At 41.4% G+C, this 57671-nt stretch carries 64 protein-coding genes (1 of these 64 running past the window's edge); 15 read left to right on the top strand and 49 right to left on the bottom strand.

Annotation, left to right across the window (positions count from 1 at the left end):
- From PAV_RS31600 to PAV_RS31580, 6 genes are all read left to right on the top strand, one after another.
- A protein-coding gene (locus PAV_RS31600) for a hypothetical protein (RefSeq protein WP_005552639.1) crosses the window boundary here: on the top strand, positions 1-415 show its 3' portion. The gene continues 299 nt to the left of window position 1, outside the view; the window shows 415 of its 714 coding nt (coding positions 300-714); its start codon lies off the left edge, out of view; it ends in the stop codon at positions 413-415.
- Between the two features lie 331 nt (positions 416-746).
- Positions 747-1610, top strand: coding sequence for an ATP-dependent DNA ligase (locus PAV_RS31595; protein ID WP_005552637.1), 864 nt, complete (start codon positions 747-749; stop codon positions 1608-1610).
- 556 nt (positions 1611-2166) lie between these two features.
- Positions 2167-2523 (top strand): hypothetical protein, encoded by a 357-nt coding sequence (locus PAV_RS31590; RefSeq protein WP_005552635.1) that lies wholly within the window; start codon positions 2167-2169, stop codon positions 2521-2523.
- 21 nt (positions 2524-2544) lie between these two features.
- A complete protein-coding gene (locus tag PAV_RS31585; protein ID WP_005552633.1) occupies positions 2545-3693 on the top strand; it encodes a GAF domain-containing protein in 1149 nt (382 codons plus the stop codon).
- A 268-nt stretch (positions 3694-3961) separates the two neighbouring features.
- Complete coding sequence (locus PAV_RS35150; RefSeq protein WP_005552630.1) at positions 3962-4102, top strand: hypothetical protein; 141 nt, start codon at positions 3962-3964, stop codon at positions 4100-4102.
- Between the two features lie 245 nt (positions 4103-4347).
- Positions 4348-4602 (top strand): hypothetical protein, encoded by a 255-nt coding sequence (locus PAV_RS31580; RefSeq protein ID WP_005552629.1) that lies wholly within the window; start codon positions 4348-4350, stop codon positions 4600-4602.
- A 264-nt stretch (positions 4603-4866) separates the two neighbouring features.
- On the opposite strand, the gene PAV_RS31575 is transcribed toward PAV_RS31580, so the two are convergent.
- From PAV_RS31575 to PAV_RS31565, 4 genes are all read right to left on the bottom strand, one after another.
- Positions 4867-5118, bottom strand: coding sequence for a GIY-YIG nuclease family protein (locus PAV_RS31575; protein ID WP_005552628.1), 252 nt, complete (start codon positions 5116-5118; stop codon positions 4867-4869).
- Positions 5119-7936: 2818 nt separating this feature from the next.
- Complete coding sequence (locus PAV_RS31570) at positions 7937-9439, bottom strand: hypothetical protein (RefSeq protein ID WP_005552627.1); 1503 nt, start codon at positions 9437-9439, stop codon at positions 7937-7939.
- A gap of 40 nt (positions 9440-9479) precedes the next feature.
- Positions 9480-10151, bottom strand: coding sequence for an ATP-binding protein (locus PAV_RS32960; RefSeq protein WP_005552626.1), 672 nt, complete (start codon positions 10149-10151; stop codon positions 9480-9482).
- A 103-nt stretch (positions 10152-10254) separates the two neighbouring features.
- Positions 10255-10464, bottom strand: a complete 210-nt coding sequence (locus PAV_RS31565) for a Spo0E family sporulation regulatory protein-aspartic acid phosphatase (protein ID WP_005552625.1) — start codon at positions 10462-10464, stop codon at positions 10255-10257.
- Positions 10465-10795: 331 nt separating this feature from the next.
- On the opposite strand from PAV_RS31565, the gene PAV_RS31560 reads away from it, so the two are divergent.
- Entirely contained in the window at positions 10796-12196 is a 1401-nt protein-coding gene (locus tag PAV_RS31560) for a transposase (protein ID WP_202950506.1), read from the top strand.
- Here the strand turns inward: PAV_RS31560 and PAV_RS31555 are convergent.
- The 11 genes from PAV_RS31555 to PAV_RS31505 form a co-directional block, all read right to left on the bottom strand.
- The gene (locus PAV_RS31555; protein ID WP_005552624.1) at positions 12193-12573 is read right to left on the bottom strand and encodes a hypothetical protein; all 381 of its coding nucleotides are present in this window, start codon (positions 12571-12573) and stop codon (positions 12193-12195) included. The genes PAV_RS31560 and PAV_RS31555 overlap by 4 nt on opposite strands.
- 15 nt (positions 12574-12588) lie before the next feature.
- Entirely contained in the window at positions 12589-13647 is a 1059-nt protein-coding gene (locus PAV_RS31550) for a phosphoadenosine phosphosulfate reductase domain-containing protein (RefSeq protein ID WP_005552623.1), read from the bottom strand.
- A 78-nt stretch (positions 13648-13725) separates the two neighbouring features.
- Positions 13726-15114 (bottom strand): DNA cytosine methyltransferase, encoded by a 1389-nt coding sequence (locus PAV_RS31545; protein WP_005552622.1) that lies wholly within the window; start codon positions 15112-15114, stop codon positions 13726-13728.
- A 91-nt stretch (positions 15115-15205) separates the two neighbouring features.
- The gene (locus tag PAV_RS31540) at positions 15206-15442 is read right to left on the bottom strand and encodes a hypothetical protein (protein ID WP_005552621.1); all 237 of its coding nucleotides are present in this window, start codon (positions 15440-15442) and stop codon (positions 15206-15208) included.
- Positions 15443-16012: 570 nt separating this feature from the next.
- On the bottom strand, positions 16013-17014 hold the full coding sequence (locus PAV_RS31535; RefSeq protein ID WP_005552618.1) for a hypothetical protein: 1002 nt from the start codon (positions 17012-17014) through the stop codon (positions 16013-16015).
- Complete coding sequence (locus PAV_RS31530; protein ID WP_005552617.1) at positions 17014-17337, bottom strand: hypothetical protein; 324 nt, start codon at positions 17335-17337, stop codon at positions 17014-17016. Before PAV_RS31530 ends, PAV_RS31535 begins: the two co-directional genes overlap by 1 nt.
- A 111-nt stretch (positions 17338-17448) precedes the next feature.
- On the bottom strand, positions 17449-17667 hold the full coding sequence (locus PAV_RS31525; RefSeq protein ID WP_005552616.1) for a hypothetical protein: 219 nt from the start codon (positions 17665-17667) through the stop codon (positions 17449-17451).
- Positions 17648-18016, bottom strand: a complete 369-nt coding sequence (locus PAV_RS31520; RefSeq protein ID WP_005552615.1) for a hypothetical protein — start codon at positions 18014-18016, stop codon at positions 17648-17650. Before PAV_RS31520 ends, PAV_RS31525 begins: the two co-directional genes overlap by 20 nt.
- Positions 17998-18243 carry a hypothetical protein gene (locus PAV_RS31515; protein WP_005552614.1) on the bottom strand — a complete coding sequence of 82 codons (246 nt, stop codon included), beginning with the start codon at positions 18241-18243 and terminating at the stop codon, positions 17998-18000. The genes PAV_RS31520 and PAV_RS31515 overlap by 19 nt, the downstream gene beginning before the upstream one ends.
- A gap of 721 nt (positions 18244-18964) precedes the next feature.
- A complete protein-coding gene (locus tag PAV_RS31510) occupies positions 18965-19216 on the bottom strand; it encodes a hypothetical protein (protein ID WP_005552612.1) in 252 nt (83 codons plus the stop codon).
- 51 nt (positions 19217-19267) lie between these two features.
- A complete protein-coding gene (locus tag PAV_RS31505) occupies positions 19268-19465 on the bottom strand; it encodes a hypothetical protein (RefSeq protein WP_005552611.1) in 198 nt (65 codons plus the stop codon).
- Positions 19466-20514: 1049 nt separating this feature from the next.
- Here PAV_RS31505 and PAV_RS31495 point away from each other — a divergent pair.
- On the top strand, positions 20515-20796 hold the full coding sequence (locus PAV_RS31495) for a hypothetical protein (RefSeq protein ID WP_005552610.1): 282 nt from the start codon (positions 20515-20517) through the stop codon (positions 20794-20796).
- A 69-nt stretch (positions 20797-20865) separates the two neighbouring features.
- Here PAV_RS31495 and PAV_RS31490 read toward each other — a convergent pair whose 3' ends face one another.
- From PAV_RS31490 to PAV_RS31405, 17 genes are all read right to left on the bottom strand, one after another.
- Entirely contained in the window at positions 20866-21108 is a 243-nt protein-coding gene (locus tag PAV_RS31490; protein ID WP_005552609.1) for a hypothetical protein, read from the bottom strand.
- Positions 21102-21425, bottom strand: a complete 324-nt coding sequence (locus tag PAV_RS31485) for a hypothetical protein (protein WP_005552608.1) — start codon at positions 21423-21425, stop codon at positions 21102-21104. The genes PAV_RS31490 and PAV_RS31485 overlap by 7 nt, the downstream gene beginning before the upstream one ends.
- Before the next feature lie 80 nt (positions 21426-21505).
- The gene (locus tag PAV_RS34125) at positions 21506-21751 is read right to left on the bottom strand and encodes a hypothetical protein (RefSeq protein ID WP_005552607.1); all 246 of its coding nucleotides are present in this window, start codon (positions 21749-21751) and stop codon (positions 21506-21508) included.
- A 440-nt stretch (positions 21752-22191) separates the two neighbouring features.
- Entirely contained in the window at positions 22192-23127 is a 936-nt protein-coding gene (locus tag PAV_RS36750) for a DNA cytosine methyltransferase (protein ID WP_081505880.1), read from the bottom strand.
- Between the two features lie 38 nt (positions 23128-23165).
- Positions 23166-23729 (bottom strand): hypothetical protein, encoded by a 564-nt coding sequence (locus tag PAV_RS36745; RefSeq protein WP_005552603.1) that lies wholly within the window; start codon positions 23727-23729, stop codon positions 23166-23168.
- Between the two features lie 292 nt (positions 23730-24021).
- Entirely contained in the window at positions 24022-24351 is a 330-nt protein-coding gene (locus tag PAV_RS31470) for a hypothetical protein (protein ID WP_005552601.1), read from the bottom strand.
- Positions 24352-24800: 449 nt separating this feature from the next.
- A complete protein-coding gene (locus PAV_RS31465) occupies positions 24801-25502 on the bottom strand; it encodes a YkgJ family cysteine cluster protein (RefSeq protein WP_005552598.1) in 702 nt (233 codons plus the stop codon).
- Between the two features lie 16 nt (positions 25503-25518).
- Positions 25519-26013, bottom strand: coding sequence for a hypothetical protein (locus tag PAV_RS31460; RefSeq protein ID WP_005552596.1), 495 nt, complete (start codon positions 26011-26013; stop codon positions 25519-25521).
- Positions 26014-26234: 221 nt separating this feature from the next.
- Entirely contained in the window at positions 26235-26474 is a 240-nt protein-coding gene (locus PAV_RS31455) for a hypothetical protein (RefSeq protein WP_005552594.1), read from the bottom strand.
- Between the two features lie 215 nt (positions 26475-26689).
- Positions 26690-26980, bottom strand: a complete 291-nt coding sequence (locus tag PAV_RS31450; protein ID WP_005552593.1) for a hypothetical protein — start codon at positions 26978-26980, stop codon at positions 26690-26692.
- A gap of 341 nt (positions 26981-27321) precedes the next feature.
- Positions 27322-27561 carry a hypothetical protein gene (locus PAV_RS31445; RefSeq protein WP_040737476.1) on the bottom strand — a complete coding sequence of 80 codons (240 nt, stop codon included), beginning with the start codon at positions 27559-27561 and terminating at the stop codon, positions 27322-27324.
- A gap of 43 nt (positions 27562-27604) precedes the next feature.
- Entirely contained in the window at positions 27605-27799 is a 195-nt protein-coding gene (locus PAV_RS31440) for a hypothetical protein (protein ID WP_005552589.1), read from the bottom strand.
- A gap of 40 nt (positions 27800-27839) precedes the next feature.
- Positions 27840-28043 carry a hypothetical protein gene (locus PAV_RS31435; RefSeq protein ID WP_005552588.1) on the bottom strand — a complete coding sequence of 68 codons (204 nt, stop codon included), beginning with the start codon at positions 28041-28043 and terminating at the stop codon, positions 27840-27842.
- A 269-nt stretch (positions 28044-28312) separates the two neighbouring features.
- Positions 28313-28798, bottom strand: a complete 486-nt coding sequence (locus PAV_RS31430; RefSeq protein WP_005552587.1) for a hypothetical protein — start codon at positions 28796-28798, stop codon at positions 28313-28315.
- 616 nt (positions 28799-29414) lie between these two features.
- Positions 29415-29621, bottom strand: a complete 207-nt coding sequence (locus PAV_RS31415) for a hypothetical protein (protein ID WP_157267448.1) — start codon at positions 29619-29621, stop codon at positions 29415-29417.
- A 289-nt stretch (positions 29622-29910) separates the two neighbouring features.
- On the bottom strand, positions 29911-31161 hold the full coding sequence (locus tag PAV_RS31410; RefSeq protein ID WP_005552584.1) for an RNA-guided endonuclease InsQ/TnpB family protein: 1251 nt from the start codon (positions 31159-31161) through the stop codon (positions 29911-29913).
- Positions 31162-31517: 356 nt separating this feature from the next.
- Positions 31518-32051: a hypothetical protein gene (locus PAV_RS31405; RefSeq protein WP_005552582.1), complete on the bottom strand. Its 534-nt coding sequence runs from the start codon at positions 32049-32051 to the stop codon at positions 31518-31520.
- 930 nt (positions 32052-32981) lie between these two features.
- Between PAV_RS31405 and PAV_RS31390 the strand changes: the two genes are divergently transcribed.
- Positions 32982-33368: a YhjD family protein gene (locus PAV_RS31390; protein WP_476638851.1), complete on the top strand. Its 387-nt coding sequence runs from the start codon at positions 32982-32984 to the stop codon at positions 33366-33368.
- Between the two features lie 58 nt (positions 33369-33426).
- Here PAV_RS31390 and PAV_RS31385 read toward each other — a convergent pair whose 3' ends face one another.
- The 4 genes from PAV_RS31385 to PAV_RS31370 form a co-directional block, all read right to left on the bottom strand.
- The gene (locus PAV_RS31385; RefSeq protein ID WP_005552577.1) at positions 33427-33618 is read right to left on the bottom strand and encodes a hypothetical protein; all 192 of its coding nucleotides are present in this window, start codon (positions 33616-33618) and stop codon (positions 33427-33429) included.
- Positions 33619-33794: 176 nt separating this feature from the next.
- Positions 33795-34001 (bottom strand): hypothetical protein, encoded by a 207-nt coding sequence (locus PAV_RS31380; protein WP_005552576.1) that lies wholly within the window; start codon positions 33999-34001, stop codon positions 33795-33797.
- A gap of 44 nt (positions 34002-34045) precedes the next feature.
- Positions 34046-34399, bottom strand: a complete 354-nt coding sequence (locus PAV_RS31375) for a hypothetical protein (protein ID WP_005552575.1) — start codon at positions 34397-34399, stop codon at positions 34046-34048.
- A 520-nt stretch (positions 34400-34919) separates the two neighbouring features.
- Entirely contained in the window at positions 34920-36101 is a 1182-nt protein-coding gene (locus PAV_RS31370) for a DUF3560 domain-containing protein (protein ID WP_005552574.1), read from the bottom strand.
- Here PAV_RS31370 and PAV_RS31365 point away from each other — a divergent pair.
- From PAV_RS31365 to PAV_RS31355, 3 genes are all read left to right on the top strand, one after another.
- Positions 36101-36478, top strand: coding sequence for a hypothetical protein (locus PAV_RS31365; RefSeq protein WP_040737472.1), 378 nt, complete (start codon positions 36101-36103; stop codon positions 36476-36478). The genes PAV_RS31370 and PAV_RS31365 overlap by 1 nt on opposite strands.
- Before the next feature lie 265 nt (positions 36479-36743).
- Positions 36744-37085 (top strand): sigma-70 RNA polymerase sigma factor region 4 domain-containing protein, encoded by a 342-nt coding sequence (locus PAV_RS31360; RefSeq protein WP_005552573.1) that lies wholly within the window; start codon positions 36744-36746, stop codon positions 37083-37085.
- Between the two features lie 326 nt (positions 37086-37411).
- Entirely contained in the window at positions 37412-38023 is a 612-nt protein-coding gene (locus PAV_RS31355) for a DUF3238 domain-containing protein (RefSeq protein WP_005552571.1), read from the top strand.
- A gap of 54 nt (positions 38024-38077) precedes the next feature.
- On the opposite strand, the gene PAV_RS31350 is transcribed toward PAV_RS31355, so the two are convergent.
- Positions 38078-38494 carry a hypothetical protein gene (locus tag PAV_RS31350; protein ID WP_005552570.1) on the bottom strand — a complete coding sequence of 139 codons (417 nt, stop codon included), beginning with the start codon at positions 38492-38494 and terminating at the stop codon, positions 38078-38080.
- A 700-nt stretch (positions 38495-39194) separates the two neighbouring features.
- Between PAV_RS31350 and PAV_RS31345 the strand changes: the two genes are divergently transcribed.
- Entirely contained in the window at positions 39195-39674 is a 480-nt protein-coding gene (locus PAV_RS31345; protein WP_005552569.1) for a hypothetical protein, read from the top strand.
- A 278-nt stretch (positions 39675-39952) separates the two neighbouring features.
- Here the strand turns inward: PAV_RS31345 and PAV_RS31340 are convergent, their stop codons facing one another.
- From PAV_RS31340 to PAV_RS31305, 8 genes are all read right to left on the bottom strand, one after another.
- Positions 39953-40471 (bottom strand): hypothetical protein, encoded by a 519-nt coding sequence (locus PAV_RS31340; RefSeq protein WP_005552568.1) that lies wholly within the window; start codon positions 40469-40471, stop codon positions 39953-39955.
- 113 nt (positions 40472-40584) lie between these two features.
- The gene (locus PAV_RS31335; RefSeq protein ID WP_005552567.1) at positions 40585-40782 is read right to left on the bottom strand and encodes a hypothetical protein; all 198 of its coding nucleotides are present in this window, start codon (positions 40780-40782) and stop codon (positions 40585-40587) included.
- 117 nt (positions 40783-40899) lie between these two features.
- Entirely contained in the window at positions 40900-41160 is a 261-nt protein-coding gene (locus tag PAV_RS31330) for a hypothetical protein (RefSeq protein WP_005552566.1), read from the bottom strand.
- A gap of 719 nt (positions 41161-41879) precedes the next feature.
- A complete protein-coding gene (locus PAV_RS31325) occupies positions 41880-42173 on the bottom strand; it encodes a helix-turn-helix domain-containing protein (RefSeq protein WP_005552565.1) in 294 nt (97 codons plus the stop codon).
- Between the two features lie 125 nt (positions 42174-42298).
- Positions 42299-42661, bottom strand: coding sequence for a type II toxin-antitoxin system RelE/ParE family toxin (locus PAV_RS31320; RefSeq protein WP_005552564.1), 363 nt, complete (start codon positions 42659-42661; stop codon positions 42299-42301).
- A 305-nt stretch (positions 42662-42966) separates the two neighbouring features.
- Positions 42967-43362: a hypothetical protein gene (locus PAV_RS31315; RefSeq protein WP_005552563.1), complete on the bottom strand. Its 396-nt coding sequence runs from the start codon at positions 43360-43362 to the stop codon at positions 42967-42969.
- 228 nt (positions 43363-43590) lie between these two features.
- Positions 43591-43830: a hypothetical protein gene (locus tag PAV_RS31310; protein WP_005552562.1), complete on the bottom strand. Its 240-nt coding sequence runs from the start codon at positions 43828-43830 to the stop codon at positions 43591-43593.
- Complete coding sequence (locus tag PAV_RS31305; protein WP_005552561.1) at positions 43823-44662, bottom strand: ArdC-like ssDNA-binding domain-containing protein; 840 nt, start codon at positions 44660-44662, stop codon at positions 43823-43825. Before PAV_RS31305 ends, PAV_RS31310 begins: the two co-directional genes overlap by 8 nt.
- Before the next feature lie 711 nt (positions 44663-45373).
- On the opposite strand from PAV_RS31305, the gene PAV_RS31295 reads away from it, so the two are divergent.
- Together PAV_RS31295 and PAV_RS31290 are read left to right on the top strand one after the other, a co-directional pair.
- Positions 45374-46045, top strand: a complete 672-nt coding sequence (locus PAV_RS31295) for a hypothetical protein (RefSeq protein WP_005552560.1) — start codon at positions 45374-45376, stop codon at positions 46043-46045.
- A gap of 258 nt (positions 46046-46303) precedes the next feature.
- Positions 46304-47035 carry a hypothetical protein gene (locus tag PAV_RS31290; RefSeq protein ID WP_005552557.1) on the top strand — a complete coding sequence of 244 codons (732 nt, stop codon included), beginning with the start codon at positions 46304-46306 and terminating at the stop codon, positions 47033-47035.
- A 90-nt stretch (positions 47036-47125) separates the two neighbouring features.
- Here PAV_RS31290 and PAV_RS31285 read toward each other — a convergent pair whose 3' ends face one another.
- The 4 genes from PAV_RS31285 to PAV_RS31270 form a co-directional block, all read right to left on the bottom strand.
- The gene (locus PAV_RS31285; RefSeq protein ID WP_005552556.1) at positions 47126-49456 is read right to left on the bottom strand and encodes an ATP-binding protein; all 2331 of its coding nucleotides are present in this window, start codon (positions 49454-49456) and stop codon (positions 47126-47128) included.
- A gap of 192 nt (positions 49457-49648) precedes the next feature.
- A complete protein-coding gene (locus tag PAV_RS31280) occupies positions 49649-49897 on the bottom strand; it encodes a hypothetical protein (RefSeq protein WP_005552555.1) in 249 nt (82 codons plus the stop codon).
- A gap of 88 nt (positions 49898-49985) precedes the next feature.
- Positions 49986-54614 (bottom strand): S-layer homology domain-containing protein, encoded by a 4629-nt coding sequence (locus PAV_RS31275; protein ID WP_005552554.1) that lies wholly within the window; start codon positions 54612-54614, stop codon positions 49986-49988.
- A 38-nt stretch (positions 54615-54652) separates the two neighbouring features.
- Positions 54653-57640: a DNA topoisomerase gene (locus PAV_RS31270; RefSeq protein ID WP_238555958.1), complete on the bottom strand. Its 2988-nt coding sequence runs from the start codon at positions 57638-57640 to the stop codon at positions 54653-54655.
- Positions 57641-57671 lie beyond the last annotated feature (31 nt).

The following is a 57671-nucleotide window of genomic DNA, read 5'->3' as shown; positions in this document are numbered from 1 at the left end:
ATTCTGGGAACAGCAAGTACGTAAGTTTTTATACGAAGAATTAATTGAACGTAATCACGAAAATATCAATTTCAAAGACTTCTGCACAAATATAGGTACGATCAAAGCTGAGTTCTTAATGTGTGGTGTTAAGCTGGATGACTTACCATCATGGGAAAAGATCAATGAACTACGAGAGTTTCAAAATCTAGTGAAACACGGAGATGGTAGAGCAAGGAAGATATTAGAACAAGCTCGACCTGACCTGTTCAGAAAAGTCAATGAAGAAACATCTGCTATTGACTATCATTTTACTACATTGAATGAGCAGGTTCTTGATGTCTCAGATGACGAGCTTACTGTCTACAGTGAAGCCCTAATGGAATTTTGGGATGAACTACCTGAAAGAATGTATGTACAACCCCCACAGTCATAACTCTACCTGGCGCTAATAATGGGAATTACATACGTAACAAGTTATAAGGTGAATAATCTAAACCAGGGGCAGGAGCTCCTGGTTTTTTGTGTGTAATCAAATAGTGGCCAACAGCTGCTACCTAATTTTTAGTATCTACTGAGCTCTTCTTTTTCCTGCAGAAGGAATATTCAGCATTAACTATGATTATTTAAGGTTAGGGGAGGTCCGGCGGCCCACAGTGACTACTAATCCCTAAGATCCGGAAAGTGGAATGGAGACCATAGTAATATTTACATTTCTATCTAGCTGCAACACAGAGTTATAATTTATAGGGGAGGGTGATGCAAAAATGTTTATATCCCCTATGTTATTAGAAACATCAAATACGGCGTTTAACGATCCCAATTATATCTTCGAACCGAAATATGACGGCCATCGACTGATATATTCACATATTAACGGGACTACACGGCTTTATACTCGGCACAATAACGAGTGTACTAAAACATATCCTGAGATCGCTGCAGTACCATTTTCAGATGACATTATCCTAGATGGTGAAGTAGTGGTAATCGATCCATATACGGGAACAGTAGATTTTGAATCAGTGATGTCCCGGTTTCAAGCAAGCCGAGACCTAACAATTAAAAAGTTATCCAAACAAATTCCAGTCTCTTTTGTTGTATTTGATATTCTACGTTATAAGGGACAGGATCTTCGAGGTTTACCGCTTATGGAACGTAAAAAAATACTCCAGTCCATAGATTTTCAAGGTAACAAACATATTGTGCCGACTCCTTATATAGAAGGGGCAGGGGAGGCACTATTTGCAGATATTTGTTCAAAGCAGTTGGAGGGTATCGTGTGCAAGAAGAAAGACAGTGTATATGTTAGCCGGCGATCCGAAGCTTGGAAGAAGGTTATAAACTGGACGTACGTAGACGTTAAAATTATGGGATTTCGAAAAGGGGAATTTGGCTGGCTTGCGGCCATAGAGGACGGCGAAGGAAATCTTCGGGCTGCTGGCATGATAGAATTAGGAGTTAATTCTGAACATAAAAAAGAATTCCATAGACTAAAAAATCAACTGATACTCAGAGAAGAGAAGAGCATAGTTTTTCTACAGCCTCTAATCAGGGCCAAGGTTAAAATAAGAAATTTTACAAAGGCAGGAATGCTTCGTGATCCGGCCTTTGTAAAATTCATAAGTTAGTACTCCCGGTCGGGTTTTCCGATCGGGTTTTTATATATCTCAAAATTATTAACTGGACGTAGTAGGGGTAGAGACAGCAAAACGCGAAAATCGTACGCTAACAATTGTGTTGCATCGTGATCCAGCCGAGAACGTCTAAATTGTGTTGCGTTAGAGGGAACGGTTCCGCATGAATACCCGGACTAATACAACACAATTGACTTTGTGCTGCATTCCTTAGCGTACGGAAAATCAGCGATGTTACTGGATTTTTCCCCTTAGCGTACGTTTTCCGCGTTTTGTTGGCGGTACCCCTAGTACAACTGAGTGCCTACATACTAAGCAGCCAATGCAATTGTGGATCACATATGACTATATAAAACTATAATGATTTTTTTCGAGTATATGGTACACTTAATTATAGACAATTGAGTATGGTGGAGTCACGGCGAAGCCTTTCGCAAGGAGGTGATCTTCGTGACATTTTTTTCAAGTTTGTTGACTGTTCTGGATGCGGTAGAAAAGGCCGTCGGCATTGTAGCCGGCGTAACGGTAATAATACTATAAAGACTCCAAAATGGCCATCTATTATAATGACGGTAGAATGTGGGAACTATCTTTTGATGAACCTATGAAACTTTGTGAATGGACAATAGATGAGTTCATGAATAAAATCACTTCTAGTACAACTAAGATGTCCTACGCCATCCTTTCAAAGGAACAAGTAGATAGCCTAAAAGCATCAATAAAAGATCCAAACCTCGTACAACAACTTATTCCAGGAAATGTTGCCCTACATTATAACTTCGGACTAATAACTGATAGCGAATATAATGAGTATTTGGAGTTACTTAAATCTGCTCCACGTGCATTGAATTTGGTGTATGAAATGTCTCAACATGATGATATAGATTCTAATGGTCAATACAGTTAAAGGGGGGAATCAACATTTAATATGAACAATGATCATGAAGAAGAGTTGCAGGACTTGATTGGCGATTCCAGGTACCTTACATTCCTGCATAGGCTTCAAGAAAGTTATTTATCACTTTGGGTTAAATGGTTCGTAAATTTTATCCTTGCGATTTTTCAGATATTCAATCTCCCCGCAGCTGCGCTCTTGTTTGTATTCTTCATCGAGCAAGTTATTCAAAAGTTCTGGCCTAACTGGAATTTTTCATTTCCCTATAATTTTGAGACTATCGCAATAATCTTTGGAGGTTGGTTTCTGCTCTTATTCTTATCGGAAAAGGCAAGGAAAAACATAGTTAGTCCTACTGTCTTTCCAATTTGGTTTATGAACACAAAAGGGCCGATGAAAAACCACTTTTTTTCTGCCGAGCTTTCAAAAAAGTACAGTGCCGATTTAGAACAATTTGTACGTTATCAAGCAAACGAGTACATCAAGGAACAATTACGTGAAAAAGATCGCTATATTAGTCAATTGTTAGATGCAATCGAGCAGCTGCGACAATTAAGTGCATTTCCAAACGAAAGTTTCGAATCCATGAGACGGGTAGTAGAGAACTTAGCTGATATCGTTATTGATCCCATGAACAGTAGAAATAATTTCGAAGTGATTATGGATCGCATATTAGTTGAAATAACAACTATGAAATCCATACAACCTTATATAAGACAGGGCTCGATTATGTTGCTCAACAAAGAACAGGAGTTACGGATTTTTGGTCAATATAACATGCCTAACAGTGTAGTAAAAAATAAGAAAGTGCAGCTTGGCGACAACTTTGCCGGCAAAGTTGCAAAAGAAGGAAGAGTTGTTTGGATTCAAAATGTAAATACTCCGGATGCAGATAAAGAATATGGTTTCGAGCCTCGTGATCGCCCATATGAAGGAGTTATGGGGTTCCCTATAAGTGAATCAGGGATGAATTCTTATGTTCCTATAGGCGTAATCGTACTTCATTTTGGAAGTGGTTATCATCTTGAAGAAGAGCAAAAAAAAGCAGTGTCAAAAGTGTTAGAAGTTTACTCGCAAGTTATATGCTCTTCTATTAAACTGCATAACTACTACGTGGAATTAATGAGCAAATATGATATAATTATTTCAGAGGAAATCAGCGCTACATACGACTGGAGGTGACACGGTATGACTTTATTAATAAAAGAACTTTTCCGAAGAAATGAAAAACATCCAACTTCCAACATCACTAAGTACCCAGTGGGTACCCGTGTCCCACAAAATCAAAAAGCAGAACGGATCGTACAAAACGCATTGTACAGTAATTTGAATAAGACAAAGAGAAGCATCTAATAGAAGCCCGGAGAATCCTCCGGGCTTTATTTTTTGTATATACTCCTAATCATTTGGAGACTCTATAACCAAACGATTCTTTTACGGGGGTATACCTATGAGTTTTTTTAAGAAGTTCCTAAATAAGAAAGCCAATATTACAAAATACAAAATAGGGGAACGTGTTCCTGGTAATACAAAAGCTGAAAAAATCATTAAAAAAGTAACCAATAATACTACAAAACGAAAATGGTTGTGAAACTATTCAAGAAATTCGCTTGAAGACGATTTAGTTACTTCTAAAACAGGGGAACAGAGTAAACCGGTCTTAACAAAGAATTGAGATAAACTTCAAGACACCCGCGTACTGTAACTGTCAAAAGAAAATAAAGTCTTAGACTGAAAAATAAAGTCTTAGACTAGAAAATAAAGTTGTAGACTGATGCGCTCCGGTTATTTTTCATTATGATTGTGTCCACAATGATAAATGAGAGGAGCGATTTCATGGAAAATTTAGAGTACCTATCAGAAATTCAAAATCGTCTACGTAAGACAAGAGGCGCTATCCGTGAAAGAATTGATAACGTAGATGAGTTAATACAGCTGCTTGACGATCTGCCTTATGAATATAAGGATTTCTTCGAGGACAGCATCGTAGTTTTATTGTATCGCCTGCAAAGACATTACGACGTTTGGCAAAAAGTATTGACTGAACATCGGCAAAGGAAAACGCAGCCACCATTAAGGCGCATCAAATAGATAAGAGCCGACCTTAGAAACGGCGCATCAGCGACGGCGGCTGGCTCAAGCAGTCTAATACTTTATTTTCTAATTCTCATCTTTCGATGCATCCTAATCGTAGGCCAGTCTAAAACTTTTTTCCATTAGCTAACGATTTTGAAACAACAATCCCGCGTCAAATCAACAGTCACAGTCTAATACTTTATTTTTTGCGAACAGTAACATCCTCGATCACCATGAAACGGATTTGATAGTTATCAGAAATATAGTCGTCGAGTTCATCTAAGGTAGTGACAGGGGAATTTCCGATTTCCCTTTTATTCCATTTAGGTGAGTATCAAAAACACGTTTTCTGAAGTCAATCGTCTTTCCTACATAAGTACATTCATCTTGACTAATGGTTGAGAAGGCATATACACCGCCTGTCTTCGGAAAAGCATAACGATCCAGGTTATGAACCTGTACTGGTATCAGGTTCATAACGTTATCTGCCAGTTGTTCAAGCTGCAGCTTCCAAATAGGGTCGATTCTCATATTAAATCACTCCTATATTTAATGTTTTTTAGGTTAATTATCAGCTTAATAAAGAGGGGAACTTTGTGTCAATTAACAGAGAGGTTATCGGAGTTAGCGACGTAGACATTAGTACAAAACACGACTTTGATGAAATAGTCTGGTAAAAACGTTAAAGTAATTTCTTGTTGTCCTTTAAACTTAAAGTTGTTGCATAGCCAAATTTTTAACCGTAAAGGACAACCTCGTATGACCGATCACAAACTATAATGGAGCAACATCACTGGTTCAAGTAGCTGCAGCTCAATATTCAATATCATGATGACTCCACAGCTTGAAAACGGATCCCTGTAAACACCGTTCAACTCAAGATGTTGAAAGAAAATAAAGATTTAGGACTGATTAACGATATTCCAGAAGCACTAATCGGCACGGTCTATTCTACTGCGACCAGCTGCGGACTACTGCACGGAGTATCTCCCCAGTGATGGCAAGTGACGATTTTGAGCTGCTGCAGCTGTGGCACACTCTCCTGGTTGTTATTTCGCATTCACCCAGTTCGGCCTGATCGGAAAATAGTATCTTGCACAAAGTCTAACAGCGAATTATGCTCCTAAAGCACTTTACCGAAGACTCAATCTAATATTATCAATCACTTCCTATAAAACGCTAGATCAAAAAAGTCCCTACAAATAATGTAGGGAAAGCGGTTAAATCGTATACAACCTTTTAATAGTATATCCAAAAGATTCTCCATTATGACAATCAAACTATTCATTTCTTATCACTATCATGCCACTTTATCTAAAATCCATTATCTCCCGCGCCTTCGCTTGGGCTACTCCCACCAAATTATTCATCACAATTCTATGTATATACATTTAAGCTTGGGAAATAATTTTTACTAAGGATAGTCTATCATAAGGCTATTTGTGCATAACTTTATGTATAATAGCAAACTGTCCACAAGCCACGTTATAAAGGATAAAACGCTAAAGCGTTTTTATAGAATATAACATACTCCCCACGCCCACCCCTACATTAGCGGTGAATTGGAGTACGTACAACCTTCCACGTTATTTTCGTGAATGTAAAGGGTTAAGTGGACACAATTCACCTTATCCCGGTTGCTATTAAAAAACAACTTAGACGGCAGCGATGGCCATCTCAGCGGGATAAGGCGGGTATTTCGGGGCCAGCACTAAATACGGCGACTGGCTGCCGGAATTGTTTCTACCCACGTGCATTACCTGCACCAATTGCTATGGAGTTTTCTACTCCAGATTAGTTACGGTTCCTATGACTAATCTGTCACCACGACTTACAATTGCTTCTCAAACCGTAGTCTCATCTCCCTTGAACGGTTTCCAGCAAGGTTCTATCGATGTTTTACTACGTACTTTTCGGAACGGTCGAATACACTTGATGGAGTCACATCAATTACGGTATTCACTTCGTTTTGCCTTACGTTGGATTGGGGATTACGTGTTCTAACACATCCAACACGCCCCCATCCGTGCAAGCTATCATCACGACAGAGGGTAAACGGGGGCTAAGCCGGCTTCACTTGACTCTTGGTTAGAGAGCTAGTGGCTACGACCGAAACGTAGCAACCCGGTAATAACCATACATTTGGGGTAAGGCTCCCGCCTGTATGATGGACAGTTTTTAGCGTGTTATCCTGCCACATTTATTGCAAACCACGGAGCTGCGCTGGCTCATCGAGCTTGTCCTATTCTCGAAAAAGGCAATAGGAAACTAAGCCCTCGACATCTATTTTTCAAAAAATGAGATCGAGCGCGTTCTATGAGATTTGTATTATTTTTCGCAATTCTAACTTGCTACTTAGGTCACAAATTATATGAATAAATAGAACGACATGAATCGTCACTATGAATCCGAAGAATCAGACGAAAAGTAGGAACTTTATAGATATAGCGGTAAAATATGTCGTACTGTGTCGAATTATGTACATCAAAGTCGATTAACCTATTGAATTGATTCTCTAGGACTGCTATAATCACTTCATAACTTAATTTTGACAATAAAAAGCTAGGCCCTCGATAGTACGCTTTTTTCAAAAAAGGTGCCTTCGGAGCTTCTGGAAATTTGTAATATTTAGTTTTGTTTTTGTTTTAAGTTTTGTTTTCTAGTTGTTAGTAGCTCTCGGTTGGTAGCCGATTGTTACTCAATTGACTTCTAAGCTGGTAACTTAGAAAGTCTCGTTCTCCAAGTAGATTGGTAGTCTACTATGGAAGGTCAAAATTAAGTCTTCTCTCTCATACGAACCTAGCCTGGTAAGCTAGGTTTTTTATTTATGTAAAACCTCTCAAAGAGAGTGAATTACCTTAGGAACAATAAAAGCCCTGCATCCGAAATAGCGCGGAATACAGGGCATTGTAGATTCAAAAATAGATCTGAGAATCTCTCAATTTTCTCTTAAACATGAACCCTTAGTCTCTTGATTAGAAGGGACCGTAATGGTACAATGAACGCATATAGCGTTACGCTAAAAACGTTAAAAGAGTCATTGAGTTTATGGCCTGTTCCCGAACAATCCTTCGGATGAGCAGATTAAGAAGTTGGTAGCTTCTTAATTCCGCCTGAACTTAATGGCTTTTTTATTAAGTTTATGTCGATTAAGTAAGTCCTATGTGATTCATGATATCACACTGAACAAAAAAAAGAAGTCGGAATATGCCAAAATTCGATTTATCCACAACAGAATTGAACGTTCATCTTCCTACCTTGTGGATAAACGGAAATGACAATTTGAGCATGGAAGTAGAAAGTCCAAGCTATTTTCTAACAGCTTGGACTTTTTGTCATATATAAAGTATTATTTGCTAATTAAATCTATGGCCATCTCATTAATTGGTGCATCCCAACGATTCAATGGTTTAAGTTCAAGTTTTGTACTTACTTTTCTTCGAAGATCCTTTTTGGCATGCTCAATTATCTCCTTGGAATGACTTAATTCTTGCTGCACAAGTTCTTCATAATGGTTTTGTTGAAGTATCTCATTCATGACCTGGGAGCGTATCAGCTGCTCTGTACTCTCTTCTAACGCTTTGGTTAGAACATCATCAGTAGGAATAACCTTTCCTACGCCGTGTTCTTCCATCTTACTCTCCAGCCACTCAATGAAATGTGGCGTACTCATTGCGTTTAATTCAACACGATTAGATTGCAGCCAATCACTCCAATAGTAAGAAACATAATTAGCTACAGGACGACGACGTTCACTTTCAAACGTCTCGATCTGTAGGCCCATTTCGCAGGCTTCTTCTGGATCGAGTCCAAGATTAATAACTTTTACTTTACGACCAGGACGGGCATTTGTAGCCTCCTGCAATGTCTCGAAAATCTTAGTACCAGCAGCGTCTGCATCATGCACACAGAAAAATTGAATCTCTTCATCCGTTTCTCCTAAAAGATCGAATAAATCTTTTACAGCTCGAGAAGCATACCCTTTACTTGATAAAAGTGCGCAATCATACTTCTCCGGAAAACCTACATCTCTCAAACTTGCAAAGTACCCCTCCTTCTCAATAAAAATAATTTTATTAAATGTCCAGCGCGGTCGATTATAATCTTGTACAGCGATGGTACCTAAAGGTATTTCTTCTCCAGTATGAGGATGATAAAGTGTTCCGCGCGGATCTCGATACATCCCTGGTATATCTCCATACATTGCTTCGTAATCCGTTATGATTTGGCAGAAGTATGTATAGTTCGGTTGTTTACCATCAAATGCGTCCATTATGTAAGGACGAATCGCGTAGTACAGTTGCCGCTGACTAAAAATGAAAGCTCCGTTCCCACTCGTTTTAGCAATAGCTGCAGGTAAATTGTCCAGTACAATTTGTCTTTCGTTGCGCCCTCCTGTCATCTCATCCTGGTTAGCTTTCCGTGCCTTAGATACAGCGCGTTTAATTGCTAATTCAATCTCTTCTGACATTGGCCTAAAGTCCGGGGCCTTCCCGTCACTTGTAATCGGCATATAGGGGGTGATGATGTTCACATAAAAATCAGCTGGTCTACTTTTCACTTCAATGTGTAAACCTCCTCCCCACATCGTAGTGGAGGCTTGCTTCGTATATACATTTACATCAGCTGTTACAGGTGATTTATTTACACAGATCGTTAATGAGGATCGTTTATTGTCCCCCTTCTTGATACTTGCCCAAGCTTCTACAACGATCGGAATCTGAGCTTCACAATGGCCTCGTTCTGAGTTGATCATAAAAGTTCCTGTTTTTTTGCAATGCTCAGCATCCGCAAAGCAATCGCCAACTTCTCCTAGTGCCTTTGAAGCTGGTACTTTGATATATTCTCGCATGCATTCAAGTAAGGACTCAGCGTCCTTAAAAGAGAAATCATTAGTTCTTATCCAGTGGACACCGTAATAGTTCTGTAAGCATTGGATGATCTCGGTTGATTTCTTCTTCTAGTGTCATATTTGCTGCATTGATTAATTCGAAAAACGCTTCTGAAGTATACCAATAAGGTGATGATTTACCTTTATACATCGTCCCCTGTTTACTAAATGTTATTGCTAGATTACCCCACCGTAAAGTTGATTCACTAATTGACATACCGAGTTGAACGAGGACGGAAGTACCCATGTGTTCACTAACTCCAATTAACTCCTTGACGCTTGTGCCATCGTCTAAGGGAATTATCTTGTAAACTTTTCCCCTTGTCGTAACAGTAAGTTCCCCCCCTGTTGCAATGACTGCGCCTGTAACGACACGAAGCCCATTCCCAAGCGCTCCACGGCTTGGCAGACGAAGTAATTTCGAAGAAATCATCGGCCGATTGATTGAGAAATATTCCTGCAGCCATTCCGGATCAATACCATCCCCGTAATCCGTTACTCTGAAGCTTCTATGGTCAACTAATTCAAGCTTACAGTCTCCAGTTGCATCCAATGCATTATCGACTAATTCTTTCACAACAAGCTGTGGAATGAATTGTCGATGTACTCCTGCTTTCTGACACAATGTTTCAATGTTTCGGAAAAGTTTCCAGTCTTCACGTACCAATTGCATATGTTTCCCTCCATGGATATGCTCATAATTGAAGCATTTAATGAACTTTGATATCATGAAGGGGAGTAAGACTCCGCGCTAAAAGTTTTACTCCCCTGGCCAACTATTCGCGAGATGGTTGGCCTTTCTTTTTCTTCAAATGCATAAGTGAAAGTATCTTTTGATCCAATGCCTCGGATTCTTTAACTACTGAAGGATGGCAAAGAGGGATTCCATTAGCAGTATCCTCCATTTTACGTCGCTGCTCTTCCAATTCTCTTTTAAGCACTTGTTCCTCGTCTAAGATGTCATGTCTGGTTGTTTGTCGTTTCATTTAACCCACCCAACCTTTCATGATTAGACTCACTTATGCTTTTACTGGTTGTATAAATCTTCTGCGATAGAGCGGAAAGCTTCATCTACAAAATCCGGTGTATTGGATGCTGCTATTTTCTGAATCAATTCTTCGCTCAATAGCATTTCTGGACAGTTAAAAGTTCTCGTTGAAAATGATCGCATAGAAAAATAACCCAATCGGACGAATCTGTGGTATCCTTACGGTTCCTAAGTCAGAAAGGAGATCAGATCGCAGAAAGGGTTACTCTGTTAGTTTACCCGATTTCGTCGCGACCGACCATACCATGTTGAAATTTATAAATGAGATTTTGTCTGCCTTTCGTGCTTGTTTCTCGCGCGCCGCCGCCTTCGAGTGGTTCGTAGTCATCGTTGTCGGTTTGATGGTCCGTTCCGATCATCTCGGTGTCACTTCCATCGTCCGGGATCTGACGCTCGATCCGCGTCATTATGAATCGATGCTTCATTTCTTTCGTTCCTCCGCATGGTCATTGGATTCAATGCGGCTTGCTTGGCAGGGAGTCGTTAACCGCTCGGCCCCGCTTATGCGCGTGCGCGGAAGGGTTGTGTTCGTCGGCGACGGCGTGAAGCAGGCCAAGGAAGGACGGCATATGCCGGGCGTGAAGAAGCTGCATCAGGAATCCGAAAATGTCTCCAAGGGCGAATACATCTTCGGTCATCTGTTTGGCGCCATCGGCATTCTGGCGGGCACACGGCACAAGTGGTTCTGCCTGCCCTTGTTCATAAACTTGCAGGACGGTGTGAAAGCCATCTTCAACTGGACGGGCGATGCTGAGCAGCGCCATGGCTCCCATGTTGTGCAGCTGATCGAGCAGGCCTTCGTCGCCGCGCGTACCTTCGGCGGAGCGTTGCTCCTGCTGGACCGGTATTTCCTGTCCATCCCCGCGCTGCAGCGGCTGGCCGAAGGCAATGGATCCATGCACATCGTTACGAAAGCCAAAATGAATGCAGTTGCCTACGAAAAGCCTGCACCGAAGAAGTCGGGGCCCGGTCGTCCGCCGAAGAAAGGCAAGATGCTGAAGCTGGCTGAGTTGTTCCAAACGCGCGCAGCCGATTTTCAAACCGCCACCGTGACTCTCTACGGCAAGGAAGAGATCGTTTCCTTCCTGTGCCTGGATTTGTTATGGGGGCAAGGCCTCTACCAGAAACTGCGCTTTGTTCTCGTTCGACACGGTGACCGCCTTGCCATTCTCGTCAGTACCGATCTGTCGCTTACGGCCGCGGAGATCGTCGAATTGTACGGCTACCGGTTCAAGATCGAATGTACGTTTCGGGAAATGAAGCAAGTGATCGGCGCATTCGGCTATCGCTTCTGGAGCGCATCGATGCCCAAGCTGAATCGTTACCGCCGCAAAGGCGAAAGCGATCCGCTGGAGCAAGTGAAGAGCGAGTCGGATCGGCATCGGATTCGGTTGACCCTTCAGGCCGTCGAAGGCTTCGTGATGTGCAGCGTCATCGCCACGGGCATCGTGCAGTTGATCGCTTTACGCTTTTCCGGTAAAACGCCTGCGCTGTTCTTCCGCTATTTGCGTACACCGTCCAAGTCCATCGTCTCGGAAGCGACGGTAGCGGCTTATTTGCGCAAGTCGATTTTTCGCCTGTTTGCCCAAAATCCACACTTATCCATAACCCAAATAATTCGTTCCAAGCAAGAAACACCTGATTCTGCTGCCGATTTTCTGGCTTCTTAAGCGTTAGAACTTTTCACTGTCCAGAGCATTTCTAAATAACGAAATTTCAATTTTTGTTCTACACTCAGTCTAGTAAAGAAAAATTGTGTATCTGCACCTCCTTTCAGTACATCTTCAATGGAATTGAGCTCTACTATTCTTTCAGCAAACACATATCCCGTTGCTATGCGACTCAAATATTCATGAATGTCACCTTCATAGGCACTGAGCTCATTCCATATTGCGTCCTGATCCTCGGCGTTTGCCTCAAGAATTTTACGAATTACGTAGTCAGATTCAATAACACAGTCGGCTCCTTTGTACTCAATGATATATTGTCTATGGACAATATTTTTTTTAGCAAAGAATTGCTTCAGTCTCATAGTTACCAAATTCATCTCTATTCCTCCGTTTTAAGATGGGCCACCATCACACCCACGATGTGCTCCGATTGGTGGGGTCCATTCTTCCATAATCAGATCGTTAACAGTGAAATCCTTCTTCATGGCCAATTGAATCCATTTTTCTAGCATTGGATCACCTAAAGGTAATACTTTGGCTAAATCCCCTTTTTTAGCTTTCTCTATGAGAGACATCTTGCAATCTATCGTGTGATTTATTTCTAATTCGGTTTCAACAAATTGATTGAATCGCTCCGGGGAAAGAAGTTGTATAGTACTCCAATGATGAGAGGTTGAAAAAACGCAGCCCATGCAAGAAACTCGTCCGAAACCCAGATAATAAGCTGGATGAGGCATAATAGAGAACTCTTTATGTAACTCGAACATATCTGCTTTTGATTCATCTATAACAGGACGCCAGTGATGGACAATTCTTTCACGTGTAGTGGACTTATGGACTTCAAACTTTAAATATTCTGAACGGTTCCCTCCTTCAGTGCGGCGCTCACCAGTAATAAAAAGGATTTTCTTGGGCTTCTGTCGTGTTCCTTTTAAACGAGGATTATTGTTTAATACCCTTCGAGCTGGATCTGCTTTTGCAGCTGCACTACACCACCGATATCGGAGATCCGAACTTTGAGCTGGAAATTTACGCCGGGTACTCTGAGAACCCTTTTTAGTTGGAAGACGTATTATTTTCGAATTTTCTGAATAGAAAACATCTCCCGTTAAACGGTTCTCCCTCATAAGTTCCCCGTATATCCCTTTATCTCGCCATTGATAGTACAAAGGAACATTGAAATACCTTGCAACACTTTCGATGTACCCCTCGGTACATGGCCAATCCCAAAATTCTTTATACGTATCGGCTTTACCATCTACACATTGATGCCAAATCTCAAGTTTAGAAAAATCCAACCCTGCATTCTTCAGGTGGAACAAACATCCCATGGAGTCAGCTCCACCTGATAGATTAAGAATGACAACATCATATTCATTTAAAGGAAGCAGTTGATCGTAGTGTTTATCGATGTCAGTAAATGAAAGAACCATTTGTTCAGCTACGTCCATAAGCCGCCCCTCCCCCATGAAATAATTAAACTACTTCCGACTCTATGGAGCTCTTCTTAAAGTCGGACTACCTTATTTTCAAAACTGAAAGGTATATTGGCCATCCACTTCTCGAATGCTTGTTTGATTTTGCTTCAAGCCAACAATATCTCGTAAACGTTTGTTCATAATCGCTGCAGCAACTTCAATTCCAATCGCTTTCACCACACCCCCGTCCACACTTTGGCCAATAAGTTTAATTCGATCTCCTTCTCCCATGAACTCTGGAAACTCATAAGAATCCGGTAGGGACATAAGCCGCATCATCTCATCAGAACGGAACAACCGCCAACGATCGGACTCAGGATGCTTTAAGTAACTTGAAGTTACTTGTGTTTTTTGATAATTAAGTGTGAAAGCTGATACGAGCTTACCTTCAAGGCTTACAAGCGTATGATTCTTTTCCGCCTTGAAATTATTGTTTCCGGACTTATTCAATAGCCCCTCCATCACAGTACCGGTAATTGGCTTCCAATTGCCGGACTCCCACTCTCTCCCGATCACTTGCCCTACTGTCTTCCGACGGTGTTCAAGTGTTTTAGGCAACTCTGGCCATTGAAATGGATGTTCCTCTCGAAAGAAAACGGCGTATCCCCTTTTACGAGATGCAACGCTGCCTAGATCATGCGCATTGATTATTGTTTCATATGAAAACGGGAAGAACGGACTTAACAGCATTTTAAGATGCTGATATGATCGTGATTGGAAGTACTGCGGAACTTGCTCGATCATAACTACTTCCGCTCCTGTAGCCAGCACAATCCTTGCATAATGTGGACCGTGTCCCTCCGTAATTCCCCCATCTTGTCCACCGAGAGAAGAAAAACGAGTACAATTTGGACTTAACCAACAAACATCTGCAGATGGTATATAATCAGGGTGTTTTGTTTTTAAATCCCCTAGATAAACATATCCCGAACCGAAATTTCTTAGGTATGCATCTACCGCAACTGACCATACATCTAAAGCACCAACGGCTTCATAGAATCCTGTATCACATAAAGCTGCTGTGGCCATTCCGCCCCCGCAAGGAGCCGAATATAACCGTAGCTTCTTTAGATCGTTTCCTTGCAGCATCGGTTTTTCAATAACAAACAAGTCAAAAGAGCGCATTGGACGGATGACAATCATACCGTCGCTGACTAACAAATCTACATATTCTCGTTCTCGAAAAACAAGAGTGATTTCCTTGCTGCACGCATCGTATAAAGGTCTCTCATGCGCCCAACTTGGACGTTTTCGTTTACTGATTATCTTCTTTGTGTCTTCAGCACGTGTAATAATGAATGTTCTTTCCTGTATAATGTGTCGCACACCTTCTCCTACTTGAAATCCAGCAGCTTCAAGTACGGTCGGCTCGAGGAATAGCCGTGTGTTTCCTTTGTGATAACCTGTACGAATATTCCGAATTAGACAAATGGGACGCATAAAAAGGACCCCCTAGCAATGTAAAATCAGTAACTTATTTTGTTACTGGAGGCCATCTTAAGATGGCCTCCTAAGTTTAATCAGTAAGTGCCTATAGATTTTGCTTAGATAAACGAATGTCATAACAGTTTCCTGCAATATCTCCAGCCTCCGTAATTTCAAAGGACATTTCTGGATCATATTCAATACTTACGTTCTCTTCTAACTCATGTTCGTTGATCATTCTATCAATGGCAGCTGCTTTGGCTTCTTCTTGTGTTTCTCCCACCACTGCAAACGCGTATTGATCACCCTCATGCCAGAGTGCAATTACGTATAAAGTTTCCATCGATGATTCCTCCTCGAGTAGTTATCCTATCAGCGGCCGGTGTGCTTGCCGCATGGCACACGCGAACCATGTAAGCATAGTTCCACCAAGGTTCCGCCAGGCGCGCATGCGCGGCGCCGGAACGGTGGAACTCTTTTGTCAAATGGCAAACTGCTTCAGCAGGCAAACATTTGACAAAAGGGGCGTCATGGTACGCTGGCCAGCTGCGGCAGGGCCACGTCTTTAGGCCGCTGGCTTCCGACGCAGGAGGAAGGCATCCTTGCACTTGCCCCTGACATCCTGGATTACAATAAAAAATAGCCTCTTCTGCAAGGGGCTATTTTCATGAATGTATTGGTTTGACGATCATACCGGTTGCCTTAAGTCTCATTCATCCAAGAACCGGTATGATCATTTTCTAATCCGAGGCTCCGCATAGCGGAGCTTCCATGGCGGCATTTCAGCTCCTAGAACTAGAAATCACTAACTTTTCAACACAAAAGAGAGCAGCCCATCTTAGGGCTGCTCTCTTTCTTCTTAGAGATTAACATCAGTTCTTTCGGCAGGGTTTAATCATAGCATAAGCCTGTATTATTTTCCATCTAGCTTGCTAATCGCATCTTGAATATTTTTAACTGGAAGTAGAATCATTTCACTTGATTCTGCTTGCTGATCTATCTCATCAAGCTGACTTTCTGGGAACAAAAATATATCTGCTCCTTGTTCACGCGCTGTTTTAATCTTTAGCCGCAGATCCTTAATTTTCTGAGCTTCCCCATTCCGACCTATAGCCCCAGTTCCAGCTACAAGCTTTCCCTGTGCAAGATTAACTTTTGGATCAAGCTGCTCAATCAACGATAGTGTTAACATGAAACCAGCGGAATTCCCCATAAAATCTTTACTTGGCTTGACATCCAATATCGCATTTTCCTCGATATCAGTAAAGGCAAAGTAATCACGAATGTACAAACCTAACGGATAATTAGTTGACTTTAGCTCATTGCTCATTTTAAATGTTACTTCTTGTGTTAACCCATCTCGCTTGATAGTAACACTAACATTCTCACCTTCGTGCAAAGTATCTATGTATTCAGCAAAATCATAAGCCGTAAGTCCAGATAGACTATTAATGGAGACAATAACATCATTGTCTTTAAAGATAGGCAGCCCGTTCTCTAATACGTGATGAACATAAATTAGAGGTACTGATTCATCGGATGGAATGCCTAGATAATTGTATGCGACCTTGATGACGTTGTGCTTCATTTCATCTAAAGTAACAGCTGCTATGGCCTTCTCATCATTTTGACTCAGGACATACGTTGAAAAATTCCGGCTAGTTTTCTCATAACCCCACAAACCAAACAATATTGACTGTAGTTTATCCTTGGGCTCTTGACTCGTTACATAAGTGAGCCATAGATTGGTATCCCTATTCTTTATACGGATGTAATCATCGGATCGCACAATACCTCCAGGACCTACCATAATTGATTTGTCTGGAATACTTTTGAGAATTACGAGAGCTATAACGAAAATTAGTAATGACGCTAAACAAATCTTAAGCATTTTTCCCACATAATATCTCTTCATTACCTTCTCCTAGCAAGAAGTGACCCGAAGATAAAGGCACCGAAAATAATCAATGCATACATAAATAACGTCTCGGGATCAATTGAGATATCCAAAGTGTTTATTTGGGTTCTAACCTCGTTGTATGCTTTTTCGAAAAAGGCACGATTTAGAAAGTATATTAATGCTACTACACCAGTTGCGCCAACTGCGCATAATGTAGCTAAAAATGCTTTTTGTGATTCCGATTTCTTCATTGGATTCTTATGAAGCCAAAATCCAACAAAAGATTTCACTAAGAATATAATTTGAATTAATAACACCAGCCAGAAGACTGACTCCAAAAAATACCCTCCCCTTTTCTATCGTTGATTTTCAAAGTAAGTCTTTTATTTCCTTTCTCTCAGTATCATACCATACAGCTCCAAATAATGAAGCTGTATGGCTTACAACGATTATCCTCTTACCTCTGCCTCTAAACCGTTTGAGGAAATAATCAAGTATTTACGAGTCCAGGAATGCTTATAGTAGTACTTGTTATCCTCATGATACATGTACATCCAATCTGCAACGGTATCAAGGAACGGCAAATCAATACGCCTGCAAAACTTTTCAAAAGGTAAAAAATCACTCTCCTCGTTTTCTTGCATATTGTCAAACAGACCCTCTTGCATGCTTGCGTCCTGCTTTCTCTAATATAGCTCGTCTTTCAAAATCAGAAATGGAAAATATGATGTCTAGAATGCTTTGATCACTACATTGAATGATGTTTTCCTGAACTATCGTTGGCGAATGTTCACCAACCATACTGATTGTTCGAATGAGCTCCTCTCCGGAATAAATAACTCCGTAAGAAATAGAACCAGCTCTGCCATCACCCCATTGAACCTGGTTTAGATTAAGATCCAAAGTGAATCTTTCAATACCAAGGAACGAGCAATCTAAAACGACTTTCTCTTCCTCATAATAAGATTGAATATCTCTATCCACGCGCTGAATTGCTTTCAATTGCTTAGCATCCAAGTACTTCCCACTCTTTTTTCTTGTTGAAGAGAATGGAGAAGATTCTTTCTTAACTCTAAGCTCGGAAGATTATTCGCAATTCTTTGATCGATAAGCGCACAAGTAACTTTAAATTCCGTTGATGAAAAATGCGTTCCAACAAGTGATGAATAGATAGCATTTGTTAACATCGAAACCTCTCCTTTAGGAAAAATATTGAGGAAAATCCCCAAGAAACTGATTGACATTTTGGGGTCTACCCCCTATCCAGCGGCGTACGCCGGTCTAGCCGCGCGGCAATGAGCGCGATTTTGATTTTGGTTTGATGAGCAGTTTCCCTCTGCTGTGCAGCCCTAGCGTATTCTGTTTTCAAAGAGCAACATCCATATGTCGTAGCCGTCATAGCGCAGTTACCACAACGCCATATGTCGTGCAGGGGCTTGTCCCGTAGGGATGGCGAAGCCACCCTTGCACGTAAGGATGGCGTTGTGGTTTGCTATGATCAACGGATACGACTTGGATGTGCGAATGAAACAGAAGGAGCGTCGCTGTGTAAGGGGAAACTAACAGTGAATCAAACCGTGCTTTTTAGCGGACGGCATTGCCGGCCCGCCAGGTTTTAGCGTCATTTATGACGCTGCATTCGTGGTTTGATCTTTCGTGAATGGTTTTCATATTTGGGCCGATTGAGTCATCCGGATGCGGATTTGGGCGCTGGACGACTCAATTGGCCATCATCTAATCCGAGGCTCCGCAGTATGCGGAGTATCCATGCCTTTACGTATGAAAATAATAAAGGGAGTACTTCGTCATATGCATTTTTTCTATACATATAGCAGCAACTCCCTATCATGTATTTTTTAAACTGACCTTTTCTTATCAAAGCTCGGCAGATGGTATAAAACCGTTAGGTATCACTTTATAAAGTCTCTTTCCTCAGTTTTCAAAAAAGCTCAGATTCGCCCAGGCTTATGTTGGGCTCTTCATTTCATGAACCCAATGCATACCTTCAAAACTGACAAAACCACCAGCATCTAAAATGCACTGCAAAGCCTTTTTTCCACCACAAGGGCAGTATGGAACCTCTCCATCAAAACTTACATATCCAGACGGGTGATGAAATACATAGCCATTTACTTTGTAGTATCCAAGTTTGGACTTCATTTCGAATTTAGCATCATTAAGATTAACGATCGTTAGTAGATTTTGATTAATAGTCATACGAAATACCTCCCACGTACGCCCGCCGGCTTTATTGAATATTTCAAAACCTTATTTATCTATAAGTTCACTCACTGCACCGCATTGTTTGCATTTGACAATGTGAATGTAGTGCCCACCGTTTACGTTTCCATCGCTGAATCCTTCGCAGGATACGGTCTCGTAACCAATGCCTCCGTAAAATTCATGTTTATTTCCACATTCACAAGTACATTCTGTATCCCTGAAAGCTCCTGTTTTTATTGCCATAAACGTTCTCCTTCCTATGGGCGGTTTCCCCTTGATTTCAATCATGGTGGCGGCCGGTGTGCTTGCCGCATGGCACACGCGAACCATGTAAGCATAGTTTCACCAAGGTTCCGCCAGGCGCGCATGCGCGGCGCCGGAACGGTGGAACTTTTTTGTCCAATGGGAAACTGCGTGAGCAGGCAAACATTTGACAAAAATGGCGTCATGGTAAGCTGGCCAGCTGCGGCAGGGCCTATCTTTAGGCCGCCGGCTTCAGACAAAGGAAGAAGGCAACCATTTCACAAAAAGAGCCGGCATATGCCGGCTAACCTAATAGAAATAGAATTTTACACGCCACCGGGGACCCACGATTGCGGAGCCCATTTGGGCGCAGCAAAAAAGCCCATGGAACGGCGGTTTTTGCCGTTAGCTGGGCCTTTTAGTGGGTGGTGGGAATTCGTGCCCACCATAATGATTATTAAAGTGTTGCATTCAATTGAAGGTAAGGAATTTCTGAAACTTCAACCATTGCATAATGTCCATCCATGAAAAAAGAAAAGAAGATCCTTTCTCCTTTTTCGAGAACAGATATGAATTGCCAATCTCCCGTATCAACATACTCCCGTAGCAGTAAAAAATATCTTGTTTATTCGGAATGGTAGCTGTTGAAAAGTGATGCACTGTTTCATGATAATACACTGAAATTAGGGTAATTCGCTCATCGTGCATTCTATATTTTTTACACCCCCATGTTCTCAGTATATCCTACACTTTGGAACCACACGATTAGCCCTTCATAATCCATATAATTTTCCTCTATTCCACACGTTATTCATAAACACCTTCACAATCATGTTATTTTTGCCGAGCAGCTTTATAAGCATAGCAACTGGCAAGGGTTCATCAAATAATGGAAACCCATTGAGGATAATTCACCCACTTTATATTGAATCGGGATGTTGCGTGATTTTTTGCAGTAACACATAATTTCATGACATATTGCTTTCAATTTGTGATCTGTTTCGTGAGATGAATTATTAATAGTGACACATGAAGAAAGGATGATTGAGATGAGAAAAGAACGATACAAAGAAGAAGCTTTTAAACTGAATGAATTTGTTAATGGAAGAGGAGCGCAAACTTTCACTCCGGCACAACTCAAGGATCAACTTAAGGTATATGGCTTCGACAATCCAGATTCGTTTGTAAATGAGTGGCTGAAAAAGCGGTTAAAACAAAATGATATTCTGAAAGAGAATCATGGCATTTATCGCAGGAAAAAGCCTCTCCTCACGAAATTAGAATATATTCGGAGACTGTGTGGGCTTCATAAATCAGACAATGAAAGCTAGAGAATAGTTTAAACAGCGGCCATCTAATCATAGATTGCCGCTGTTCGTTAGGAACATATTTGAAGACTGTTAATTGTCACCGAGATTAATCCAGTAATAAGGCCGATTTACAACATGGATGATGTGCCCCTTCTGCCGCAGATAAGCTATAAACTGATTTTCGTACTCTTCTAGATCTTCATTAAATTCCTCATTGTTTTGAAAATCCTCTTCGAGGATACTTATCAAATCAGGTTCGATGTTCGTGTTCAGGTAGGCTTTGTTTCCATTTTCATCATCTAAGAGGTCATACCAATACTCTTGAATTACCATAGAAAATCCCCTCCTTTAAACATATTGCTTCGTGTGCCTGAGCTCCACGTGATAAATAATTCAAACAGCTCCTCGATCTCTTCTTCTGCATCTTCCCATCCATACATGACTTCCCATGAGATGGAACCATCTGAATCGAGCATAATCCGCACATTGCTTTTGTAATTATCCTCGTCCCGATAAGTAGCATTATAATAAAACTCCATGATCTCAGGATCCGGCTGCATGATGTCTTCTTGTACAAAATCAAAATGATTGAGCTCTACATAAGCTTTTGTGAAAATAATAAAATCCTCAAGTGAAAAATACTGATTCATAATTCCATCTCCATTCGTCTTAGGGATACTTTGAGCAGTAAATCTGACAGACGACGGCACTAAGCTTTTAATAGACTGGATTAGCTTTGACCAGATGCAAACTGCAGCTCTCTTTCATACTCAATGAGAATTGCCTCATTATGAAGATCAGTGAGTAAATCTCCATGTTTTTGCTTAACTTGATTCCAACTGCATTCCTCTCTCATCGTCATTTCAAAAAGAAGAAGCAGCTGCGCAGTATCGTTCACCTTGCTTGGGTCGTCTTCTTCAGATGCCTTCTCCAGAATGATGTGCAAATCTTTAAAAAACTCTTTTAAACTCTCCATGAAATACTCCCCTTTGCATGTATTGTTGTTTTCTCCCGCCGCCTGATGAAGAAATATCACGCAAAAGGTGAAAGGCTGCCGTGGGGTTGCGCCCGCAACGCGGAGTGTAACCTCGTGGCTGCCCGGCAGTGTCAAGGGTTAGAGTCTCTTGGTGGCGCATGCCATCTAGATACTCTTACTCGCGAAGCCCTTGATACTGTTGCTTGGCGTGATATGCCGAAGTCAGGCGGCACCCATATCGTCATATCAGAGCTTTCCGTTTGGAAAGCCACCATTTGCAGCGCACAGCTGCTACTCATAATCAAAAGCCGGCAGTGGCCGGGTATCCATTTACCCATACAAAAAAGGCCGATCCACTTACGATCAGCCTGGAGCTTCTGATATATAACGCCCGAGCGAAGATCATGCCTGTACGCCAGATCTTCTAAGAAAATTGGCCACTATACGAATGCCTTTCGATGTTGAATGTTGAACCGTTCAATGGCTTCTCGAATGACTTTCGCAATTGCCCTGGCCAGCTGGTAAGGTACTCCGTTGGCCACTTGTTGCTGTCTAGCATTCAGAGACCCGCAGAAAGAAAAACTATCAGGTAGGCCTTGAATTCTCGCACATTCCCGAACACTCAAGATTCTATCCTCTTCCGGATGAAGAATCATGGATTTCCGTGGGTTGACGATTGTAATGGAAGGTTTGTCCCACTCTAAGCGTTTGTACATGTTTGAATGTGTTCCCTTCGGCCGGATCTCAGCTGGAATATTCGCAACATTGCCACCAGCTGGTACACTCCGAATACGTTCTAACGTAATCGGCTTCGGCTTAGAAATATCCTGCTGATTTTTTGTAGAGGGCAATAAGTTCCGAAAAGCATCCCTAACCGTTTGGTATAGCCGCATAGGAACAGATGGCTTGGGAAGATCGATGCGGCCAATCTTACTCCCAATCAAGATACATCTTTCTCTAACTTGCGGAGCTCCAAAATCAGCGGCATTCAATACGCCGTATGTAATTTCAAAATCAGATAATGAATTCCTGATTTCATCGATATATACCCCGCCACCCTCCGTAAGGATCTGGGGCACATTCTCTATTGCAAAAACCTTGCAGTTTGGATTCATCTTAATCGCGTTGACATAGGAAGAGGTAAGTAAATTATTTGGATTATCAACTGCTTTATTGATGCGATTCGTATTTGAGAGCCCTTGGCATGGGGTGCCTGCAATCATAACCGGTGATGTATATCGTTTAGGATCAACCATACGAATGTCTTCTGAGAGGACATGGTTTCCGATATTCGCCCGATATGAATTTGCGGCGTCTGCATCCAATTCAACAGCCAATGAAAAATCAAATCCTTCTTGAAGAAAACCGTAATCCATAAGGCCAGCACCCGAGAAAAAGCTATCAACAGCTAAAGCTATGCCAGCATGCTTAATTGCATCTTTAATATAGCTAACGGATGAGGATTGGTGCTCCTGGATCTCCTCTTCAAAAAAGAAAAGGTAAGCTGTTCATATCCCCCAACAGCCTTTTCCAGTTCATTTCTCGACATAACAGCTATGGCCGTCTGCTTAACCTGTAAAAGCTGTGTAATATCACAAACTTTTCGAGAAAGCTTACTATTCCTTTGAGAATGTTGAAGCCCCGTATCTTCACACTCCTCAAAACCTCTTACAATGATCTCATCCTCATAAATTTCAATCTGTAGATAGTCGCATTCATGAAAGACGGCCAATGCTTGTTTGTTCCGGATATCAAGTACTGGTTTCATTCCATCACGTATCGATCGTTTTGATACGGTGTTCCCATCTTGAGCTTGCAAGATGATCAACTTTTTTGCTTTTCGATCAACTACGTATCTAAAGTGCGTCCCTGGCTGAAAAACAGTCTCCTTCAGCTGAAGATCTTGAATATATAGTCCTCTTGGGGAGTTTTTTGCACGGCGACTTTTAATGACTTTTGAGAATAAAGACTTCATCATTGCAACCCCTCCTGTAAGCTCATGCGGCCGATCAACTTGCCGCTGGCACAAGCACACCGCAAAGATTTAGCCCCACCAAGGTTCCGCTAGGCGCGCATGCGCGGCGCCGGAACGGTGGGCCTCTTTCGTCAAGAGGAAACTGTTCACAGGCAAACTCTTGACGAAAGGGTATCTTGTGGTACGCTTTGCCGGTGCGGCATGTGGCCAAAAAAGGCCGCAGGCTTAATCTCAGCTGAAGCCTACCTTACTGGGGGTCTTCATATCTTCTAATAACATCCTTTTGCATGGGATCTTATTTTTGAAATGAATCGTTAATGACATCCCAGCCAGAAACAATGGCTGCACAAGATAGCGCCTTCTCAATTTTCTGAAGCGATTGAAAGAGTTCATCATCACTAATATCCGGAGGGAAATAATCACGAAGATCATCGATATGCCAGCTTGTCGGAACGACCGTGTACTCTGCTAAACACTGTCTGAAGTCGATGGAGTTGAATACTTGAGAAAACGAAATCTCTCCAGCTTCCGCTCTATGGACTTGCTGCTGCAATTTACTCATGACAGAATATACTCTCTCACGATCTGTTACCGAATAAAAATGATTAACTTGAATGCTCTTCATATTTACCAGCTCCTTCTATGTGTTCCTTACGCGCAGAACCGCACCATGGAGCGCCGGCAATGCAAGTCTGGATGATCTGATCGAAGGGATGTAAAACGGCGGATTTGGGCCGTTTTTGCGCCCGAAGTGAAGGGTTATCATCCACACGAAGTGCTTGGACTTGCATTGTATGAGGCGCGGAGTGGTAAGGTCGGAGCGTAAGGAACTCCCCCATTACCAGGAGCTCTTATAGCTGCGAAGCAGAAACACTACAATAAAGGCTTTCCGTTAGGAAAGCAGCCATGCCCTCCATCAAACAAAAAAAGACCGGCTTTTTTAGCCGATCTCTCACCACTCGCTCATATTTGCAAAAAAGTTCCCTATCGCAATGAAGAACATTGGAATTAAAACAGTAGCATGAAAAAGAAAAGAATGTGCCGAACAACAGGCGGGTAGATGAACCGTCGCTTCTAACGAATTGCATCCCGCAGCTTCTGCGGCAAAAAACCTCCCAGTACGTACGATTTACGTTTAGTAATAGTTCCTGCATCGGTTGACTTTGCTTTTATTACAGAATAGTATTTTTCATGGCCAATGTAATTAATCGTATGCGGAACATCGAATGTAGTGTTGCAGACATTAGGATCACCATACGAACGGTATGCCCAACATGGAGATGGCCGGACTGGATAAACCATGCATTCTTGTTGCTCGTTGAGTAACGGACAAGGTAGCTGAAGCGCAAAGTAGTCCGTCTTTATTTCTTCTTCATGATCAAGTATGTTTTTCATTTCATTGGTATTCCGTGGCGCTGGACCTAATGCAGCATCCAACCGATTCGCCGTATCATTAATACGTTGATTTATAGCCTTTCTTGTCTCGTAGTCGTAGTTACGCTCAATATAATTCAGAATGACCTCGACCTCAAAACCATTCACGATTATAGAATGACTACAGCAAGCAGCGCATCCTTTGCGACACGTAGACTCAATTTCGATATTAGCCTCGGTCTTGTCAATTAGACTGGACATATCCTCGACAAGAGAAGCATACTCGCGAAATTTAACTTTCCCACCCGAAAATGGCTTCGGCGCGCGTTCTTTTGCATATTTGGAGAGAACAACACCTGACTCACGCTCTAATGTTTCAATTTTTTCAGTATCTAGAGACATTGAATTTCCTCCCTGATCAAACTAAGTTGTTTAATGCATCCGTTATTAGTATTTCGTTGTTGATCTCAACTAAAATACAGTACCCATTTTTATAGGATATATTGTACGCTGGTCGTCTTTCATCACTTTCATCAGTGATACCGTGAAGATTTTCAAACGGTATCGCAAAATAGTATCTTTCTCGCTGATCTGCCACAACAATACCTGATTCTCCAATGTTTAGTTTTGCATTTGGTATATACGAAATAAAGTGAAATGTTCCAGGATCGGAAGACTCTAAAGTTCCCTCGAAGCTATTACCTTCATGTTTCTTTAGCAGCATTACAAGCTTTTCCTTAAGCTCGTCGGGACTTTCATCAACCGTCTTAAAATACAGATTAAATTCCGACTTTTCTTGATTTAAAGGTTCACTTTTTTCAATGGCTACCTTCCCAAGATCCGCATTATTAATTTCCTTTTGACTACTGAATGTCTTAACAAATTTATCATCAATGTACACGTGTATTTCCATAAAAATCGCTCCCTCTCTATAAGTGAAAATTACTTATTGCCTGATGAATAATATCCTGGTTGATTCCTATGTATCTCATGGTGATGGATGGTGAGCTGTGGTTGAATATCTGTTGTAGTATTGCTCGTGAGCGCTATAGTTTTTCTTCAGGGATAATGAAGGTATATTCAAATTTTATTCGTTATTATAGTTGTAATTCTACTACCACTTGCAACTTCAAATTACGTATCTTCACGATCTAAAGCAGTTGCTGCCCGTTTAAATTTAATGTTATCGTTGGACAAATAAGTAACATGTCTCTCACGTTTGATCCAAATTCCGTCACGTGCCATTTGTTCCACGTTACCAAGCGGAATTTGCTTGGCAACGGTATTTAAAAAATCCGATGTAGGGTCAATAATTTCACCAATCAAACGATGCCCCTCATTTGTCATAAACATTAATCGTTTTGTTCTGCTCATATAAAACAACCTCCATTTATTAAGTTTTCTTACGCTCTCTGAAGAAAACAAGGTAGGCACCTAACCAAGAAAGTATCAGGAGCAATGTTCCCCATTCATAAAATTGGGGGTAAAAGGTGATTAGCCACGGAATAAAAAGCAGCGCTGATAATAAGACACACCATTAAAAAAGACTCTTATTCTTCATTCATGTACCCTCCTATTCAAAATGGTGTTCACACTGCTTGTTCAATATATTTAGATTTGAAGAATACTTTGTATCCTTCGTCTCTAGCTTCAAATATGAAATTTACTCCGTACTGAAGCTGTTCAATTCTATCATTTAGGTCCATGTCTTCTTCTTGGCTAGTTCTCTCAAATTCTTCTGCAAGGTATTTTGCGAGATATGGCAGTTCATCTATTTCGATATTACATTTTTCAAAAACGTCATGAATGAGCCGGTCGTCGCCAATAACCACATAATATTTACTGTATTCTTCGATTACTTTCTTGAATTTCTCTTGCATATAACGCCCCCCCTAAAGTATCCACTTTCATAAATGAAATTCACTTTATTACATAAGAAGTCAGAACAAGAGAACCTATCACTAAAGCTGTTATAATGATACACCACTTCAAACTCGGTCCAGGTAGATCAATTAACTCATTAATACCATCTTTTAATCTCTTTATCATTTATGAACACTTCCTATTAATATGTTCTCATCCGTCTAAAGTCTCAGCTCCCCTGATAACGTCCTTCCTCCTTCCGTTTGGGTACTCCTTCACTTCCAATATGAGTGGCCTATCAATTGTTCTATTTTCGTCCATTCGTAATGACATCCCCACTCCTATAAGTAAAATGAGGTTATTTCTTATTAAATTGAATTACCTTATGTTGTTGCTTACTGGTTCTTGTAATGTACTTATTGAAGAAACCCGCATCAATTCCCGTCATTTGATGAAAGAAGGTTACTTCAACCTTCCAATCGTTCTCGATCATCCGACCGATATCTACAAGTCCCTTCTTTGACACGCGTTTTGTAAGGAGCATCCTTTCTTTGACGTTAAACTTCCCTATCGTTTGGCCATTGATCTTCGTCACCATAGCTATTACGGCCCCATTAGCCATTTCAACACTTGAGTTATAATTATTCGCTAAGTGGCTTAATCTGACTTACTAAGTACATTAAGAATAAAGCGATTGCAATTAGAGATCCAATACTCACAATTAAAGCTAGTAAATAGGCTAATTCACGATTTTTTATTTCTCTTTCTTTGTTTAACCAATCCCAAAAAACCTTTAATATACGAACCACTCCCTTACGAGACTCATTGATTATCATATCACCCAAACCTCAAAACAACTTAATATTCAGTAGGTGTTCATTTTCGGGTCCACACTGGCTTATAGATCCATCTCCAAGAAACTACCATAATGATCCATGTCGCAAAGACCAATCCGAAAATAACAAGTGATTTCTCGAATAATGCAAGTGAACTAAATTGCGATAAATCAGCCAGCGAGATAATTTGATAGAACATAAAAATTACTATGAAAGGGTAGATAATCGTTATAAACTTCCCCATAAGTCCCTCCATACAACTAAATATTCAAAATGTTACTTGAAGTGTTTTAGCGTAATTTCATTGACTGTTAAGGCCATGTGTCCTTCCGGTCGTTTTGCGCCATCACGCATAAACAAATTCATGTCAATAAAAGGAATGAAAGACTCGTTTTCTGGATCGCGATCGAACTCTACCCAAATTCCATTTTCCTCATGCACGCTCCCTGTATGTTTCTGGTGAAGCTCATGCAGCGCAGCCAGTATGCAGCTGCGTGATCTATTTGAGTAAAGCTACGCCAGATCAATTATAAACCGATCTCGGCGAATCTCCAGCGCTTGAACGAACAGCTTATATACTTCGTCTCCAGCATTTCCAAGCCATTCCGTGAAGTTGAAATAATGATGGCTTCCGGTATACAATTCTACAGCTGCACGAACCAATCCCCGATATGAGCTAGACAGTTGCCCGACAATTTCCGATTCGGTCCAATAACCGTTTTCGTCGTCATCATCTTTGCCGATCCATTCTCCCCAATACCAACCAATCGGCCCGTCAGAATTTTCCCATTTGATACGGTAATAAATTTCCGGATGTGCAGCGACGTAGCAAGCAGCCGCGTATTCCGGATTTTTGTGAGCGCTGAATCGTTCGACAAGGTGAGCGAAATTTTCGCCGTGTTCCTTCGTGGAAAACCAAATGTGCCCCAACGTAATTCCATTTCGGGTAGGCTGGCCAGACACTTCTTTTTCAGTCTTCATTTGCTTTCTAAGATCCATCGTGACACACGCTCCTAAAGGTAAATTGATATTCAATAAGTTACTTTTTACTTAGAATCCATGTTTCGTGTCTTCATTCTGTATCGTTCTTCTTCCAAAACAATAGATAAAGTAAAGAACTAAATATAATCAACAGGAGGCAAAGTGATATTCCTGCAATTGGATGATCATACCAAACATCTAGTCCTGAAGAAGATGCCCAAACTGGCCAATATAGTAGCATTATGACGAACATACCAACTATACTGCAAGAAACAGTGAAGTAATAATACTTCACTGGAAAACCGTTGACTACTACCTGCGATTCTTCTTGAGCTTTATCCCTTTGATTCATCTATTGAACTATCTCCTTCATGAATATTTATTATCAATTTATCTCGATTTCTGTTCGTTCAATCTTGGACGGAATGGCCTCTTTTTACGGAAAAGATGAAGCTCGTTTTTAGGCTTCTTTCTCCCCCCCAAGTACGATGTTATTCGTATGGATGATTCAAACCAACGTATCTTTTTCATGAACTGAATTTCACTTCTATATAGCTCCCTGCGTGTATAGATTACCTCCCCCCTCATGCCCAAGGGTTATACTAGAATTCTCCTCCTCTTGGTTAATTCAAGATTACAAAGATAACTGATCATGTGCTTCTGTTACTTCCCTTATTGCAGTCTCATGCTCGGTGAGCGTGAGATTTTTCCGTTTAGTCTTGTAGACTCTAAGAAGATAGTCAATCACTTGTGACTCACTTTTCATATTCAACTGACTCTTTAAATGAACCAATTCATCCTTAACATGAGGCATGACTTTGATATTCTTTCGGTTGTCCATAAATACCCTACCTATCATTCCATATTTATCCTGTATCCATTATACCATCAAATGGATACATAAACCAACGAAATGTATCCATTTATTCACTATTTATTCCTTCGATTGATTTCTGTAGAGCAGCTATGTTTTGATGACCACCATTTCTGAACTCCGAAAGATTCTTTGAGCATCCTTTTCAGCGTGTAGTAAGTTTTACTATTGGTGAACTACCCACCACTTAAAACCTAACGGTTTTTGAAGTTAGGGCTTCTAGGGTTCTAATGAACCCATTTAAGAAGTTTGACTGCTAGGCAATCCTTATTCTTATAGGCGTGTCCACTTCGCCTCTATCGTATAGTCCACTTAAGGACACAACGTTACTTTTACGTAGGATGTTCAATGCACCATTCACATCTGCATTAAGAGTCGTTCCTGCTGAAGTTTGGTATAACCCACGCTTAATACGACTACCGCTAAATTCATAGTCTACTGGATCATCAGCATTATAGGTCGGCATGATGTCTTTATCGAAAAAGCTTGCTTTACTGGTATAGCTTTCCTCTTGTTTGACGAAAGTAATGCCGTAAAGCTGACAGAGATATTTCAACTTTTGATGTAGCTTTCCAAATGGAATATTGACAAAGTTCTGATTGTTGACTTTCCCAATATTACTGTTGCGTTGAAATGTTTCATTGTAGCCAAGCACAAGTGTGCCAATATCATGCTCCAAGCAATAGTTAATGATGTAACGAGCAGATTTTGCCATATAGTCATTAACTTTATTGTTTCTGTCACAAGCAATCGCATTTTGGCGTTTGGTGGTTCGCTTGCCAAACCTTTGTTTATCCTTAATGCTTTGAAGTCGTGAATTTTGCTTATTGAACCATTGATTAATTGATTTCAATCTACGTCCGTCAATGATGAAACTTTCGCCAGTTGAAGAAACACAGGTTGCAAGATTGTTAATTCCCAAGTCTACTGCTAGTGCTTTCTTTTTATTAAGATTTCTTTGTTCTTCCTGTACCTCGTAGGTGTACTGGATCTCAAAGAACCTAGCATTTGCTTTTGGTATAATGCGAATCTCCTTAATCTTCTTGTCTAAGAGGATTGGTGGAATCGTTATCACAACCTTAGAGTGTTCTTTCTTGAATTGATTCGAGTATGGTAACACAAGTTTATTGCCGTTCAAACGAACGAAACCAATGACAAGTGTCGTGTACCCATCCTTCGGAAGATAATGTGGAAGCTGAACATCTTTAATGTTATATTTCCCTTTCTTAGCTAACTTCAATAGTCCAAAGAAACTCTTAAAAGAACCGTCTACTTCCTTCAAAATCTGTTGAGCCATGTTTGAGTTCAACGTTTTGTAGTTGGGACTATTCTTTAAAAGAGCATAGTTCTTCTGATAGTTTAGATATTCACCTTCTTGGAAGTAATACTGACGTACATTGTATAATGCTTCATTGGCTAAATTTTTTGCCACATGAGCCAACTTACGAATGCTTACGTAATCCTTCTTAGAAAGATGTTTCACTTGTTGTTTGACTGTTAGAAACATGCTATTCCCACCTCTCTTTCTAAGGTTAATTATATAAGAATTAGACAACACATTTGGCTCTACGAGCCAACGGCATTCATCTCGCCACTGAGTTTTCAGTAGGAGTCTTCTGCCGAATGTGATAAAACTTCTAGGAACAATTAATTAGCTTCGTTTTTGTTGATGTCCCACATGTACCAGATTGCGCTTACGATTGAGAGACCAATCATAACGTACCCCATTGTTCTCAGTACCTCATAAAATTGAATGTAATCCATAGATAATTCACCCTCCAGAATGATATAATGAGGGGGCATGGGTCTCGACAATTCATGCCCCAGTCATCTGTGATTCAACAGATGACTTTTTCGTGCCATTTAGTCCATATATCCGTTTCGGCAAGTTGGACAAATACCCGAAACCTCTAACTCTTTACCTTCCCGAGTCATTTCCAACCCTTTATTTCTTGCTTCTTCTTCAGTGCTGCACATTACGAAGTCATATTCACATCCACCGACGGAACAAATGCGTGTTGGCACCCCCCAGCGATCTTCTCCAGGAAAATGAAATGGAAGAAAGCCTGATTCATCTTCATAATCAAGATCTGGGTCTACAAATTTAGTAAATGTCCCCTCCAGCATTTTAAAAGAGAACTCCTCTTCGGAAGAAACAAGAGAAAGGATGCTACTTTCATCATTTGTGATCAAAATTTGAGAATTGAAGGCAGCATAGTAGATGGGCAAATCAATCTCAACCTCACAAAGAGGGTCATTTTGCACTATACAGTACTCTTCTAAATCTTCAGGAGACCAAAATTTCACGTCTACTCGTACCCCATTAATTTCAATTGAACCGTGATCGTAGATCCAATACGCTTCTTGAATCTGTGTAATCGCTGCTTCTCTAATCATGCGCCTTACCTCCATCAGTATTTCCGGGGCAAAGAGCCCCGGATCGAAGATTATATATTGTTCCATATCCGTCCATTCGATGTGAATTCGACCCGAAAGATGTGAAACTTGTGCCTTCCCCACTTCTCGGTTTCGACGAAAGTGATTCTGCATAGGACTGTTCCAAAATCCCCTGTCGAACTCTCCAGCCGATAATAATGACGATGATGATAACCAGGACGACGGTGAATGGATACAATCTTGTCAAACGCAGGTGGCATATATTCTTGAAGGTGTTCCTTCAGGTTTTGTTCATTGAATTTCGATTTTCTTGGTATGTATAGCATTGGGTATCGACTCCTTTGCTTTTTCGTATTTAGAACCCCGCATGGCAGGAATCCCGAAAGGGCGTTTTTTCGCCCTTTTGACGCGTAGCTTGGAACCAAGAGTTTAGCTGTGGCGTCAAGGATTAAGCACAAAAAATATTTTCTTCCTGATGAAATCAGAGATCATAGAAAATATTTTTTTGCCCTTGACGGCGCAGCTGCAGCACTTATTACAAAACGTGAGAGGGCAGGCTCCGGCGCGTTTTGTAATTAGTGCTGCTACTCTTGGTACCATGCGGGGGGCAAAAGGCGAAAAAGCCTGTCTGATCAAGAGAACCGGTACGGTTCTATCCATGCCTCTTTATAAAAGCAGCCCGGCACTGGCCGGGCTTCCTCGGTTTCGAAATAAAAGGGGCCTGGTTTACTCTCGATCCTTTCCCATGCCACCGGGGACCCGCGATTGCGAAGCCTTCAGGCGCAGCAAAAAAGCCCAATGGAACAGCGGTGTTCTTCCGCTGGTCGCTTGGGCTTTTAGTGGGTGGTGGGGTTTCATGGCATTGTAAGATTGAAAACACATGCCTTTCGGTGTTATCATAAGAACAAACGTTCTACTTTGTGAGGTGCTATGATGCCCGCTGCTACAGCAACAACGGAAGAACTCGAAATGATTAAATCCTATATAATCGTACCCATGATCCTAACAGCATTCGAACGGGATTTAAAAGTCATTGAACAATCAATGAAGAACCCTGGTCCATATCAGGATGTCATAAAGGGAGCAATGGATCGCGCTTCTCTACTTCTTTATGAAATACGCCGCGAGTTTCGTAAACGTGGCATAAAGGTATTTGACACCCGCCAAGACAATTTAGGTGTCAGAGCCGACTACAAGTGCAGGGGTTACGAAGGAACATTATACATGCTGCGATCATTAATTAGAGCAGAAGCCAATGTTCGGATGCGTGCATACATGGGACTCGACGTTAGTAATATGCAAAGATCGGCCGATTAGGGCCTACTCCAAAACTTTCATGAAAAAGGAACCTGAAAACAATCAGGTTCCCCACTCTTTACTCATATCCATCATTCAGTAGTATGTTGAGAATAACAACATACCGATCTTCCCCAACCGCAATAACTTGATGAACAACTACCGTATAAATAGGCTGTTCATAATCCTTCATCAGCTCACGAACGACCTCGGCCAACTTCAATGCTAACGGCCCCGAAACTTCCCGATATTCCTGTGCAATGATTTTCATCGTAATTCCCCTCTCATGATATATCCCAAATATAACAACAAAACAAAGAACATCCTATCCCCTATATCAATCAGGATTTTCCGAAACTATCTGACAAAAGAAATACGTCCCTTCTCAACCGAGAATGAAATACAAGAATCAAACTGCATGGAGATTCTCAAAAAGAAAGATGTCTTTCAGTAATGAACGGCATCTTCAATTTCTCCAGTATCGACAATATGATCACAAATCCCCATTGACTCGAAGAGTTCAGTTTGCGGGACAAGTCCAAGATCGTCTAAAGCTCTTAGTAACTGCTCATTCAAAATAGAGCGAATAGCGAGTCTTTCATACGCCTCACTCAATTTTTTTACAACCTCTATCTCCTCATGTGTCAATCTCATCTGAACTCAGCTCCCCCAAGAGTTTTTTCAATAACGAATACAAATTATGATTTTCTCCTCCAAGCGATTCCATCCTCACATGGTTCCCAATTATGAAGAGCTACCCGTATTGTCCACGGTGAGGCAACAATCTTCTCCATACGCGCATAATCTTCCGAAGCCATCATTCGAATTGCATCATTAAAGCGCCGTCTCAAACCACCGGGAACACGCTCTCCCCCATAAGCTTTGACTTGAACCAACAATTCGTTATATTGTGCGAATCCTTTCTCGAAAGGACTTAACGAAGCCGATGCGTTACATTGCATAATTGCTTTTCTCTTATTCGGTGAAACGACTACCGCATTGTTTACCTGGTACACTGTCAAGTCGGGTTCTTCTATTTGTTTATTAGTCATTTGTTCACGCTCTCCTTCGCATTTTCGAATTTGGAATCCGCATGGCCGGAACCCCGGAAGGGCGTTTTTTCGCCCTTTTGACGCGTAGCTTGGAACCAAGAAGTTAGCTGTGCAGTCAAGGATTAAGCACAAAAATATTTTCTTCCTGATGAAATATGATCATAGAAAGAAAATATTTTTTGCCCTTGATGGTGCAACTGCAGCACTTATTACAAAACGTGAGAGGGCAGGCTCCGGCGCGTTTTGTTATTAGTGCTGCTACTCTTGGTACCATGCGGGGGCAAAAGGCGAAAAAGTCAGTCTAATCAAGAGAACCGGTAAGGTTCTGTCCATGCCTCTTTATAAAAGTAGCCCGGCACTGGCCGGGCTTCCTCCTTTGATTATTTTCGCACGCCACCGGGGACCCGCGGTTGCGAAGCCGACAGGCGCAGCAAAAAAGCCAATGGAACGGCGGTTTTTCCGGTCGCTTGGCTTTTAGTGGGTGGTGGGAATTCGGGCCACTTTATTCATTTTCTTTTCTTCACACTGCACTGTTATATTTGTATAGAAACCAATCATCATGATTTACTACAAAATTGTTGTTTCTATCTATTTTAACCGCGCGTCTCTCCGGTATTCCTATCTTAAAGTTATCAACCTGAGGTATATTTTCTTGTATATATATTTCCTTGATTGTCACGCTTTTTTCTGTCTTTTTAACAACTTGGTATGCTTTAACAATATCATTACTCCAAATAGCTGTACGTACTACAACGTCGCCTACCTCAAATGGATTATCTATTTTCCCCTTTTCCTTTTCCGTCCACCCCTCTGGGATTTTCATTTCCTGAATTTCAGCATAAGGGTACTTGAGTGTGTATGGAACAACATCTGGCTTCACTTCCACCATTTTTGAATTCGCTTTAACAACTGTATCCCAGCTGCCGCGGATTCTTACAAGATAACCAGGCTTTAGATTATCTTTATTAAATTGAACGCCGCCTATCTCGTCCAATTTATTATGGAGATATGCAAGTTTATCTAATTCATACTCCATTTTTTCTAACAGCGTCTCCATATATGATTCGTTTTGATTCTCTTCAGCTCGAACAATTCGACGCTGGTATTCACGGATATTTTTATTGCATTCTTCAATTCTGTTACTTAAATATGTTCTATCCTTAAATTTACCCATACTTGCAGAAACTTGTGCTGTTACAGCTCGATCACGGAAATATTCACTCTTACGGTACTCTTCAAATCCTCTATGATATCGATCGAACATTTTTTCTCTTTGCCTCGCGAATCGTTGACTTCCTGCATGTCCTGCAATAATTGGCTGCGTGAAAAATGAATTGTCTCCACGCATACTGTTTAAATCTTTTTGCAGATTCTTTGCTCGTGTTTCTGCATTGTCCGCATACTTCTCGTAGCGAACAATTCTTGCTTCTGCTTTTTCTACTTGTCTTTCTACTTCCTCAGCATAGGACAAGCGTTCTCCCGTTTTACCGCCATCTGTAAAGCCTAGTTGTTGAGCTACAAGGATAGCTGAATAATGATTTCTCGTTGAACGGGACACCCAAGCAGAACGAGAACTAGAGAAAAGATATGCCCTTCTTATTGCCTTTTGCTCATCCGTAGTTAAAGATTGATACTCTTGTTTAGAGAACTGCAATTCAATTTTTGACGTTTCGTTATTCAGAATATATTGTTTAGTAAGCATTGGGTATCGACTCCTTTGATTTTTCGTATTTAGAACCCCGCATGGCAGGAATCCCGAAAGGGCGTTTTTTCGCCCTTTTGACGCGCAGCTTGGAACCAAGAGTTTATCTGTGCCGTCAAGGATTAAGCACAAAAAATATTTTCTTTCTGATGAATAAGATCATAGAAAATATTTTTTTGCCCTTGATGGTGCAGCTTCAGCACTTATTACAAAACGTGAGAGGGCAGGCTCCGGCGCGTTTTGTAATTAGTGCTGCTACTCTTGGTACCATGCGGAGGGCAAAAGGCGAAAAAGCAAGGTTAATCAAGAGAACCGGTACGGTTCTATCCATGTCTCTTTATAAATGCAGCCCGGCACTGGCCGGGCTTCCTCTTTGATTATTTCCGCACGCCACCGGGGACTCGCGGTTGCGAAGCCGACAGGCGCAGCAAAAAAGCCCAATGGAACAGCGGTGTTCTGTTCGCTTGGGCTTTTAGTGGTGGGGTTTTATGTATATAGCAAATTGTAAGAAAATACACTATAATAAAACAAGAACATCTGTTCCCATTTCAGTTGTTGTAACCTAGTTTTTACCACCTTATAAATAGGATGAAATTTATTCGCTAGTTATCAATTATTTCATAACTATAAGGGGGAAAGATCATGGGTAATGATGGCTCAATTATTGATTTTTATAGATCAGAACTGAAGAGGATAGCTTGGAGACTCCAATATAAAGCTAGAGTGAAGGTGCGAAGAGAGATTCCTATACAAAATGACTTTCTACATAGTTTTCATCACACCGATCAGCTTGAAAATCGATTATTAATAAAACAATTAATAATGTCTTTACCTTATGAGACAGGAAAGAAAATTATATACGAGATCTACTTTAACGACAAAACAGAAGCACAAATTGCAATGGAAATGGAAATTAGCCAACAGGCGGTGAATAAATGGAAAAAGAAGACCCTACGTTTTCTATATCAGAAATTGAGTTCCTAAACCTACTACATCTTGCAAAACAGAATGATACTGACGCAATTCTAAAACTATTAAAGTTCTTTGAAAACGACATGCTATATTTAAGCCGTTATATCCGCATGCCAAAAGAGGACTCTTTACAGAGCATGTCACTTGCTCTAATAGAACTATTTAAAAAAGAACAATAAAAATATCGTGTCATTGGTTGTAGTTAACCACTATCATTCGCCCTAATAAGTGAAAGCAAAAGAACGGATGAAAATATTCGAGATAGAGGGTATCAGTTGAATGTTTTCATTATCCTCCCGGATCTTAATGCTTTAACAAAGGAAAAAGGAGTGGTTTAAATGGCACGGACATTTAGAGTACGATTGGTCACTTTCATCCCTCAAGATTGGATTAATTCACCAATTCAAGTGGGAGAAAACCAATTTATTGTTGATTACAAAGGTGACAATCGAGGGTTTGATAAAAACACAGCTAATACTGGGCGATACCGTACAGCTCAACAAGTAACTGCGATTTTCAGAAATACAGGTGCGGAATGGTTTGTAGAAGCAGAAACGGGTAGCACTACTGAAAGAGTAAAATTTTTAAATGGTCATGTTAGTGAAAATACTAAAAAAGCTTCTACTGACGGTATCACATATAAAACTATAACCGCCGGACATGATTTTGTTACACTGGGTTGTAAAGTTCATTCAAGCAACCCATTTATGGCAGAAGCATTGAATGCACATATTGACTATGAGTTCGTCTTAACTATCCGACAAGATGGAACAATCACATTAACTGGTGACCATGATGCTTTCCCTGCATACGAAGTTTATGCAAATGTAGATGGTGGGACATACCAAAACATCTATCTATATGACCCACGAGATCATGGTAAAGGAGCAATGTACTTACTACCTCCTATGGAGGTTACGGGAGTTAGCTCCAATCGAAAAATCATCTAGTATGGACACACATCAAAAAAACCTGCTTACTAAGCAGGTTTTTTTGTGGAAAATTCAGATCTGTAAATATTTTTCCACTTTTGTTCGTATCAAAAACAGGAACCCAAATACTAAACCTAAGGTAATAAAAAACGCTAAAAATAACTGCGCAAATGGCTCCAATATACGCCCAGCTGAAATAATTGCCACGGGTAAAATACCAATAACAGAACACATTATAGGGCACAAAATTAATTTCATTGCCGACAAGCGAAAATGTTTATCGATTACATAGCAAGTAAACCAAGAAAGAGGAAGCACCATGATCAAATAGAATATACCAGCTAAAAAAGATGGATAATAGAGCTCATCTAAATGCATAGTCTGACTAAAAATAATTTGGTCTGCCCTATAGTAAGCAAAGACACCAGAGAGAAAAGGAAGCACAACATTTAAAGCTAACAAAGTATTATAAATGATAATCTTTTTCAATCATCCAGCCTCCATTTCCCTTTGATGTTTGAAGAAAAAAACAGCATAGATCAAAGATCAGATATAAGAATATATACACACTTATTTAGCTTTAGTTGCACAATTTGATGTCAGGCGAACGCTGACCGATTTTCGCACGCCACCGGGTACCCGTGGTTGCGGAGCCTTTAAGGCGCAGCAAAAAAGCCAATGGAACGGCGGTCTTTGCCGGTCGCTTGGCTTTTAGTGGGTGGTGGGGTTTCGTGCCCTGTTCAATTTCTTTTTTTCATATCGTTAGGGTAAAACTCCAAGAAACTTTTGTGATACAGCTCCCTGATCAATTGTAGTCTAATCCAAAATGGACATAAAAAGAGAACCCGAAAATAGCCAGGTTCCTTTCTCATTTATTTGTTTCCTTCCAGCTTATAATGATTAAGAATCACTGTATACTTTCTTTCACTAACCGGCATTGAAATAACTTGGTGCACAACGACCATATAATTGGGCGGCTTATACCGCATACATTCTCTAACCAACTCCGACAGAATAGATAACCACAGCAATTAATGCTGTCTTTTTTTGCGTAGAAATAGTCATTTTACTACTAGAAATAGTAATGATACTCCCCTATTTATTTATTTCATTTATAGCTACAATATACTCAACTTCTGTAGTAAACTTCAAACTTTTTGATGCAAACAACATTAAATTAGGAGGATGAATGATTGTGGAAAATCAACTCCCATCTCTTTGTACAAAAAAGATTTACAAATTGTTAGCTTCTTTTTTCACATTAGCCTTTGTATTGGTGTTTTTCACTACTAGCACAACTTACGCAGCTAATAGTGATAATTTCAAAATTAAATTTACCGGTAGTGGCTATGCAAAAGACTCAGAAGGCGAAACTTTTGTCCACACATTTACTAAATCTGCGAAAGAGGTAAAATTCGGTATTGTGTTGGATTCAGTAGACACAAATTCCCAAAACTTTCCGATAACATTAAAAGTTCAGCTTCAAGAAGAGTGGGGAAACACCGAATTTAGCAAAAAATCAATAACATTTACCAAAACCGGAAAGACGGAGTACTCGGGTACTTATTCAGGAACAATAGATCCTGGTAACTACATAGTTCACATTGAGATTAAGGATGGAGGATTTACAAAAATCAAAGGCAATGGTTTTATTTATTATAAATATTAATGTACAGTTACTACCCCAACTCGCAGGAGCATGTTGGGGTAGTTTTTTTGCATCTAAAATTCAAAGAATATCTACACTTTATTTTCGGGTTTAAGTCTCTTTGACAACTCCTCGATGATACAGTCTTTAACTTGCGCGATACTGATAAAATGCCAGATTTCTTCTGCAGCGATGAGCTTCACGTATACAATCAAGAGCCGGCATTAGCCGGGTATCCATGGGGGCATTTTTCAGATACTGAATTGTAAAAAAGGCCCCTTTAAAGGGCCTTTTCTACGTTATGTATTACGCAATGTACTGGCACTCGCCACCTCTTTAAACGCTTCCGACTCGGCTTTGAGCCTCTCCAAGTAATAATTTGTAGCGTACTCCATAACTGCATCTTGCAAGTTACAAGAATACATATAAGCAAAGTCTACCTCAAACATTTTCTCTTCTTTTAGCTCCCCTACTAAATCGGGATAAAACCATTTCCGATTCATGGCCACGGGTTGATCCGTGCTTACATACGAATCATGATCCAAGAATGGATAATCCTCTTTTAATAACAGAACATAGGAAGCTCGAACACTCCGCCCCTCTTTATGTGCTTTGGCTACCTCTGCCTTTGCCGAGGTTATTGGCAATACGAGTACAGAATGCGGATTAACGCCTTGATAGTCATGGGATTGTAACATCACAAATTTGTGTTTCCCGTGAAGAACGTAACCAGGTCTAGGCGTAAGAACATCGTGATATTTCAATTCCGGAAAATTCCCTTCATAGACTTGTCCTCTTTTGAAATTAAATTCTGTCATAATCTCGACCTCCCATAGAAATGTTTTATCAGTATATGGAATGAAAGAAAATTACTAACTTCATATTGTTCGTATGTGGTCATAATAAAAAATCCACTATAAGTAGTGGATTCTTAATTGGAAAGTTTAGATGCCAGCTGAAACGTTTCTTTCCGCATGGCTTTATCAATCTGTTTTTGTGTTTCCTCGGAGCGACCAGCACCAGTGCCCATGTAATCCGAAAACGAAACACCTAATCGTTTCTCCATGTTTTGCATCGCAATTGACGCTGCACTAACTCCGGTGTGAGGGAACGGAAGCACTTTGGCCATGGTTCCACCTCCAGATTATTGTTATGCTAAAATGATGTCTTTTAGTGTATTTTAGCATATTCCAATATATGAATCCAGCTATTCTATTGTCAAAGAGCAGATGCAAAACAAGCGAATTTATCTTGCAAAAGAAGAACCATCCGGTTTAAATACAGCGTATATAAAAATCGAATTTATATCTATTTGAATCACCTGCGGATAGGCAAGTGATTCAAATAGTCCCATCTCACGAGTATTTTTTAAAACAACCGCTGTTTCATTAAGTCTAATGACTTCACCTGAATAATCATACCTTCCTTCTTCATCTGCGAAATGTAAGGAAACCCTATCTCCAAGCGAGACATCATTCTTGAAAATATCAACTATCGTCAGCGTCATGGCCTTTCCTCCTTTTATACTTTAGCGGCCGGTGTGCTTGCCGCTTGGCTCAGCAGAACCATGTAAGCCTAGTTCCACCAAGGTTCCGCCAGGCGCGCATGCGCGGCGCCGGAACGGTGGAACTCTTTTGTCAAATGGCAAACTGCTTTAGCAGGCAAACATTTGACAAAAGGGGCGTCATGGTACGCTGACCAGCTGCGGCAGGGCCACGTCTTTAGGCCGCCGGCTTCCGACGAAGGAGGAAGGCAACCATGCCTTTGTCTCTTGCATGCCACCGGGGACCCACGGTTGCGAAGCCCAGTTGGGCGCAGCAAAAAAGCCAATGGAACGGCGGTCTTTGCCGGTCGCTTGGCTTTTAGTGGGTGGTGGGGTTTCGTGCCCCCATTTTCAAATTCTTTACTTCATATCGTAAGAGATATTACTTCGACACTTCAGCTAAAAGTCTCCCTGATCAATTGTAGTCTAATCCAAAAGGGACATAAAAAAAGAACAGCCCTTACGTAGTAGGCTGTTCCTTTCTTATTGTGTTTCTCGACTTTTTATCTAAGTTCTTTTATGTTTCTTTTATGTTCTTTTATGTTTCTTTTAGCTATTGGGGGTACCTCTAAGTTATACAGTAAACTACATTCTTATTAAGCTACAACCAGCTTTTGACATATGTGAACAAATGTTTTTACAAATTAATTATATAAACTTTTTTGATTTGTTCTAACTATTAGTTAGGCAAACGATAATGCAGCGGCTTCTTCATTAGAAACCAAGTCTAGACTTAGGCCTAAAGCTTTGGCTATGATTTGAATTGTATCCACTTTAGGCACAATCCGCGCATTCTCAATTCGTGCAATTGCAGACTGTTTGAGCCCTGTTTTTTGAGCTACTTCTTCTTGAGTCAATCCCAGTTCATGACGTCGTTGAACTAACTTTGCAACTAAATAAGCAGTAAATTCAAGTACCTCTTTTTCAATTTCTGGGACCGACGAAATGCTTTTCTTCACATCGTCCCATCTCTTCATGACAAATATACACCTCCTGTCTGTTTTAGTATCTCCGAAAATGTAAAATGTTGATCATCTTGGCCATTCCGACCTTCCACATTTGTTTGTACTACCTCGTATGAGGGAGAGGGGGAACCCCCCTCTCAACACCCGTGGCGTTCTATCCAATCATTCATTTCAGCCTGTGCTTTGGCAATTTCTAAATCCGGTGTCTTTTTCCCCTGTTTCCGAAAAGCATGTAAGAGAACAATATGATTCCCATTCCATAAAAAGAAAAATACCCTGTGATCGTCTGGGCGCAATTCCCAAAGCTTACCGTCAATTTGTTTGGTAAACTTTTCACCAGCTCGTGTGCCTTTGTATTGCAGTAGTTCAATCGTGTAGTATACCTTTTTAAGTAGAATCCTTGCTTTCTTATCTGTCTCAGCTTTCTTATTTAGCACAGTGATGAAATGATCCATTGGAGATTCTCCACGGGCATCTTCGTACAACACAACATCGTACATCGGAATGCCCCTTTCAAATTATAGGTATCATTTTAACACCATTATAACATGTATGTTATAATTTATTCAAGATTGCACTCAGATATGTGTACTGAAATCCATGATTGTGAAACAGTTTCCGAAGTATTCGGACTAGTCCAGTTGTGAGCAGCGATTGCTGCTTATATGGAATAATACAAAAATCGGGGACTTCTCATTAAACATAATCTTTCGTTATCTTTGTCTTACTTGGTTATCTACAGCTACGGTATGGATAATGATAAAAGCCTCCCAACATTGGGAGGCTTGCTACAATCCCCTATAATTTAGCCCTTATTTTTCTTTATGATTAACTGTATCTCGAATTTACCGTTCTCATCTTCAAGATACCGGCTAACTTTTTCTAAGAGCTTCGCAGCAGCAGCGCCATCTTTAAGAACATCGTATTCAATATTAATCTGGTCGTCTGAAACCGTAATAACCTCTTTGCTAGTATATGTCTTCGTAGTAACGAGATCATGATTTGGCCTAACCCGGTATGTTGAACATAAGTCATCATATATGCCCATTCTTCTTAGCCAATTGTAATAGCTACTGCTATTTGCAAAACCAAATCCAGCAGCCATTTCAACAATCTGATTGCTAATACGAAGATCTTTTAATTTTTGGATTTTTTCCTCTACTGATAACGCTTCAATGGATTCTCTACTGGGAAAATACATACATATTTATCCTCCAAAAGGAAATTATTGTTCGATTATACCCTTCTGTGCAAAGAACTACAAGTTATGATGTTGTGATTTTATCATTTTCTTGAATGAGTTTTGAGGAAAGAGCTCTGACGATAGGAAGAGCTCATCAACTTACAATCCGAAAGCCCGTCGTAGACGGGGTAACCATTTGGGCAGCCGCACCTGGACAGACATAAGGAGGGGCTAACGCCCCTCCTCCTATGAAGCATCTTGGAGTTTCTGCTCTATCTCCTTGATCCGTGCTTTCATTTCTTCGGCCTGGGTGAATTCATATCGAGATAGCGCAACCTGAAATTCCTTTTTGCATCTCACCATTTCATATCTTAATTCTGCTCGGTTCATATCACATAACGCAACCACACTATTTTTCCCCATCTTCATTCCTCCAATGTTTTTTTGAATTCCCCCGACCACAATCCGGGTCATGTATTTACGCAACTTCTTCTTCCTCTTTTTCGTTCTTCCGTTTGGCATTAATCTCATCTATGAGTTTCTGCGACGTCTTTTGTATGACGTCGCCTGCTTTTTGAATGGCTTGCGTTTCTCCCCCTGGATTCCATCCAGCGACATAAGGGAAACTATATTCGCTAGTATCAAATCCAAAGTAAGATAGCACTACAAATGCCGTCCCCTCTGCTTCGATTTCACGTTCATTCCGCGACATTTCATCCCTCCTGCCATCTTCCTTACGGTGTAAAATCGAATGGGCCATTTCGTGAATGAGCGTCTTGCATTTTTGCTTTGTAGCCATCCCTTTTTTAATAACGATATAATCACCATCAACACTGTAATATCCCTTTACTGCCCCTTTGACTTTTTCTTCTGATACCGGGACTCTGCTGATTGACTTCGCAATTTCATAGAACTCCCGAAGGCTTTTGGAATCTCCTTTTAGTTCCGTTATTACGGGGATATCTTTACCTTTCGTCTGGCTGATATCAAACACAGATGTTTGATGATAACCAGTCCTTTTCTCCTCCTCGCCTGTCTTCTCATCTTTTACCGTGTACGTATGTGGTGCCATGATACGGATGCCTGTTTGACCATACATCACTTGTCGCCCAAGTTTCCTCCATGTATCGTATCCCGCGACATGTGTCGCATGTGGACACTGAATATAGATAAGCATCATGTTATTGAAGCTATAGTCGTGCATTTTACTTTGAAACAAAAGCAACTCCTTCCATGTTTCTGAGGAATACACGTTCTCGACACCTTCTTTTAACTGTTTGAACAATACTTCCACTTTTCGTTCTTTCTGTTTGGCCATAGATTCATCTCTCCTGTCTTGTTGTGGTGTTATATAGAAGGGGCAAATGCCCCACGAATCTATTTCAGAACCAGCGAACCGTAAACATTAAGATTACGGATAGCTTGCAAACGTTGAATTTTAGAAATTGCTATTGCTTTTTGTGTAATAGACATCCTGACCACTCCTTAAATCTTGATTTCGATGAATCAGCGGCCGGTGTGCTTGCCGCATGGCTCAGCAGAGCCATGTAAGCATAGTTCCACCAAGGTTCCGCCAGGCGCGCATGCGCGGCGCCGGAACGGTGGAACTCTTTTGTCAAATGGCAAACTGCTTCAGCAGGCAAACATTTGACAAAAGGGGCGTCATGGTACGCTGGCCAGCTGCGGCAGGGCCACGTCTTTAGGCCGCCGGCTTCCGACGCAGGAGGAAGGCATCAACGCCTTTTTCTCCTGCACGCCACCGGGGACCCACGGTTGCAAAGCCCAATTGGGCGCAGCAAAAAAGCCAATGGAACGGCGGTCTTTGCCGGTCGCTTGGCTTTTAGTGGGTGGTGGGAATTCGTGCCCGTTTTCATTTGGATTTGATCCAATAGAGAATAGCTGCAGCCCTTCTTCTGTGCCACTGATTGTGACAATGGATTAGACTCGGATTAGTTGTAGACATGCTTGCAACGTCCCATTAAAGAATGAGTAAGTAAATGCTATAATTTACCCAAAAGGGGGATGGAAAGTGAGTACTTTATGGGAACACAATAAGGATTTTAGAGATTCTTCATTACCGCAATGGGAGAAATTGATCCTGTCGCTCTTTGATAGTGCAATTATTCCGCAAAGAAGAGAAATCACCCGTAAATCTGAAATAATCAGGATTGTGAATGCGATTGGAAAAAGTAAAGCAGCTAATCACACCTTCTTGCCGGATGGTGGCGGACAAGATTTAACGGGGTGTGGTGAATCTAGCGAAACAGGGTGCATTGAACTCGATCTCAGTGGCGTAGTAATTGCAAAACCATACAAATTAATATTTCAATCTTTTCCGGATGCTTCAGTTGAATGGTCGTATTTCTATCTGATAACAGATAGCCTTAAGCCAAGTGGTGTTAATGGAGACCGTGAATCGATAAAGCACTGTGAGTATTTAACGGAAATTAGAACCGGCGAGTATATCGATCGCGCCTATGCCGAATATGGGGAGTATAAAGGTAAACGTCTTCCCGAATCAGCCAGGATGGTTACTCGCATTTTAAACGGAAACTTTGTGATCTTCTCCAAGGCCTCTATTTATAATCTTACCGATGTACTCAACGCTTACGCTGCTACTCATCAAAAGTTTGGCGAAGAAAACTTCAAAAATATAATTGAAAGAGCGTCTAGACGATGGAAGCCAGAAAATTTCGAATAAAATAGCACGGCAGCCTAGGACTTTATTGTTTGTCCTCGGTTGCCGTTTCTTTTTTGTTGTCCCCCTCTCATTCTTCATACCCTATTATCCCTGCTATTTTCATGAACATCGTTTCATCTATATGTTGTGTATTAAATTATTTTGAACACATTATATTGTGTTTATCGCTTGCATCTCCAATTATTTCATGCTAGTATAATATAAGAACGTGTATTCGCCCCTTGTTTCATATCTTTTATAATCAGGAGGAACATATTATTGAAGAATATTCGCCCCGTTAAGAAAATCAAAATTAAAATGGACGACACAGAATTAAGCAAACCAACGCTGACCGTAGAAAATTCACTTTTGCGTAAGAGTGCCGCCATGTCCTTCGATGATGCAAAGAGCGAGTGGAATTTAGATACGCTGATCGATTCTACATGTGACGATTTCTCCCCAAAATGTCAACTGTGTAATACTCCAGGCTTAAAAGTTAATTTTGTACTTTCTAATAACATCACCGGTGAAAAACTTCGAGTAGGTTCAACTTGTATAATCCGATTTGGTCTAGGAAAAGGAATTTATGATATGGAATCAGGCGTAACCATGCTTCAAAATATGGCTGATGAATATGAGCTCATCAATTCAATTCAGACGATGGTTGTAGACGTTATGCTACTAATCCCAGACCCCTCAATCCTTCGCAAATTTTGCGAAAAACTCCGTAAAGTAATGCAACTGAAAGGGATTAAACATCCAACTGATGAACAATTGAAAATAGCTTTCTGGGGCCAAAATGCCTCTGAAATTACTGATAGATATCAGCTTGCGCGTATGCGCATGCTGTGGGACAAGCCAGGCATGATAGAGACACAAAAGAGAAAGCGGTTGCCTGTTCAATCGCAGCCAAAAGAAGGTACTACATTCGGACATAAACGCCGTACTCGCGTCCAAACGAGTCTTGGAACATCAAGTATTTACCGGGATCCTTACCGGAAGTCGAATTAAATGCCAACAAAAAGAGCCGCATAGCGGCTCTTTTTCTGTAAGAGTATATAGGCAATACCCATTCGATATTGGCTCACAGTAACTTTATATTTAATCCTCACCGCGCCAAATTAAATAGTCAACAATTCTCATGAATCCAGCAGATGCACTATTTCGCTCTAGAGACCATTTCGTTTCACCTGGCCTGATAAGGTGATGATATTTCTCAGATACAAGTGATCGGGGATCTTGATTTTGTTCCATCTCTTCAAGATCTTCATGGGGGAACCCATCGAATAATATCTCCTCATTCTCATTTCTCAACTCCCATGGCTTGACACCCCATAATGCTTTAATGTTCTCTTCTGATTCATAACAAAGATCATAAAAAGCTGTCTCTGCTAATTCGGAAGATTCAATGTTTAAGATCTTACAAATACGTTCTCTTTCTAGTTTCATTTCCTTCATGTGTTCTTCGTGCATTAAATCAAAATACTCATCTTCATCGCTCAGGTTGTTTTGTCGGCTTTTATCTTCATTGTATTTTGAACGGTCTAACACTTCTGCCCAGTTCGGTTCCTCCGGACATAATCCTGCATTATTATAACTTGTATTGATTGATTCAATTAGGGCCACATTCTCAGCAGGAACGTGAGCAAGTACAACCGGCTCCTGGCTCACATCTTCTATTCTAGTTAGTCCTTTCTTTTCTCGCCCATTACCAACCCGATCAAGTAGCAGTCTCTCTCTCCATGCTATACCTGCTGCCTTTTTCCCATCATACTCCAAGCTCGTCGTATATTTCATGAGCCACATGTGCATGTAACGCTGCCGCTCTGAGCTCATTTCAACCGATATATCATGGTACCGTTGATAAAAAGCTTCATCATGGCCGACATCGATACTGTCTCCTTCATGCGCAATCTCATGTTCTAAAAGGGAGAACATGTAGGCAGCCGTTTTGAGCGGATCTCCCTTTAGCTTTTTGACAACTGCAACGTTGAATGCGATATAGCTTTCTCCATCCGTCCACGCTTCGGCCGTATTCGATGAGCCTAGTAAGATGGTGAATGTTTTTTCGTCATAGGCAACTCGCCCATTACGATAACGCCTTTTGTGTAAGCAAGCACCTGCATATTGCTGCAGACACCATCGCAAAGCTGTCCACGGTCTGCGCGTTTCCCGGTCTAAGTGTTCTCTCTCTTCAAGTATTTGCATGCGTTCGACGAAAGCTTCACTTAGTCCTGAGAACTCTACAAGCTGTGGTCTAGATTCAAATAAATCCCTTCGGAAAGAGTAATCGTTCTGCTCACAATATCGATTGTAATTATCCGAAATTTGGTCTAAACAGTCGAGAAACTGTTCTGCTGAGTAAACGCCAAAACGCTCCATTGTGCGAGGATGAAGGAACATTGTGATTTTAGCTTTGGCCATTGTCTCAGCTTTCGGGATATCGAAATTATTTTCAACAATACAAAATGAATTTTGATGATCATATCGAACTCGTCTAAAGAAATAGTCTAACGTAATATGCCTGTTTCCAGGGAGAATCGTAACAACTTCCTCTTTGTTAATTAAATCCCACATCTTACCGTCACCAGCTAATAAGGAACGTGCAGATTTTTCTCGCCTTGCTTCTGTTTTCCGGTGGTCACCTAACTTTGAAGCAATCTCTTCGGCCATCGCTCCAAATTGCTTTGCAATGACTTGCCATACAGGGCAAGTCTTTCTTAGAATCTCTGTTCGAGATACATTTAATGATATTGCCTTTTTGGATACAATAAGTCCCCCCGCACCCCAAATATGTGAAGCATCATGACGAACAAGAACTCCTTGATTATAAATCGAGACCGCACCCTCGACTTTCACGCGATAATAAGCATAATCATCTTCAAAGTCCCATTGCTCTTGCAATGGATCCCGAGTAATAACCCTGTCATTTAGCTCAACAGCCGCTGGTGTATATCGTATTAAGTCTCGTATCTCTTGGATCGAAGATAATAACTCTCCTTCAGTTAGCGGTTCATACCAAGTCCCTGTGATATGACATCCTGGTTGTTCTTGCTGGAGCTCTTCCAGCTCATAGTTATAACCCATTGATTTTGTATCGACTATCATCTTATGTTGATTAGAAATCCAAACTGTCGAGGCATGCGCCATAATCTGCCCCCGACCTAAACGAAAACGTCCATATGTAGCATCCCCCTCTAAATGCGGGGTTCCAAAACGCCCAAAATAGCGTAAGACATCTTCTTTCGAAGCAAATCCAGCCCCATCATCGGAACAGCTGAATCCTTCTCTTGTGAGCTTAAGCTGCACAGATTTTGCATTGGCATCCACTGAGTTCATGATTAGCTCAATAATTGCTTTCCCTATTGATCCTGCCTGAGAGTGAATAATATGATGAATGATTTGAGGATCTAGCTCAAAAGGTAAAATCATTGGATCTCTCTCCTTTACTAGTGCTTCCGCCGAATAATCAGTTCTTTATGCCATGTCGTATAAGCTGACAAAAATAGAATGGTTAGGATAACTACCAGTGGTATCGGAAATACCCTCACATTCATTTTTTATAAACTAGGCCAGAATATTAAAAATTCTGGCCTAGGTCAAACATCATATATTTATAGATCTTTACCTTACGATCGGCATACTCCACTGAATAGCCAGCTTCCTCATAGACGAATGAATCGGGATATACCCCTTTCTCTGCAAAGCCTCATCATAACCTTTCTTTGAGAGTGTTTTTCCATTTTTCCATATTTCCGGATCATCTCCAAGCCAAATATCCACATTGTCGATCGTTACTTTGCCCGTTATACCATTTTCATCGAAGTTTAATTCGTTCTCAAAAGGAACCATGGCTTGAGCTTGAACATACAACTTTCCCTTTGATGTTATGACACCCTACGGAGAGATCACGATCAATTCGAACGAATGATAACTCATTAATTGAATTTTCGTGAGTTTACTATTTGCGTTCTAGCATTCGGAAAATCATTGCCACGCTCTCTGCTCGGGTCATTTTTGCTTTAGGGCGAAATGTTCCATCCGGGTAACCCTTCACTAATTCCTTCGCAGTAAGGCCATTTACTTCTTCCTTGGCCCATGCCGCAATGAATGAACTGTCTTTAAATTCCTTCTGTTCCTCCGACGTTCTTGTTGCCAGCACATTAGCCAGCATAACAACCGCTTGCTCTCGTGTAAGCAGTTCATTCGGACGGAATTCACGGCGATTGAACCCTTTCGCCACCCCATGCTCAATGGCTGCTTGCAGCTCTGGAATATACCAGCTGCCAGCTGGGGTATCTGTAAATGTGAGCTCTTTCCCCTTTGCTTCTAGTCCCAGCGCTCTTACAATCATGCTTACGAATTCGATTCGAGATACAGTACGATTTGGCTCAAAGTGTGTGGCATTCGTCCCTTTTATTATCCCTTTCTCTATCAATGCTAGGATCTGATCCTTGTTCCATACATCAATATCCGTAAACATTGGTTTTTCCGGTTTTGTTTCCGGCTGCGGCGTTACAACCTTTTCTTCCTTCTTTGGATTCGGATTCGAAGTGACGATTGTCGTACTGCCGCCGCCTCCACCATTGCTGCCAGGAGTAGGCTTCCATTCCGCTGCTTTCGTTTTTCCTTGCATTTCTTTCTTTTTCGATTGATCGCCCTGTTCATTTACAGTGTAGACAACAAAGGTATATGTTGTTGCATCCTTGAGTCCTTTTTGAATGTAAACAAGTTCTTGACCCCGATAGACTTCCTTACCTTCCAGCGAGATGACAAATTGCTCGTTCAATAGTTTGTGCTCGATGCTTAGCTTCAGCTCGTTCTGCTGCTCCGCTGCAACATGAATTTCAAATTCACTTGATGGCAAGGTTACAAATGCCGGTATCCCAATCCGCTGCTCAGCCTCTCCCGTAGAATTGAACGGAACGATCGTATACCCTCGATATGCAGCTGCACTCTCTAGGTGCTGCAGCTGAGCCGAAGTTTTTTTCGTTTCGAGAACGATCTGCTTTTTAGCATCTAGAATCCGATATCCATCTGCTCCAGCTGCAGCTGTCCATGAAACAGAAGCAGCATGCTCCGTCACGTTAGAAACAATAGCTGCAGCTGCAGACCCACTCGTGTCCGGAAGTGTTCGCCATATCACCGATGCGGTTTTCCCTTCCCCTGTTGCATTCACGGCTTTCACGAAAAGAACAGTACTCGATCCTGGCTCCAGCCCCTTCAACTTCCATTCGGGCTTTTTCGTCTTTCCTAGTTCTTGCCCTGCTTCGTTCTTGACAATATAATGCTCCGCGCTTGAAACCAGGTCCCATGACAGGATAAGGGATGTTGCACTATGTTCTTTCACAGACATATTGTTCGGGGCAACCGGCAGCGTGAGAATCGCCCCCTCTACTGCTTGTCCATAGCCGGCACTATTGCCAGCTGCCACTTGATAGGGGTACACGTTACCGCCTTCGATTCCCCTTACCTCTAATACTGTATCGCTGATTTCATACGTCTTCCCATTGATCGTGATTTTGTATTTTGTCGCTCCTGGAACTTCAGCAATTTCAATTCGGGCCGATTGTTCCTGGATGTTCACCGCTTCGACTTTGACAGGAGCATCCGGAAGTGTTGTAGCCAGTATCGTTTTCTCTCGACCTACACCACTGCGATTAAAAGGCTTGATCGTAAAGGAGCTTGTCGTGCCGGCAGCCAGCCCATCTACCGTAAATTGCGTTGTTCCTCGAGCTAGCTTGACCTCTTTCCCTTCAAATGAAAGCAAATACCCTTCTTCACCCTGTACGGGATCCCATCGCAGAGTAATTCGATCTGTGGCTGCGTACACACTCTCTATCACACTAACCGGGCTTGGTAGTGTCCAGATGTCTTGGAGCTCTCGGTATGGCCCATATCCCGTATCATTCTTTGCTGAAACCCGGTACCCGTATATGGATCCAGATTCAAGTCCTGTGTCCACATGGGTGGTATCCACACCCCCATAAATCAGGTCAAAAGGCAGTCGTTCCAGTGAAAAATAAGTGGCCGACGTTACCGTCCTCCAGCTTAAACCGATTTCGTTCTCCCCGATTTGTATGGAGCTGAAGCCGTCCGGAGCATCGGGTAAGGATAAGTATCCGCTATGAATAGCTGGCCCTTCCCCATTACTATTAATGGCCGATACTGATATATCGTAGTTAACTCCTGGCTGCATGCCACTGATTGGTTGATATACTGTATCTGTAACAGTTGTCTGAAATACTTCTTGCTTCGTACCCAAATCCTTTGCTACAATCCGGTATTCCGATGCCGACGGCACGGAATCAAAGGTGACAAAAGCTCGTTCTGGGTTCCGTTCATCCTTATCGATATGCATTGCTGCCGGAGCATCTGGAAGGGTAAGAACCGTGATCGGAGCACTATACGCGCTCTGTCCTACGTGATTGATGGCCTTCACTTGATATTCGACTGTCTGGCCTCCGTGAAGGCTTGTATCCGTAAATTGATTCGTCGGGTAATCTATCAACCAGCTTTGTCCCGTCGTCACGTTTTGAATCTGATATCGATACCCGTCTGTATATGTCGTTCCACTTGGCAGCGTCCATTCCATAGACGCTGTGGTTTGATCTGATGTCAGTGGCTTCAGCTGCGGTGCTTCCGGAAGCTTTTGGAGTTTAAGGGCACTGGTCGTAGCCACGGTCTCATTCCCTACTCCATCGATTGCCTTCGCATGGATGTACCAGACTCCCTCATTTGGAATTGTGACTGTTTGCTCGTCGGAAGCTGCAGTGTCCCACGTACTTGGCGTTTCTGGTCGAGAAGAAACTTTAAAGTGCTTTTGCTTCACTCCAGATAGCAGATCCTCATATTTGATATTCACTTGAATGTCTTCGGCTGCCCAGTCACGGCTGCTCGGTGTAAACGAGATGGTTGGGTTCTCTGTGTCGATGTTGCTAACTTGAATCGACGACGTTTCTACATTCCCCGCATTGTCTTCTGCAGCAAAGGTATATGTCCCATTCTGGGTAACACTCACCTTTACTTGCTCTTGGCTCTTCCACTCCCCATTCGGGAGCTGTATTCGTTTCACCCCAGTTTGTAGATCTGCAGCCGTTGCAGTAAGTTCGACCGGTCCTTTTGTCAAATCCACGGTACTGGCCGTTACAGAAAGTGTCGGCTTAGTCGTATCTATAAACGGCACATGTACGACATCCGACATATTCCCTTGGTTATTAATCGTCGCGATATGGGCGTAAAAATTTCCGTTAATTGTACTTGGCCATTCAAGACTCGTGCCTGTAGTTGTCACTGTTTTTGGCGGTATCGTATTTGGATTTGTATCCAAAACAACCGAATAACCTTTAATTCCAGATGTAACGGTTACCGATTTGGGACTCGAAAGTATTTCACCAGCGTTCTTTGTGTAACCCTTAAGTTGATAGGTGTAGTTGGTTCCACTAGCCGTAGCAGGATTCCATCTTAACTGAGCTCTTCGTCCAGCAACATTAACATTTACATTGGATGGAGCATTTGGTGCTGTCTTGTCAATGGCATTTACGTCTTCATAGTCAGACAAATATCCTCTATATATGGATGCCCCATCACGAAGTAGCTCCACTTCAGAAGCAAACCCAAATTTCAAATCATCAATTTGCAGAACACTGTTCGTTTTCCAAAATAAACGTGCACTAATTCCCCTCAATAAGTAATCGTAATCAGGTTTATTACCGATTACAGCATTTGAGGATATTGTGATCCAATTCCCATCATTAGGTATATTCCTTTCAGGGAAACTATAGCTTTCCTCTCCATATCTCAGTACTGGTTCTCCTGCCTGAAAAGTATCAGACTCGACAAAACCGACTGGGCCGAGAGGAGATGGGCTAACCCAAGGATAAGAGTCAATCTGTGAAACAAATTTCTGCTTGGACTCGATCCAGGTATACCTCATGACACCATAGTTGTAATTCGTATTTCGAGAAGAGACAACTACCAAAACATAACCATCAGGATAGTTGACTTTCCCCTGATCGGTATAAGCCGAAAACTCGGCTGGTGGATTTCGGTAATCAACTGTTTCCCCATATATAACAAGGTTTCCACTATAATCTCGCGTTTCATAACCCCTGCTAAACCAACCTGTTGCTGCAAGGAATTGTAGCCAAGATTGCGTTCCTCCTATTGCCCGCGCTTTAAAATTTATACTGACAGTAGTCCCTGCAGGAATTGATTTCCCTGCAAAATTAGAAATACTTGTATCAGAATCAACATCAGGGAAATTGACCAGGTTTCCAGATCTATTTGTGATGGTATCGGTGAGTTGGAATACTCGGCCACCACCCACATCCTCGATCTTCTGATTCCCAATCGGGTTTCTCCCGCCCCACCACATATTAGGGATCTCCTCACCAGATTCAAAACCCGTTTTATTGAGCACATCCGAATCAGCCATTTCGCTGGACCATTCTACCTTTACATGATTACCGGTTTGATATAGGCCTGTTATCGTTGGCGCTGCTGCTGCCGAAACTGTAAATGGAAACGACATAAATACGAGACTAAAAATAAGCACAAATGAAATATATCTTTGCAATTTTTGAGACATACTCACTCCCCCAAACTTGTTAAGTAGTATCAGTTGGTTTATTTAACAAATGAATAGCGGTTATTTTCTCGGTCATAACCAAGTGCTGTAGAGAATGTTCCTTTTTTGCCGACAAATCCTTCGATAACATCTGTTTTCCCTCTCACAAGCAACTTCTTGAACTGTTTCAAGGGAACGTTTTGCCCTAAAAATTCTTTTGAAAGTCTGAACTTACAACCTGTTCTCCAGCCGCTGCATCCATAAAACTTTTCGTTTTCAAGAACAGGTTTTTTACAGATTGGACAAGTTCCAATAGACGTATCTTCAGCTGACAGCACCCTCGTTTCTAAATTTCCATTCTTCATGAAAATAATGATGTCATATGTTCCGGTCTTATCATTCTTGGGGATCCCTTTAAGCAGCACTTCTTTTCCTGCAAGTAAGGATGCAGCCTTTCTTGTATCGATTGATATACTTCTGAACTCTTTCCAGATCTTAAAAGTGCATCCATCGCGCCATCCTATGCATGCATATGCCTTTTCGCCTTGGGTAACTGCTTTGCCACATGTTGGACAGGATCCGACTGTTCTATCTTCTATACTAGGCATTCGAGACTCAATTTTTCCGTTTTTCAAATACAAGTACATATCATAAGTCTCAGTTGAGTCTTTCTTTTGAACACCTTGCAATAGTACTTCTTTTCCTTTTAAAAGACTCTTTACCATACGAGCTGTTATTTCAATACTTCGATATGTTTTCCATATCGAAACATCACACCCGGAGTCACGACCACTACATGTAAATACACTTTTCCGTTCAACAACAGGTTTCCCGCATTTCGGACAATCGCATATGCTCATATCCTCATCCATCGGCCACCGATGTTCTTGTTTCCCTTCTGATAGGAATAAAATCATGGAATACGGATCCTTGCCCTCGGCTGCTGGAATACTCCTGAGGAGAACTTCTTCCCCTTCCAATAACGCTCGAACCTGTTTGGCTGTGAGCTTCTTCTTCCGGAATTCTTTCCAAATCGTAAACTTACAACCTTCTTTCCACCCCGTGCAGCTATAGCCTTTCTCAGTTTCAACGACAGCCCGACTACAAACAGGGCAACTTCCGAACTCTTCTACATGATTAAAAAGTGATGAAGCAGAATTTTGCATCTTACTCTTGATTAAAGCACCAATATTTTCTTTTAGATTCAAAATGTCTGTCGCAAAAACCTTAAACTCCTGACGCAATTCCTCGGCCGAACGCTTGCCTTCAGATACCTCATTCAGTTTTCGTTCAAATTGACCCGTTAGCTCAATGGAGGCAATCGGATGATCTAGCACCATCTCAATAAAGTTCCTACCTTTATCGGTCAAGTAAACTAGGTTCTTTTCGATAGAAATGTACTTTTGCCTAACTAAGGTTTCTATAATATTTGAACGGGTAGCCGGCGTTCCAATACCGTGTTCCTTCAGGTGTAAGAACTCCTCTTCCTCAAGCTGACTATCATCAACGAAGTTTCCGGCAAACTCCATCGCATTGCGAAGGTCAGTGTCGGCCATTCTCTTAGGTTTGCTTGTTTTCCCTGTTACCAAATCAACCTTATCGGCAGATGCTTCTTGCCCATTCTCCAAGCTCGGAATTTGCTGTTGAGGTGTCGTAGATTGTTCCTTTACTTCATGTTCTTCTGTATCTTTGACCTTTAAGATTTCTCTCCACCCAGCTACTTTTACCATTATGGTTTTAGAGAAGAACGTCTCCTCTTCAACCGCTGTGATAACTTCCGTTTCTAGATCTTCTCCCTCTGGATGGAAAGCAGCTAGGGTGTGTCGTAGTATTAATTCATACAGCCTCTTTTCATCTGCAGATAATTTGTATCTAGGATTGTCTTTGTAATCATCAGGGTTCATAGCAGTTACTACAATGGCATGATGCTCCGTGACCTTCGCATCATCCACAAAACGCTTTTTATGCTTGATGCTCTCAATCTTTTTAGGAAAGAGCTGCTGATAGGAGCTCTTTCCTTGGAGCTTTATTAGGTTTTCTTCAAGCTGATCCGCAGCGTTTTCATTCAGATATCTACTATTTGTGCGGCCATACGTGCAGTATCTCTTTTCGTACACTTTTTGAAGCAGCTCGGTAGACTTCTTCAAACCAAACCCAAGTTCTTTTCGCGCTGCTGATTTTAACGAACCTTCGTCAAGAAATTTTGGAGCTAAGCGCTTGACCGTTTTCTCCTCATATCGAATGACGCAGCCTGATTTATTCTTCACTTTGTTAACAATTTCGTTGGCATCATCAGCGGTCTCAAATCGAGAAACGATACCATCAGTAGATTGCCTAAACCATTGCCCGAGATAGCTGCCTTGTATGGTGTTAAATGTACTTTGAACGACATAAAAAGGCTTTGATGTAAAGGTTTCTATCGCCTTTTCTCTTTCATATACAATGCGTAATGTAGGAGTCTGCACTCTTCCTGCAGACAATAAAACTTGTTCACCAGTAAGATCCTTGGCCAAAACAGAAAAGAATCGAGTAGCAGTAATGCCCATCCAAAAATCTGCATCTGCCCGGACTTGGGCCGAGGCAGCCAGATCATTGTACTCAATTGCATCCTTCATATTGCGATAAGCGGCCCTAATCGTATCGGGTGTTAGGTCACTAATCCAAAGCCGTTTAGCCTTACCTGATATATGTACCGGATAACCACATGCTGCCGCGATCGTTCTGCCGATATGCTCACCCTCGCGGCCGCTATCGGTCGCAATCACTAGTTGGTCTGCTTTTTCTAATAGTTCTTTGATTGCTTCCATCTGCTCTGCTTTCGAAGGATCAATCTCCGTAAGAACAGGATCCGGCACAAATGGCAGATTATCTAGTTTCCACTCTTTGTATTCCGGGTAACTGTCGGGCTCTTTTTGTTTTATTAGATGGCCAACGGCCCAGGTTACAACATCACCGTTCTTGAGAGTGTCATAGTGTCTTCCCTTTTTTGCTAATCCTAGGGCATCAGCAATGTTGTGCCCCATATCTGGTTTTTCTGCTAAAATCACCTTCAAGCTGCATTACCTCACCTTCTGGTGT

It is taken from the genome of Paenibacillus alvei DSM 29 (genome assembly GCF_000293805.1).
GTDB lineage: Bacteria > Bacillota > Bacilli > Paenibacillales > Paenibacillaceae > Paenibacillus_B > Paenibacillus_B alvei.
The sequence above is the reverse complement of the archived record's forward strand: the minus strand, read 5'-3'. Positions and strand labels throughout refer to the sequence as shown.

Bases quoted from the DNA above. Each gene is read 5' to 3' on its own strand.
- PAV_RS31380 (WP_005552576.1), bottom strand. From the start codon at position 34,001: ATGAGATTGACACATGAGGAGATAGAGGTTGTAAAAAAATTGAGTGAG.
- PAV_RS31580 (WP_005552629.1), top strand. From the start codon at position 4,348: ATGGAAAATTTAGAGTACCTATCAGAAATTCAAAATCGTCTACGTAAG.
- PAV_RS31285 (WP_005552556.1), bottom strand. From the start codon at position 49,456: ATGATTTTACCTTTTGAGCTAGATCCTCAAATCATTCATCATATTATT.
- PAV_RS31575 (WP_005552628.1), bottom strand. From the start codon at position 5,118: ATGAGAATCGACCCTATTTGGAAGCTGCAGCTTGAACAACTGGCAGAT.
- PAV_RS36750 (WP_081505880.1), bottom strand. From the start codon at position 23,127: ATGGATTACGGTTTTCTTCAAGAAGGATTTGATTTTTCATTGGCTGTT.
- PAV_RS31510 (WP_005552612.1), bottom strand. From the start codon at position 19,216: ATGACTATTAATCAAAATCTACTAACGATCGTTAATCTTAATGATGCT.
- PAV_RS31435 (WP_005552588.1), bottom strand. From the start codon at position 28,043: ATGGGGAAGTTTATAACGATTATCTACCCTTTCATAGTAATTTTTATG.
- PAV_RS31495 (WP_005552610.1), top strand. From the start codon at position 20,515: ATGAGAAAAGAACGATACAAAGAAGAAGCTTTTAAACTGAATGAATTT.
- PAV_RS31590 (WP_005552635.1), top strand. From the start codon at position 2,167: ATGGCCATCTATTATAATGACGGTAGAATGTGGGAACTATCTTTTGAT.
- PAV_RS35150 (WP_005552630.1), top strand. From the start codon at position 3,962: ATGAGTTTTTTTAAGAAGTTCCTAAATAAGAAAGCCAATATTACAAAA.
- PAV_RS31330 (WP_005552566.1), bottom strand. From the start codon at position 41,160: ATGACGCTGACGATAGTTGATATTTTCAAGAATGATGTCTCGCTTGGA.
- PAV_RS31325 (WP_005552565.1), bottom strand. From the start codon at position 42,173: ATGAAGAGATGGGACGATGTGAAGAAAAGCATTTCGTCGGTCCCAGAA.
- PAV_RS31445 (WP_040737476.1), bottom strand. From the start codon at position 27,561: ATGGTGACGAAGATCAATGGCCAAACGATAGGGAAGTTTAACGTCAAA.
- PAV_RS31455 (WP_005552594.1), bottom strand. From the start codon at position 26,474: ATGAGCAGAACAAAACGATTAATGTTTATGACAAATGAGGGGCATCGT.
- PAV_RS31355 (WP_005552571.1), top strand. From the start codon at position 37,412: ATGGCACGGACATTTAGAGTACGATTGGTCACTTTCATCCCTCAAGAT.
- PAV_RS36745 (WP_005552603.1), bottom strand. From the start codon at position 23,729: ATGATGAAGTCTTTATTCTCAAAAGTCATTAAAAGTCGCCGTGCAAAA.
- PAV_RS31485 (WP_005552608.1), bottom strand. From the start codon at position 21,425: ATGAATCAGTATTTTTCACTTGAGGATTTTATTATTTTCACAAAAGCT.
- PAV_RS31450 (WP_005552593.1), bottom strand. From the start codon at position 26,980: ATGCAAGAGAAATTCAAGAAAGTAATCGAAGAATACAGTAAATATTAT.
- PAV_RS34125 (WP_005552607.1), bottom strand. From the start codon at position 21,751: ATGGAGAGTTTAAAAGAGTTTTTTAAAGATTTGCACATCATTCTGGAG.
- PAV_RS31360 (WP_005552573.1), top strand. From the start codon at position 36,744: ATGGGTAATGATGGCTCAATTATTGATTTTTATAGATCAGAACTGAAG.
- PAV_RS31370 (WP_005552574.1), bottom strand. From the start codon at position 36,101: ATGCTTACTAAACAATATATTCTGAATAACGAAACGTCAAAAATTGAA.
- PAV_RS31410 (WP_005552584.1), bottom strand. From the start codon at position 31,161: ATGTTTCTAACAGTCAAACAACAAGTGAAACATCTTTCTAAGAAGGAT.
- PAV_RS31595 (WP_005552637.1), top strand. From the start codon at position 747: ATGTTTATATCCCCTATGTTATTAGAAACATCAAATACGGCGTTTAAC.
- PAV_RS31315 (WP_005552563.1), bottom strand. From the start codon at position 43,362: ATGTATTTTCCCAGTAGAGAATCCATTGAAGCGTTATCAGTAGAGGAA.
- PAV_RS31340 (WP_005552568.1), bottom strand. From the start codon at position 40,471: ATGACAGAATTTAATTTCAAAAGAGGACAAGTCTATGAAGGGAATTTT.
- PAV_RS31385 (WP_005552577.1), bottom strand. From the start codon at position 33,618: ATGAAAATCATTGCACAGGAATATCGGGAAGTTTCGGGGCCGTTAGCA.
- PAV_RS31470 (WP_005552601.1), bottom strand. From the start codon at position 24,351: ATGAAGAGCATTCAAGTTAATCATTTTTATTCGGTAACAGATCGTGAG.
- PAV_RS31550 (WP_005552623.1), bottom strand. From the start codon at position 13,647: ATGGACGTAGCTGAACAAATGGTTCTTTCATTTACTGACATCGATAAA.
- PAV_RS31565 (WP_005552625.1), bottom strand. From the start codon at position 10,464: ATGAAACGACAAACAACCAGACATGACATCTTAGACGAGGAACAAGTG.
- PAV_RS31525 (WP_005552616.1), bottom strand. From the start codon at position 17,667: ATGCAAGAGGGTCTGTTTGACAATATGCAAGAAAACGAGGAGAGTGAT.
- PAV_RS31335 (WP_005552567.1), bottom strand. From the start codon at position 40,782: ATGGCCAAAGTGCTTCCGTTCCCTCACACCGGAGTTAGTGCAGCGTCA.
- PAV_RS31460 (WP_005552596.1), bottom strand. From the start codon at position 26,013: ATGGAAATACACGTGTACATTGATGATAAATTTGTTAAGACATTCAGT.
- PAV_RS31415 (WP_157267448.1), bottom strand. From the start codon at position 29,621: ATGGACAACCGAAAGAATATCAAAGTCATGCCTCATGTTAAGGATGAA.
- PAV_RS31515 (WP_005552614.1), bottom strand. From the start codon at position 18,243: ATGTCAATCAGTTTCTTGGGGATTTTCCTCAATATTTTTCCTAAAGGA.
- PAV_RS31345 (WP_005552569.1), top strand. From the start codon at position 39,195: ATGATTGTGGAAAATCAACTCCCATCTCTTTGTACAAAAAAGATTTAC.
- PAV_RS31585 (WP_005552633.1), top strand. From the start codon at position 2,545: ATGAACAATGATCATGAAGAAGAGTTGCAGGACTTGATTGGCGATTCC.
- PAV_RS31535 (WP_005552618.1), bottom strand. From the start codon at position 17,014: ATGAAGAGATATTATGTGGGAAAAATGCTTAAGATTTGTTTAGCGTCA.
- PAV_RS31405 (WP_005552582.1), bottom strand. From the start codon at position 32,051: ATGATTAGAGAAGCAGCGATTACACAGATTCAAGAAGCGTATTGGATC.
- PAV_RS32960 (WP_005552626.1), bottom strand. From the start codon at position 10,151: ATGCAATTGGTACGTGAAGACTGGAAACTTTTCCGAAACATTGAAACA.
- PAV_RS31465 (WP_005552598.1), bottom strand. From the start codon at position 25,502: ATGTCTCTAGATACTGAAAAAATTGAAACATTAGAGCGTGAGTCAGGT.
- PAV_RS31305 (WP_005552561.1), bottom strand. From the start codon at position 44,662: ATGGCCAAACAGAAAGAACGAAAAGTGGAAGTATTGTTCAAACAGTTA.
- PAV_RS31490 (WP_005552609.1), bottom strand. From the start codon at position 21,108: ATGGTAATTCAAGAGTATTGGTATGACCTCTTAGATGATGAAAATGGA.
- PAV_RS31505 (WP_005552611.1), bottom strand. From the start codon at position 19,465: ATGGCAATAAAAACAGGAGCTTTCAGGGATACAGAATGTACTTGTGAA.
- PAV_RS31545 (WP_005552622.1), bottom strand. From the start codon at position 15,114: ATGCGTCCCATTTGTCTAATTCGGAATATTCGTACAGGTTATCACAAA.
- PAV_RS31275 (WP_005552554.1), bottom strand. From the start codon at position 54,614: ATGTCTCAAAAATTGCAAAGATATATTTCATTTGTGCTTATTTTTAGT.
- PAV_RS31375 (WP_005552575.1), bottom strand. From the start codon at position 34,399: ATGACTAATAAACAAATAGAAGAACCCGACTTGACAGTGTACCAGGTA.
- PAV_RS31570 (WP_005552627.1), bottom strand. From the start codon at position 9,439: ATGCGAGAATATATCAAAGTACCAGCTTCAAAGGCACTAGGAGAAGTT.
- PAV_RS31430 (WP_005552587.1), bottom strand. From the start codon at position 28,798: ATGGATCTTAGAAAGCAAATGAAGACTGAAAAAGAAGTGTCTGGCCAG.
- PAV_RS31555 (WP_005552624.1), bottom strand. From the start codon at position 12,573: ATGAATTTGGTAACTATGAGACTGAAGCAATTCTTTGCTAAAAAAAAT.
- PAV_RS31540 (WP_005552621.1), bottom strand. From the start codon at position 15,442: ATGGAAACTTTATACGTAATTGCACTCTGGCATGAGGGTGATCAATAC.
- PAV_RS31320 (WP_005552564.1), bottom strand. From the start codon at position 42,661: ATGTACGATGTTGTGTTGTACGAAGATGCCCGTGGAGAATCTCCAATG.
- PAV_RS31390 (WP_476638851.1), top strand. From the start codon at position 32,982: ATGATGCCCGCTGCTACAGCAACAACGGAAGAACTCGAAATGATTAAA.
- PAV_RS31440 (WP_005552589.1), bottom strand. From the start codon at position 27,799: ATGATAATCAATGAGTCTCGTAAGGGAGTGGTTCGTATATTAAAGGTT.